Genomic DNA, 57,671 nt, shown 5'->3' on the forward strand with positions numbered 1-57,671 from the left:
GCAGAACAATATCCTGGCCGCCGTAGCCTCGCGCTTTGTCCGCCATCGCCTGATCCAGTACCTGCTCGATATCGTCGGTAGTGAGCGATTTAAGCAGATAGACGCGCGCACGCGACAGTAATGCCGAGTTCAGTTCAAACGAGGGGTTTTCAGTCGTGGCGCCTATAAACGTAATGGTGCCATCTTCAATATGCGGGAGAAAGGCGTCCTGCTGACTTTTATTAAAGCGGTGGACTTCATCCACAAACAATATAGTGCGCCGGCCGGCGTTACGATTCTGACGCGCACGTTCAATCGCTTCACGAATTTCTTTCACACCCGAGGTGACGGCCGAAATGCGTTCAACGTCTGCGTTCGCGTAGCGGGCGATCACTTCAGCAAGAGTCGTTTTACCCGTGCCTGGAGGGCCCCATAAGATCATGGAGTGCAGGTGCCCGGCCTCGATGGCGCGTGGCAAGGGCTTACCTGCAGCCAGCAAATGCTGCTGGCCGATATACTGCGCTAAATTTTCTGGCCGCATACGCGCGGCCAGCGGCTGAAAGGTATTATCAGAAAAATCGAGCGACAGATTACCCACTCACACGCCTCTACTTACGTTGATCGTCTACCGTGACACCCTGCGGAGGGGTAAAGGTGAATTTGGATGGTTCGATTGCGCCATTCTGCTGAGATTTCAGCTGATAGCTACTGCGCTGATCGTCCTGCTCGACGGCGCTAAACTGATGGATAGTGCCGTCGCGTCCCACATTGATGGTGAACTGCTTCAGATTGCCGCTGCTGGTTTTCGGAGTCAACACGAAGTCATCACCATTTTGCTTGATGTTGTACTGCTGCCAGTCGCTGGACTGGTTGCGCGCAATCAGCATAAACGGCGTATTACCCGTGGCATCTTTCAGCCAGGTTGCCGTGGCCTGTTCGACAAACGGATTAAAGAACCACAGCGTTTTACCGTCGGAGACCAGAATGCTTTCATCAGGCTGTGTCATATGCCAGTTAAACAGGTTCGGACGTTTAACCCACAGGTCACCCTGACCTTCCTGTACCGCTGCGCCGCTACCATCAGTCACCTTCTGAGTAAAGCTGGCATGGAAGCTACTGACTTTATCCAGACGGCTTTTCAGGTCACTGGCGGCGTCAGCCCAGACGCTGCTCACCACAAAGCTCGACAGTAATGCACAGGTGATTGCGATCTTTTTCATCGTTATTCCTCAAAATTCGTCACTCCCGACGGGGAGATCCCTCTGCTATCCATTCCAGGCCAAAAATCAGCATGAGGAAAGTAGAAAATACTGAATTACTTAACTTTGCAATCAATCGAAGGGCGGCGGCGCCAGCACTTCACGATTACCATTATGCCCTTGCTCACTGACAATCCCCTGCGCTTCCATCTGCTCGATGATACGTGCCGCGCGGTTGTAACCGATGCGGAACTGACGCTGGACGCCGGAGATGGAGGCTTTGCGTTTTTGGGTAACAAAATTCACCGCCTGATCAAACAGCGGATCCAGTTCTTCCCCATTGTCAAAACCACCGCCGCCGCCTTCGCTTTCGCTATCAGAAGTGATTCCCTCAACGTATTGCGGACGGCCGCGCGCTTTCCAGTCTTGAACAACGGCATGAACTTCTTCATCACGCACAAAGGCACCGTGAACACGCACCGGAATTGTCGAGTTTGGTGCGGAATAAAGCATATCCCCCATCCCTAACAGGGATTCAGCACCTGACTGATCAAGGATGGTACGCGAATCAATTTTACTCGACACGGTAAAGGCAATACGGGTCGGGATGTTGGCTTTGATAAGCCCGGTAATCACATCAACCGACGGACGCTGGGTCGCCAGCACCAGGTGGATCCCCGCCGCACGCGCTTTTTGCGCCAAACGAGCGATCAGTTCTTCCACTTTTTTACCGACGGTCATCATCAGGTCAGCAAATTCATCGACCAGGACAACGATATAAGGCTCTTTTTTCAGCACCGGATGGGTAACATCCATGCTATCGCCCGGTTTCCAGTACGGGTCCGGGATCGGACGCCCCATACGATCCGCTTCTGCGATCTTCTCGTTGTAACCCGCCAGATTACGCACGCCCAGCGCTGACATCAGTTTGTAGCGGCGTTCCATTTCATTGACGCTCCAGCGCAACGCGTTGGCAGCATCCTTCATATCTGTAACCACTTCCGTCAACAGATGCGGAATGCCCTCATAAACCGACAACTCGAGCATTTTTGGGTCGATCATAATGAATCGCACATCTTCCGGCTGTGCCTTATACAGCATGCTGAGGATCATAGCATTGACCCCAACAGACTTACCGGAACCCGTGGTACCCGCCACCAGCAGATGCGGCATCTTCGCCAAATCAGCCGTAACCGGTTCGCCGGCAATATCTTTACCGAGCACTACGGTCAGCGGAGAAGGATTATCACGGAATTTCGCGTTATCCAGCACTTCGCGCAGGTAGACGGTCTGACGTTTTTTGTTCGGTAATTCCAACCCAACATACGGTTTACCTGGAATAACCTCCACCACACGAACCGCAGCGGTCGACAGTGAACGCGCCAGGTCTCGGGAGAGGTTAGAAATCCGTGCAGCCTTAACACCCGGAGCCAAATTCAGTTCAAAACGGGTTATCACCGGGCCCGGTGAATAGTTCACCACATCAGCCTTAATACGGAAATCTGCTAAGCGCGCTTCCACCAGTCGCGCCATTTGCTCCAGCGCGAAGGTGTCCACCGGTTCAACTTCACTCGGTGGCGGGGTGAGCAGATCCAGCGATGGCAGCAGCGTGGTTGGACGCTGAACAGGACGACTGTCGCCATTGCGCATCAATAATGGATGGATCAGGCTATCCTGCGGCTGCGGTGTAACAGGCTGTGACGGTTGCTGATAATGCTGCTGCGGCGCAACAGGTTGTGGCGCCTGCTGATAATGCTGCTGCGGTGCAACAGGCTGTGGCGGCTGCTGATAATGCTGCTGCGGCACAGGCTGTGGCGCCTGCTGATAATGCTGCTGCGGCACAGGCTGTGGCGCCTGCTGATAATGCTGCTGCGGTGCAACAGGTTGTGGCGGCTGCTGATAATGCTGCTGCGGCACAGGCTCCGGTTCAGGCATAACGCTTGGGGTAAACAGCGGCTCATGCGGGCCATCATCCACCAGTGCTTTCATCGGCGAGAAAGCAAAGTCATCTAACGAGAACGGATTAGCGCCCGCAGGCTGTTCGCCGGAATAGCGCTGCTGCTGGGAAGAGGCAAACTGACGGGCCAACTCCGCTTCTGCTGCAGACTCTTCGTCCTCAATCTGATGCGTATTGTCCTGATACTCTTCACCATAACGATGCTGCTGCGACTGGGCGAACTGACGCGCCAGCTCATCCTGTTGCATCGCTTCAATTTCATCGTCGGTATAATCCGTATCAAGCTGCTCTTCTCGCGCTTTCTCTTCGGCCATACGTTGCGACGGTAGTTTGATACCATATGAAGCCAGCTCACGACGCGTTGGCACACGGACGCGATTTGGACGCGGCAACTGCGGACCAATGCCTTCTTTCACCTGTGGACGCGGCGCACCGCTACCCGCCAGACTAAACACAGGTGCAGCAACAGCAGCGGCCCCAGCGCCCATTGCGGCGTTTTTCACTCCGGCAGCCAGCGGCGCGACGGCCGCGACGGATTCAACCGGCGGTATAGATGCGGCAGTTGGCATTGATGGCATTGACGGTTTAATTCGCTCAGGTTCCTGCAGTGGTTCAGGAATGGGCTGATACCAGGCCGCGAGCTGTTCACGCTCACGCGCGCGCTTTTCTTCCACCTCTTCAAAGTAATAGAGTGGCGGACGCGCCGGTTTCGTCTCTTCCACAACCGGTTCAGGCTCGACAACCGGCGGTTGCTCAACAACAGGCTCCTGCACGAAAGCAGGCGGCTGCTGAGACGCAGGCTGATGGAATGTGGATTCCTGCTGGTAAGCCGGCTGCGGGTGATAAACAGGATCCGGTGAAGGAACCGGCTGCTGTACCGGCTGTTGCTGCCAGCTTTGTTCTGGAACAGGCGACTGCCACTGCGGCTGCATTTGCGGCTGCGGAGCTACCGGCTGTTGGTATTGAGGTTCGACAACGGGCGGCACAGCATATTGCGGCTGAGGCTCAACCGGTGCGGGCTGCTGCCACGGCTCATAAGGCTGTGCCGTCGGTTGAGTATATTGTGCAGGCTGCGGATAACCTTCGTAGGCAGGAGTCACAACCGGCTCAGCCACCTGTGGCGCTGGCGCAGGTTGCCATGCAGCAGTCGGTGCAGGCTGAACAGGAACACCACCGGAAACCAGCGGAGCTTGCATTAAAGGATCGGCTGGCGCACTCCAGGCCTGCGCGGTCGCCGTGGCTGCTGCTGCGGCTGTCACAGGCTCAGTCACCGAGTGACCACTTAGCAGCGGGTCGAACTCATCATATTCAGGCAGCGTCGCGCGATTACCCGAGAACAGAACATCATTCGGATCGGCGGCAACACCACGGGCGCTGTATTCAATTTCATCTTCGTCGTCCATCCGTTTACCGGAGAACAGCGCAGCATCGGTATGACGACCACGCGGATTGGTAAACTTCTCGGCCAGCCGCTTACGACGTGCTAATGCCCCACGAAGAATACGCGCCCGGCGTGATTCATGCGGTTTTCCTTCGGCGATGTCGACGGACTCTTCATCGTCTTCATATTCTTCGTCATCGACCCATGTATCGTCACGACGAGTGCGGTTACTGGCAAAGGTCAGGATATTGAGTAACCAGCCGCCCAGTTTTTCCGCAATGCTCACCCATGACCAACCGGTAAACAACGTCAGACCTGCCGCCCAGATGCACAATAGTGTGAGTGTTCCCCCGCTGCTATGCAGCAGAGGTTGTAGCGTGGTACTGAGCAGACTGCCAATCACGCCGCCAGACGCGAAATACCAGATATCATCGGCATTGATTGCCGCCAGTCCACAAGAGGTGAGAATGAGCGCCAGAACGCCAATGATGCGCAGCGATACGGCGAAATAGTCAACGTACTCGTCACTGGCCTGATGTCGCCAGGTAAACCAACAGCCCCCAACAATGATCACAGGTAGGGTGTAGGCCATGATGCCAAAAATAAAGAACAGCGTGTCCGCCAACCATGCTCCGGGTATTCCCCCAAGATTGTGGATAGGCTCGTGCCACGCGGTTTGCGACCAGCTGGGATCCGAAGGGTTAAAGCTGAGTAAGGCAGCCATCAACCAGACGGCAAAAAGGGCAATAAGGATCAGTAGCGCTTCCAGAAGTCGGCGCCCGCTGCTTAACTTCGTCAATGTGACGTCTTTGTCTTCAGTGTATTCCTGGCTCAAAAACGGCTCTCCAGGTTTCAGGCTTTTCCTGCCCGATGCTAAAACGGACAACAGCACCGGGTTGCCCCGGCACTGTTGCTGTATGGATTAACAGGAGTGTAATCAAACTACGTCGATTTTGCACCTGTTCCGTGTTAGCGCGTCTTAATTACCAGACGATTGCTCTGTTTAACTTCTTCCATTACCACGTAAGTACGTGTGTCATTCACGCCAGGCAGACGCAGCAGGGTTTCCCCCAATAGCTTGCGGTATGCTGACATATCCGGTACGCGTGTTTTCAGCAGGTAGTCGAAATCACCGGAAACCAAATGACACTCTTGAATTTCTTCAAGTTTTTGCACTGCAGTGTTGAACTGCTCAAAGACATCCGGTGCGCCACGATTCAGAGTAATCTCAACAAAAACCAGAAGTGATGCATCCAGATAATGCGGGTTTAACAGCGCCGTATAGCCCTGAATAAATCCCTGTCTTTCTAACCGACGCACACGCTCAAGGCAGGGCGTTGGTGAAAGTCCCACTCGTTTAGAAAGCTCGACGTTAGAAATACGCCCATCCTTTTGCAGCTCATTAAGAATGTTACGATCGATACGGTCGAGATCTTTGCCAGGGCGCTTCTTACTATCTACCATTATTATTGTCTCTCTGTATTCCTTCCCTACTCCTGCCTGACCCTTCTAACATCACTGTTCAGAGTCGCTACCCATCACAATACCCGAAACCCAGAGGGATTTACGGTGTGAAATGTCTGGGTTTATGGTGAGAAGACCGTTGCCTGTCGGCGGCTATCGACATCACGAATGGCATCTGTCCACACCATGCGTAGATTTCGCTAACTCGGTAAACATGGTATCTGGATGCATGATTATGCAGCACACACACGACACAGTTTTTTTCTTCCTTGAATGTTTTCGCAAAACAGCAGGGGATTGTCAAAGCAAAACATCGATTTTTAGTACAACATGCCAGTTATTCATTGGGAGTGATGGAAAATCGTCATTTTATCGCCTTATAACTGGCCGATTTTAAGTAGAAATCGTTATGTCCCGTCATACTTCATGTTACCTGTGCGTTGGTTGACGTCCGTGCCGCCTGTCTGGCCGATCATCGGCTCCCGCTATTGCACAAATTGTTAACAAAATTTCCATACTCTTTTTTTACGCCTGCAAATTCCCTACAATCCAGTTCATTGCCTGCCAACAACTATGGGGATCTCATGGGCACGACCAAACACAGTAAACTTCTTATTCTGGGTTCAGGCCCTGCCGGGTATACCGCTGCGGTCTATGCTGCACGCGCAAACCTGCAACCGGTACTGATTACCGGTATGGAAAAAGGGGGTCAGTTGACCACGACGACGGAAGTCGAAAACTGGCCTGGCGACCCGCACGATCTTACGGGCCCACTGCTGATGGAACGTATGCATGAGCATGCGACAAAATTTGAGACGGAAATCATTTTTGATCACATCAGCAAGGTTGATCTGCAGAACCGTCCGTTCCGTCTGACCGGCGACAGCGGCGAGTACACCTGCGATGCGTTGATTATCGCCACCGGCGCTTCCGCTCGCTACCTTGGCTTACCGTCTGAAGAAGCGTTTAAAGGTCGCGGTGTTTCTGCCTGTGCGACCTGTGACGGATTCTTCTATCGCAACCAGAAGGTGGCGGTTATCGGCGGTGGCAACACGGCTGTAGAAGAAGCGTTGTATCTGGCGAATATTGCCTCTGAAGTGCATTTGATTCACCGTCGCGACAGCTTCCGTGCAGAAAAAATCCTTATCAAGCGCCTGATGGATAAAGTCGAAAACGGCAACATCGTTCTGCACACGCACCGCACGCTGGAAGAAGTGACCGGCGATCAAATGGGCGTCACCGGACTGCGTCTGCGTGATACCCAAAACACCGATAACGTCGAGTCTCTGGACGTTGCAGGACTGTTTGTCGCCATTGGTCACAGCCCGAACACCGCGATTTTTGAAGGCCAGCTTGAGCTGGAAAACGGCTACATCAAAGTTCAGTCCGGCATTCACGGTAATGCGACGCAAACCAGCATTCCAGGCGTGTTCGCGGCCGGTGACGTGATGGACCATATTTATCGCCAGGCGATTACCTCTGCAGGTACGGGTTGTATGGCAGCCCTTGATGCAGAGCGTTATCTCGACGGTCTGGCTGACGCCTGCAAATAAGTTTTACAAATCAGTAACAAAAGTAAAAAAGGCGACTATCAGTCGCCTTTATTTTTGCCCCGTTGTAACATTGTCCTGCCTAAAAATTCCTATAACTCACCTGCTAAGCGAGCAATGAATAAAACCCGTCAAAAAGAGCTAACACGCTGGTTAAAACAGCAAAGTGTCATTTCCCAGCGTTGGCTGAATATTTCACGCCTGTTAGGCTTCGTCAGCGGCCTGTTAATTGTCGCTCAGGCCTGGCTCCTGGCACGCATTCTTGATCACATGATCATGGATAATATTCCCCGCGAAGCCCTTCTGCTCCCTTTCATCGTATTAGTGCTGATTTTCATCCTGCGTGCATGGGTGGTCTGGCTACGTGAGCGGGTCGGTTTTCACGCGGGACAGCACATTCGTTTTGAAATTCGCCGTCAGGTTCTGGACCGTCTGCAACAGGCAGGCCCCGCGTGGATCCAGGGTAAACCAGCCGGAAGTTGGGCCACGTTGGTGCTCGAGCAGATTGACGATATGCATGATTACTACGCGCGTTATCTGCCGCAAATGGCGCTTGCCGTCTGCGTCCCCATTTTGATTGTCGCGGCCATTTTCCCGTCTAACTGGATAGCTGCCCTTATCCTGCTTGGCACTGCACCGCTAATCCCCATGTTTATGGCAATGGTCGGTATGGGCGCTGCTGATGCTAACCGACGTAACTTTCAGGCGCTAGCCCGACTCAGCGGTCATTTCCTCGACCGCTTGCGTGGTATGGAAACGTTAAGAATATTTGGTCGCGGCGAAGCGGAAACAGAAAGCATTCGTGCGGCATCACAAGATTTTCGCCAGCGCACCATGGAAGTTCTGCGCCTCGCGTTCCTCTCCTCCGGCGTACTGGAATTTTTCACCTCGCTGTCCATCGCGCTGGTGGCGGTTTACTTTGGCTTCTCGTACCTCGGCGAACTCAACTTCGGCCACTATGGCGTTGGTGTTACCTTAGCCTCTGGATTCCTGGCACTGATTCTTGCGCCTGAGTTTTTCCAGCCCTTACGCGATCTGGGCACGTTTTATCATGCCAAAGCCCAGGCCGTCGGTGCCGCAGACAGCCTGAAAACGTTCATGGAAACGCCGCTGGCGCATCCTGAACGTGGCGACATTGAGCTGGCCGTAAAAGAGCCGGTTTCGATTACCGCAGAAGATCTGGTTATCACCTCCCCGGAAGGTAAAGTGCTTGCTGGTCCACTTAACTTCTCGCTGCCAGCCGGTCAGCGCGCGGTACTGGTGGGACGTAGCGGCTCCGGTAAGAGCTCGCTGCTGAATGCCCTTTCTGGTTTTCTCTCGTATCAGGGTTCGCTGAGAATTAATGGTTTTGAGCTTCGCTCCCTGGCCCCTGACTCCTGGCGAAAACAGCTGTCGTGGGTAGGACAGAACCCACAGCTTCCTGCCCCAACGTTGCGCGATAATGTGCTGCTGGCACGTCCAGATGCCAGCGAGCAACAGCTTCAGGCCGCGCTCGACAACGCCTGGGTAAGTGAGTTTTTACCCCTGCTGCCTCAGGGCGTGGATACCCCGGTCGGCGATCAGGCCGCCCGGCTTTCCGTCGGGCAAGCGCAGCGCGTTGCCGTCGCACGCGCCTTGCTCAATCCGTGTCAGCTAATGCTACTGGACGAACCCGCCGCTAGCCTCGATGCGCACAGCGAGCAGCGCGTCATGCAGGCGCTGAATGCAGCATCACGCCGCCAGACCACGCTGATGGTCACGCACCAGCTTGAAGACCTTACCGAGTGGGATGCCATTTGGGTCATGCAGGACGGACAGATCGTCGAGCAAGGCACTTATGCTCAACTGAGCGCAGCCAACGGGGCTTTTGCAACACTGCTGGCTCACCGTCAGGAGGACATCTAAATGCGCGCTTTGCTACCTTATCTGACGCTGTATAAACGTCATAAATGGATGTTAACGCTGGGAATTATTCTGGCGATCATCACGCTATTAGCCAGTATCGGCTTGCTGACACTTTCCGGTTGGTTCCTCTCCGCTTCCGCGGTGGTTGGCGTCACCGGGATTTACAGTTTTAACTATATGCTCCCCGCTGCCGGCGTGCGCGGTGCGGCGATCACCCGTACCGCAGGTCGTTATTTCGAGCGACTGGTCAGTCACGACGCGACATTCCGCGTGTTGCAGCACCTGCGTATTTATACATTTAGTAAGCTGCTGCCACTCTCTCCGGCGGGTCTGGCCCGTTATGGCCAGGGTGAACTGCTTAACCGCATCGTTGCGGATGTCGATACGCTTGATCATCTTTATCTGCGCGTCATCTCTCCGCTGGTTGGGGCATTTGTCGTGATTATGGTGGTGACGCTGGGTCTGAGCGTGCTCGATCTCACGCTGGCCATCACCCTCGGTGGCATCATGCTGCTGACCTTGTTTATTTTGCCTCCGCTGTTTTATCAGGCCGGAAAACGCACCGGGCAAAACCTGACGCACCTGCGCGGGCAATATCGCCAACAGCTGACCTCCTGGCTGCAGGGCCAGGCCGAGCTGACCATTTTTGGCGCAAGTGTTCGCTATCGAGCACAAATGGAAGCCACAGAGTTACAGTGGCACGAAGCTCAGCGTCGCCAGTCCGAATTAACGGCGCTGTCTCAGGCCCTAATGCTGCTGATTGGCGCACTGGCCGTCATCGTGATGCTCTGGATGGCCTCGGGCGGCGTGGGAGGCAATACCCAGCCAGGTGCGCTGATTGCGCTGTTTGTGTTCTGCGCACTGGCCGCATTTGAAGCCCTGGCCCCGGTAACGGGTGCATTTCAGCACCTCGGTCAGGTGATCGCCTCTGCCCTGCGCATTACAGAACTGACGGAACAAAAACCGGAAGTCACTTTCCCCGACGCAGGATCGACAGTTTCTGAGCCGATTACCCTCACGCTGCGCGACGTTTGTTTCAGCTACCCGGGCCAGGCGCAAAATGCGCTGGATACCCTCTCCCTGCAAGCAAAACCCGGCGAGCATGTTGCGATTCTCGGCCGCACCGGCTGTGGAAAGTCCACCCTGCTACAACTGCTGACCCGCGCCTGGAACCCGCAACACGGTGAAATTTTGTTTAACGACCGCCCGATTTCAACTCTGAGTGAGTCAACGCTGCGTCAAAGCATCAGCATCGTGCCGCAACGTGTGCACCTTTTTAGCGCCACATTACGCGACAACCTGCTGCTGGCCGCGCCGCAGGCCAGTGATGACGCATTATCCGAAATACTGTGCCGCGTTGGTCTGGAAAAACTGCTGGAAGATGATGGCCTCAACGCCTGGTTAGGTGAAGGGGGTCGTCAGCTTTCCGGCGGCGAACTCCGCCGTCTGGCAATCGCTCGCGCGGTACTCCACGATGCCCCGCTGATGCTGCTGGATGAACCTACCGAAGGACTGGACGCTACCACCGAAAGCCAAATGCTTGAATTGATTAGTGATGTCATGCGAGATAAAACGGTATTGATGGTGACGCATCGCCTGCGCGGGCTGTCGCGTTTTAATCAAATAATAGTGATGGACAACGGACACATTATTGAGCAAGGTAATCACGCAGATCTGTTAGCCAGGCAGGGGCGTTATTACCAGTTTAAGCAACGTCTGTAAGCTATTATTGAACGATCGACTCGCGTAGTGGAGTTTCGCTGTCATGCGCCTGGTGCAACTGTCCCGCAATTCTATCGCCTTCCCGTCACCGGAAGGCGCGTTACGCGAACCTAACGGTTTGTTAGCGCTGGGTGGCGATCTCAGCCCTGCCCGTCTGCTTATGGCGTACCAGCGCGGTATTTTTCCGTGGTTTTCTCCTGGCGACCCAATCCTTTGGTGGTCGCCCGATCCGCGCGCCATTTTGTGGCCTGAGACATTTCATCTTAGCCGTAGCATGAAGCGTTTTCATAAACACTCACCTTATCGTGTCACGTTAAATTACGCCTTTGGTCAGGTGATTGAAGGTTGTGCCAATGACCGCGAAGAAGGGACCTGGATAACGCGTGATATTGTTGACGCTTACCACCGCCTGCATGAATTGGGGCACGCGCATTCCATTGAAGTGTGGCGGCACAATGAATTAGTCGGTGGTATGTACGGCGTTTCGCAAGGCACGCTCTTCTGCGGTGAATCAATGTTCAGTCGTCAGGAAAATGCCTCAAAAACCGCGTTGCTTGTTTTTTGCGCTGAATTTAGCCAGCAGGGTGGGAAGTTAATTGACTGTCAGGTGTTAAATGGACATACAGCGTCGCTGGGCGCCGTCGAAACGCCGCGTCGGGAGTACCTTGAACACTTGAGCAGACTGCGCCAGCAGCGGTTACCCAGCCATTTTTGGGTACCCCGGACGTTATTTTTACCTCAGGAGTGAATGTTTTCGGCACATTTTTTGTCGGGGTGTTATAATTGCGTCGCAGAGTTGGTTTAGCCCATTACCCCGCCGCCGTTAAGGAACAGTTCGCGTCAGGCAACGCCTATCGTTTATCTCATCGTTCCCTTACACGTTGCGCTTTAAGTGCGGCTTTGCCGTGTGTGGATAGAGTAATGCGCCAAACTTGATTTGCTGTATTTTAATCGCGCAAATCTTTACTTATTAAAAGAACTTCGGCATTATCTTGCCGGTTCAAATTACGGTAGTGATACCCCAGAGGATTAGATGGCCAAAGAAGACAATATTGAAATGCAGGGTACCGTTCTCGATACGTTACCTAATACCATGTTCCGCGTAGAGTTAGAAAACGGTCACGTGGTTACTGCACACATCTCCGGTAAAATGCGTAAAAACTATATCCGCATCCTGACGGGAGACAAAGTGACTGTTGAACTGACCCCGTACGACCTGAGCAAAGGCCGCATTGTCTTCCGTAGTCGCTGATTTTTTTCACGCCAGACTGGCGTCCAGATAATAAAAGGTCGGTATATCCGGCCTTTTTTGTGGGCCAAATTTGAGGCTTTAGTCCTCAATCATGCGTGCATATTCTTCCGTCAGGAAATCCACTAATGCGCGCACCGAGGGCAATAACCCCCTACGCGATGGAAAGACCGCGTGAATAATCTCCCGCCTCGGTTCCCAGCCATCCAGCAATGCCACCAGCTCCCCTGCGGCTAATTGATCCTTGACCATTAACTGCGGGAGTTGCACCACGCCTACCCCGGCAACCGCGGCCTCGCGCAGCGCCAGCATATCTGTGGTGATCATACGCGGCATAAAATGTACTTCCGCGCGGGCACCCTGTGGGCCAAACAACTCCCAACGATGAACATGTTTCCCCGCCGCCAGACTCAGCCCGGGCCAACGGGTCAGCTCTGCTGGGGCGTGTAATGTCCCCATCTGCTCAACCAATCGCGGACTGGCATACAGCCGGTGCCCCCTGTCAGCAAGCACCCGCATGACCAAATCACTGTCTTCAAGAGGACGAGGTCGGACGCGAATCGCCACATCCAGACCTTCTCCGACGACGTCGACGCGGCGATTCGTGGCTTCAAGCTGTACTGCAACATCCGGATAACGCGCCATGAACCGGGCCAGCATGGGGCCGATATGGACATGCAACAGCGTCACCGGGCACGTCAGTTTAACAATGCCACGTGGCTCAACCTGCAACGCCGCAATGGCATCCTGTGCCGCCTGCGCCTCCACCAACATCGCCTTACAGTGTTCGTAAAAGGTCTGCCCGACCTCCGTGACATTAAACTGCCGGGTTGTTCGCTGAATCAAACGCACCCCCAGTCTCTCCTCCAGTTGCGCAATACGCCGACTGAGTTTGGATTTGGGCTCATCAAGCGCACGGCCTGCCGCTGCGAATCCTCCCTCTTCGACAACATGCACAAACCATGCGAAATCATTGAGATCCAGCTTCGTCATCTTATTGTCCTATGAATGAGACGGTGAGGACTATTTTAGCCACTACTCAGCTCGCTGTCATGGATATAAGCTTATTCACATCAAGATAACGTCACTGAGGAGATACATATGAAACACGTAACAGGCGTCTATACCGCACCTCGCCCACACTGGGTTGGCGATGGATTTCCAGTTCGCTCGATGTTCTCTTACCAGTCTCATGCTGAGCAGCTCAGTCCGTTCCTGCTGCTGGATTACGCGGGTCCGCATACCTTTACACCGGGTAATGAAAAGCGCGGCGTCGGTGAGCACCCGCACCGTGGTTTTGAAACAGTGACCATTGTTTACAGCGGTGAAGTTGAACATCGCGACTCAACCGGGCGCGGCGGCATTATCGGTCCAGGCGATGTGCAGTGGATGACAGCAGGGGCCGGGATTTTACACGAAGAATTTCATTCGCCGGAATTTACCCGTAAGGGCGGCGAGCTGGAAATGGTCCAGCTGTGGGTCAACCTGCCAGCCAAAGACAAAATGACCGTGCCGGGTTATCAGGGCATCAGCAGCGACGTTATTCCCACCGTCGACCTGCCAGATGACGCAGGTACCGTGCGCGTGATTGCGGGCAGCTATCAGGATACGAAAGGCCCCGCGCATACCTTCTCACCGTTAAATGTGTGGGACATGCGCCTGCAAAGTAATCGCCCGGTCACGCTGTCCCAGCCGGAAGGATGGAGCACTGCGCTGGTGGTGCTGAAAGGCACGATCACCATCAACGGTGCCACCTCCGCAAGTGAGGCGCAGCTGGTGGTATTAAGCCAGCAGGGTAAAACCCTACATATCGAGGCCAGTAGCGACGCAAGCGTGCTGCTGCTGTCAGGCGAACCGTTAAATGAACCCATTGTCGGTTACGGTCCGTTTGTGATGAACACAAAACAAGAGATCGCCGAAGCCGTACGCGATTTCAACTCCGGCCGTTTTGGCCAAATCTAAAGCGAAGGAGAATACGATGTCCAGTCCTGCAAATTTTAATGGTTCACGCCCGGTTATCGACGTAGATGATGCCGTGATGCTGCTTATCGATCACCAGAGCGGTCTTTTTCAGACCGTCGGTGATATGCCAATGCCCGAACTGCGTGCCCGTGCCGCTGCGCTGGCAAAAATAGCCACCCTGGCGAAGATGCCGGTGATCACCACCGCCTCCGTTCCACAGGGACCCAACGGCCCGTTGATTCCGGAAATCCACGCCAATGCGCCCCATGCTCAGTACGTGGCGCGCAAAGGCGAGATCAACGCCTGGGATAACGAAGACTTTGTTAAAGCCGTCAAAGCAACGGGTCGTAAAACGCTGATTATCGCCGGTACCATTACCAGCGTTTGCATGGCTTTCCCGGCCATCAGCGCGGTAGCGGAAGGGTATAAAGTGTTTGCCGTCATTGACGCTTCCGGCACTTACAGCAAGATGGCGCAGGAAATCACGTTGGCGCGAGTGGTACAGGCAGGCGTGGTGCCAATGGATACCGCAGCCGTTGCGTCTGAAATACAGCGGACCTGGAACCGGGAAGATGCCGCTGAATGGGCGGAAGTGTATACCAAAATCTTCCCAGCCTATCAGCTGCTGATCGAAAGCTACAGCAAGGCTCAGGAAGTCGTCACCAACGGTGAAAAACTGGACTCTCAGCGCTAATCATGTTCTCTGCGCCTGTCCGGGCGCAGAATATGTCTATTGCGTAACCAAACGAGAGTGAAGACGTAAATTCTGCTTGACCGTTTTAGCGCAACTCCCTATAGTAGCGCCCCGTTGCCCCCCAAGCGGTCAGGCAGCAATACAATACGGTGAGGTGTCCGAGTGGCTGAAGGAGCACGCCTGGAAAGTGTGTATACGGCAACGTATCGAGGGTTCGAACCCCTCTCTCACCGCCACATTTGAGAAAGAGCTCGTACGCAAGTACGGGCTTTTTTTTCGTCTATTGCATTTACCGAATGCGGCCAACAACCCGCATCCATCCATAGACCTGACAAGCGAAGCGTCATCAGGCATTCCCTGCGAAGAAAAGAAACTATTGTCGGCTGAGCAGCGTCAATACTTCATAGTGCGCGGTGTGTGGGAACATATCGAAAAGTTGAACCCGTTCTATGCGATAGCCTGGCAGCCCGCCAATATCCTTCGCCATGCTTTGCGCATTACAGCTGGAGTAGATGATAAACGGCGGTGCCATGTGGGAAAGATAATCACACAGGGGTTTACCAATGCCCCGACGCGGCGGGTTCACCAGCACCAGATCCGGAACGTCTTCCTGTGCCGTCGCGAATTGGGTCGAATCGAGCGCTTGAAAGTGCAGATTCTGTAACCCCAACGTCTGCGCAGATTGTTTCGCACAGGCGATCGCCTCTGGTGCGATCTCGATACCCGTCAGTTTCATCTGCGGCGTAGCGCAATGCAGGCCAAAACCGCCAACACCACAAAACAGATCCCACATATGGTTGACCGAAAGCTGACGCACCCAATCGCGAGCCGTGGCATACAAACGCTCAGCCACTACCGGGTTGGTTTGAAAGAAACTCTGCGGGCGGATCCACAGCGGTACATCATTAAAACGTTCAGCCAGCGCCTGCTGCTCCGTCAGGAAGATTTCTGTCTCCCCTTCCATAATCGCCATATGCACCGGCTGGATATTGACCGTTATCACCTTTAACTGCGGTAACTGCGCCTGCAGCCACGGCAACGCCGCGCGCAGTTGGCTCAGCTTGGCCTCTGAGCGTAAGACAAAACGCAGCATCATACCGCCGTCAAACTGGCTTTCCGTTAACAGCACATATTTCAGTTCGCCCCGCTTACGCGCTACGTTGTAAGGCGTCAACCCGGCACGGGCGATAAAGGGTTTTAGTGCGGCAAATACCGGCGCAAATGAGGCAGGATAAAGCGGACAGTCGCACAAATCTTCAGGTGTACCGTCACGATGCAGCATGCCCAACAGCGGTTTTTCCACGCTACCGCTCACCACCATTTTGGCTTTATTACGAAAAGCGCTCTCCGGGCCAACGACGGGCGCGCACCACTCCCCGACCGAATAGTCGGCAAGAAGAGTCTGGAGATCGGCCATTTTTGCACGGAGTTGATCGCCAACGGGCTGTGTTATCCACTGACAGGAACGACAGCGATCGGCGTCATAAAGAGCGCACTGCATAAGAAAACCTTCAAATTAACCGGGGCGAAGATTATACACATTATTGCAGACGGAAGAACCGTCGACTGGATGCCGGAACAAACAGCAACAACAGCACCAGCATATCCGGTAATTTCTGCATCACCAGCGTGCGAAAAATTTCACGCTTCGATTCACCCGCAATACTGAACAGCTCGGGGTAACCATAACCTAACGATGCCGCCCACAAATAACCGGAGGCCACCACCTGGGTAAACAGATAAATCCAGCGCGCCCAGTTACGTCCTTTGACCAATGAAAAGGCACAGTAAATTTCGATAAACACCAGTATCAGACTGCTTAAAAACACCAGCGTTAAATTCCAGGTCTGCACGCTACGCTGGATAAATGCCATTGTCCCGCTCACACCCAACGTATTGAAAATCATCAACAGATCGAGGCCGCGGATCATAATAATAGCGAGCGCCGCCACCTGCACTAAAGCAGGAACGTTTAAGCGAGCATGTGATGTGGATGATTTCTTAAAAAATCCCAACGCGTCGTCTTCCGTGAAAACGGTGCAGCGCCACATGCTGCACCGAGTAGAGGTTGGCAGATTTTAGTTTTTTCAGCCGCGTCTTGCACGCTGGATATCGCGCAACCGCTGCTTTTCTGTCCGGGCCATCAGGTACCACGCGATAAATCCGATAATTCCTACCACGCCAAGAATCAGCGTCGCCAGCGCGTTAATTTCTGGATTAACCCCCATACGTACGCTGGAGAACACCAGCATCGGCAACGTCGTCGCCCCAGGACCGGAAACAAAGCTGGCGATCACCAGATCGTCAAGCGACAGGGTGAAAGCCAACAGCCAGCCGGAAATCACCGCCGGCATAATCATCGGCAGCGTGATGACAAAGAAGACCTTCAGCGGCGTGGCGCCAAGATCCATCGCCGCTTCTTCGATGGAGTGATCCAGTTCGCGCAAACGCGAGGAGATAACAACCGCCACATACGCCGTACAGAAAGTGACGTGCGCCAGCCAGATGGTTAACATCCCGCGATCTGCCGGCCAGCCAATAGCATGCGCCATGGCGACAAACAGCAACAACAGCGACAGGCCGGTGATGACATCCGGCATAACCAGCGGCGCTGTTATCATAAAGGCAAAGCCATTCGAACCCCGGAAACGACCAAAGCGCACCAGCACCACCGCAGCAATCGTGCCGAGGATCGACGCCATCGTCGCCGCACAGGCAGCAATGGTCAAACTCATCCCAACAGCGCTTATCATGGCAGTATCGTGGAGCAATTCACCGTACCAGCGCGTCGACCACCCTGCCCAGACCGTCACCAGTTTGGAGCTGTTAAACGAATAGATAACCAGCATCAGCATCGGCGCGTACAGGAAAGTGAACCCTATGACCAGGATAAAAATACGCCACGGTGAGCGAACGACGGGTAAATTATTCATCCGTGTTCCCCCACACTTTTTTGCTGATATTTATGGAACCACATGATCGGCACAATCAATAACAGCAGCATAATAATGGCCACAGCCGACGCCACCGGCCAGTCACGGTTATTGAAAAACTCCTGCCACAACACACGGCCAATCATAATGCTGTCCGGCCCGCCCAGCAGTTCAGGGATCACAAACTCCCCGACCGCCGGGATAAACACCAGCATTGAGCCTGCGATGATCCCGCCTTTGGTCAACGGCACGATCACGCTAAAGAACGTTTTCAGCGGTCGGGCCCCAAGATCCAGCGCCGCTTCCACCAGCGAATAGTCGATACGTGTCAACGCGGTGTAGATCGGCAGTACCATAAACGGCAAATATGCATAAACAATCCCGATATAGACCGCCAGATTGGTGTGCAGGATCGTCAGCGGCTGATCGATAACTCCCAGCCACATCAGAAAATTATTCAGGATCCCGTTATTTTTCAGGATCCCCATCCAGGCATACACGCGAATCAAAAACGAGGTCCAGGAAGGCAGGATCACCAGCAACAGCAGAATATTCCGCGTTGACGGTTTGCTGTGTGCCACAGCCCATGCCAGTGGATATCCCAGTAGCAAACAGCAGATCGTCGAAATCCCCGCCACCTGCAACGACTGCAGGTAAGCATCAACATACAGCGGGTCAGCCGTCAGTTGCAGGAAGTTGCCAACATTAAGCGTGATGGAGAGCTGGTCGTCTGCCCATGAGATGAGGTCAGAATACGGGGGTATCGCCCGCGCCATCTCAGAAAAAGAGATCTTAAAAACGATTAAAAATGGCAGCAAAAACAGCAGAATCAGCCAGATATACGGCAGCGCAATCACCACCTTGCGCCCATGCTTCATCTGCATCCGCGACATAAACAGCGTGAAACGGCTCGCGTTGTCCACGCGCGCCGGAGGTTCAAGTGTACGCATTTTCACTCCTTAAACCGTCAACACTACGCAACTGTCCGCATCCCAACACAAACGCACCTCATCGCCCCAGGTCGGTAGCCCCTTACGGTAGCGATGTTCGTTTTGTAGCTGAGCACTCAACATCTGGCCGCTTTTTAAACGTACGTGGTACACCGACAAATCACCGAGATAGGCAATGTGAACCACTTCCCCCACCGCAAAGTTATAGCCATCCGCCGGTGGAGTCTCACAGAGCATAATTTTTTCCGGACGCAGCGCGACGTACACCGGGACGTTATCAACGATGGAGGCATCAGCATCGACTTTCAGCGGATGGACCAGCCCCGGAGAGTCAATGATCAGGCCGTCTTCCTGACGCGCTTTCAGTAGCCCCTCGAACACGTTTACCGAGCCAATAAATTCCGCGCTATAGCGGGTGGTCGGGTGCTCGTAAATCTCTTCAGGTTCGCCGATTTGCACGAACTTGCCGCGATTCATGATCGCAATACGCCCCGCCATCGTCATGGCTTCTTCCTGATCGTGCGTTACCATCACACAGGTCGCACCCACACGTTCGAGGATATCGACCACTTCCAGTTGCATGCGGTCACGTAGCTTTTTATCCAGCGCCCCCATCGGTTCGTCCAGCAGCAGCAGTTTAGGACGTTTTGCCAGGCTGCGCGCCAGTGCCACACGCTGTCGCTGACCGCCGGAAAGCTGATGCGGTTTGCGTTTGGCAAATTCCTGCATATGCACCAGGCCCAGCATCTCGTTGACCCGGCTGGTAATTTCAGCTTTCGGCAACTTGTCCTGCTTCAGGCCAAAGGCAATGTTCTGCTCCACCGTCATATGTGGGAACAGCGCGTAGGACTGAAACATCATATTAATCGGGCGCAGATACGGCGGGACGTGTGCTAAATCGACACCATCGAGCATAATTTGCCCGGTGGTCGGCAGTTCAAAGCCCGCCAGCATGCGCAGCAGAGTTGATTTGCCGCAGCCGGAGGCCCCTAGCAGGGCAAATATTTCGCCTTTGTAGATAGTCAGGCTGACGTCATCGACGGCGTGCTGGCCATCGAAAGACTTGGTCAGATTACGAATTTCAAGCAGCGGGGTTAGCGCTTTGCGGGTCTTCGCCTGTGGGCGGGGGGTCGCATCATTCACGTGAGTGCTCTCCGGCATAAAACAAAGAAACAGTGCAAATAACGCACCAGCATGGTGCGTATTGCCGGGTTATGAGTGTTCAGGGTTCGGGTGTCCCGGCGGACTTACGCGCCGCCGGGTCATCTCCCTGACGCGGGTTATTTCCCGCTTTTCACCTTGGTCCAGGCACGAGTACGGACACGATCGATCTTCGGATCCTGTACTTTCAGAGTGAACAACTTAGCTCGCACATCGGCCGGCGGGTAAATCCCCGGATTGTCACGAACTTCAGGGCTGACCAACGCCGTCGCCTCTTTGTTCGCGTTGGCGTAGAACACGTGGTCGGAAATATGGGCAATCACATCCGGACGCAGCAGATAGTTGAGGAACTGATACGCTTCGTCTTTATTTTTAGCATCCGCAGGCATGGCGAAAACATCGAAGAACGCCATCGCCCCTTCTTTTGGAATTGAGAAGGAAATATTGACGCCATTTTTCGCTTCTTTCGCGCGATTAGCGGCCTGCCATACGTCCCCTGCCCAACCAATTGCCACGCAGCTATCACCGTTTGCCAGATCGTTAATGTATTGAGAAGAGTGGAAATAACGAATATTCGGACGCAGCTTCAACAGCAGATCGGTTGCCGGTCCGGTGTAATCGTCCGCTTTGGTACTGTTGGGGTCTTTACCCAAGTAATTCAGCACGGTGGCAAACACTTCTTCGGGGGCATCAAGGAACGAGACGCCGCAGCTTTTGAGTTTTTCCAAATTTTCCGGCTTCAGGATCAGATCCCAACTGTCGACCGGCGCATCCGCGCCCAGCACCGCCTTCACTTTATCCACGTTGTAGCCAATACCGGTGGTTGCCCACATATACGGCATCGCAAACTTGTTGTCTGGATCGTGTTTCGCCACCAGCTTCAGCAATTCGGGATCGAGGTTTTTCCAGTCTGGCAGTTTACTTTTGTCCAGCGGTTGGAAAACACCCGCAGTAAGCTGACGCTCAAGGAAGCTGGCGGAAGGAACGACAAGGTCAAAGCCAGTGCTACCCGCCATGAGCTTACCTTCCAGTACTTCATTGGAGTCGAACACATCATAAACCACTTTAATGCCGGTCTCTTTTTCAAAATTAGCCACCGTGTCGGGGGCGATATAATCAGACCAGTTATAAATATGCAGCGTTTTTTGTTCAGCAGCGAGCGTGCCGGCAGAGAGGGATATCAGAGCACCCGCAACCAGGCCTGATAACCATTTTTTATTTAAGGCGGTCATAATCTCTTTCCTTCTGAAAGTTCGTTAACAAACGAACAAAAAATTCACACTCTATGATATGCAAGAAACGTGCATATTCTTTCATTCAGCACAAATAAGAAAAGAGGCTTCCCCTGTGCCGCTATGGCTCGCTAATAATCGCGGAATCATTCAACATGCATTGCGGTCGCATGCAGCCCATAAAGGGTTCATTGAAGGATGACGTTTATAAGCCTCGCCAGAATAACTTTAGCCAGGATTCGAGGATATAGCCCAGTTAAAAAAACGTCTTTTATCAATTTTTTATGCAGGATTTATCTATGACATAAGGCAGAAGGCGTGGAAGTTAGGTGAATAATTCTTTAATAAAAGGTTAAATGCAGAATAAAAATAGGGTAATACGCAACCGCTCTGGCAGCGGCTGCGCTTTTGGCATCATTGCTCAGGAAATATTAATGGAGGAAATGGGTCTCAGTACCGCTGTTTTGCACATCTTCTTCAGCGTTAAATAACAGTTGATGCGCCCCGGCTTCAAGGATCACCATGGATATCTGCTCTTCGCTCTGGCGAACAAAACATTCGAACTGCTCAAACGTGACGCCCGGCACAACGTATAAAGACTGGCAAACCACCAGCTTTGGCAGATTATCATCCTGCATGTCCAGAAAGGCTTTCACCGTCAGCGAACTGGCATTAATGGATGACAGATCGGCGGCCAACGGCAGCAACGCCGATGGCCTGACTTCCGCCATCGCAGAGAACAGAATGACGTTATCCACCAAATCAATTTTCGCATCAAAGATGCCGTCAAAGTTTTGCATATGAGGTAAATGCAGCGCCTGACAGGTATCGCATTCAAAAAAACTCATGCCCAGGTCGTCGAGCCATTGACGCAACGTATCCAGAGTGGGAACGACCAGTGATGTCATAATAATGTGCGACCTCTTTCGATGAAAAAATTACCGGCACAGCTTACGCAAAAAGACCGCGTCATACCACGATCGCCATCGATATTGCGTTCAGCCGCCGATTTTAAGACAAAATTCCGGAGTTGCATGACGTTCGATCCACTTGATCATCCGTCCGGCAATATCAACCCCCGTGGTTTTCTCCACGCCTTCAAGCCCCGGAGAAGCGTTAACTTCCATGACCAGCGGCCCGCGGTCTGCGCGCAAAATATCAACGCCAGCCACATCCAGGCCCATGGTTCGGGCAGCTTTTATCGCGATGTCCCTTTCACGCGTCGTAATATTGGCAATACTGGCCACGCCACCGCGATGGAGATTAGAACGAAAATCGCCCTCTTTAGCCCGACGCTCAATAGCGGCCACCACCTCGTCCCCTACGACAAAACAGCGAATATCCCGCCCTTTGGCCTCTTTAATATATTCCTGCACCAGAATATGTGCGTTCAGTCCTCGAAATGCATCCACGACGCTCTCCGCGGCCTGACGCGTTTCGGCCAGCACCACACCGATACCCTGCGTGCCTTCTACCAGCTTCACCACCAACGGTGCGCCGCCGACCATATCAATCATGTCGCTGGTATCGTCCGGTGAGTGCGCGATTCCGGTAATCGGGAGATCGATTCCCTGACGTGCCAGCAGTTGCAATGAGCGCAGCTTATCGCGCGCACGGGTGATCGCCACCGACTCATTCAACGGATAACTCCCTAACATCTCGAACTGGCGCAACGCCGCCGTACCGTAAAAGGTAATCGCCGAGCCGATTCGTGGGATGACCGCATCAAAATGAGGGAGCTGGCGGCCCTTGTAATGAATCGAAGACGCCGCCGGACTAATGTTCATATAACAGGAAAGGGGATCGATAATTTCAACCAGGTGACCGCGCTGCATCGCCGCTTCACGCAGGCGCTTACAAGAATAGAGCGTTCCGTCCCGGGACAAAATGGCAATTTTCACCCTGCACCTCTCTGAAAGACCTGCTAAAAGCCGGCGTATCATACACCGGGTTAAAATCTTTAGCGCGTAGCCCATCCCTGTTTGTGCAAATATTCCAGAATAAAGGGGCGATTTTCTTTGATGATGGTGCGGCGAATATGATCGCTCCAGGTATCACGACGCGTGTTGCTGCCACGGGTCAGATAATACTGCGCAAGCTGTTCATCATAGTGAGCCAGGGCGTCCTTATCGAGCGGCTGGTATTGATTTTCATGCACCACAATGGCCGCAGGCAGCCGTGGCTTGATATCGGGATTATCTGCAGGCCAACCGAGACACAGACCAAACAGCGGCAGAACATGCTGCGGCAGTTTCAGTAACTCAGTTACCGATGCGATATTGTTGCGCAATCCGCCAATATATACACCGCCAAGCCCCAGCGATTCTGCAGCCGTCAGCGCATTTTGCGCCATCATCGCCGTATCAACCACGCCAAGCAGCAGTTGTTCTGCCAGTCCCAGCTGTGCGTCAGGGCAAATCTGTAAATGACGGTTAAAATCGGCGCAGAACACCCAGAATTCGGCAGCCTTCGCCACGTGCGGCTGCCCACCCGACAACGTCACCAGCGACTCTCGCAGGGCCTTATCCGTCACCCGAATAATCGTGCTGCACTGTAAAAAACTGGAGCTCGAGGTGCCTTGCGCGGCAGCTATAATCGCCTCGCGCTGCGCATCCGAAATCGACGCCTCGGTAAAATGACGAATAGAACGGTGGCTGCGAAGTAAATCAATGGTTGGAGTCATCTCTTTTTTCTCTGGCTGAACGGGAAGATACGCTGGATGTTCGCGACATCAGCTGCGGCGCCAACAGTTGCGCAATGCGCCACATTAAAAACACAGCGGCGGGAAGCATCAACAAAACCCCCAGAAAAATCATCACCACACAGGCCAATGGACTGTTAAGCGGCGCGGGTAAGGTGAGATAATCGTTAAGCGACAATAGCGCCAGCGCTAACGACACCATACCGATCGTTTCCAGAATCAATATGCTTTTAGGTAACACACCCACAGTGCGCATACGTGGCCTCCCGGCGAAGTGGCTCGTAGTATAAAACGTTCCGAGTTCTCATGTTTAACAGATATAGCGTAGATGTATCAAAGCAACAGGCCGAACCTACTTTCCATCCGACATAAATCGCGGCATCATACAGTCATTCGCCATCTGGCCTGATAAGTTCGAGGAGAGTGAGATGTTTGCTGTTATTTTTGGTCGCCCAGGGTGCCCGTATTGCGTGCGCGCAAAAGAATTGGCAGAAAAATTAAGCAATGAGCATGAAGATTTTAACTTCCGCTACATTGATATTCATGCTGAAGGGATCTCAAAAGCCGATCTGGAAAAGACGGTTGGTAAGCCGGTAGAGACCGTACCGCAGATTTTTGTCGATCAGAAACACATCGGCGGCTGCACGGATTTCGAAGCATGGGCAAAAGAGAATGTGAATCTGTTCGCCTGATTGCCGTCTCTACGCCCTCCACTGGAGGGCGTAATCAGTGTTTTTTCCGCTGCTGATGCTGATTAAATAGGCTACTGATAAACAGAAAACACAATGCGCCAAGCGCGCACCAAAACACCGCACTAAACAACCATGCAAGCTCTTGCCACAGCGAACGCGTAGGCATAAACACAAATCGCATCAATAACAAACAACACGGTGCCGCCAGCATTGCACCGAGAAGAGGTCTAAGCACCTCACGACGATGGGAAAAAAAGCTGGCCGCTGCTCCTGGCAATATAAAAAACAACAACCCAACCTCAGGATGCCCAGCCGCCTTAAATGCTCCTTTCACGTTCAGCGTCAATGAAAGACACACCACAATAAAAAGCACAAAGCAGCAGATCGCACCCGCCCAACCTTGCCTATGTTTCAATCGTTCCTCCTGACACTCTCTATCGAACACTCTTTTCGCCCAAAGGCGTCCAGTCAGATAAAGTCGTTCGGCATTCCATGCCAAAAACGCACTCACACGATTCTTATAGCCGTTGAAACGTAATGAGATTAAACTAGCCGCATATATCGTCATGCTGCTTTATTTGGGGCTGTGTACGATGCTGTCGCCCCTTAATTTCTGGCAAAAACATTAGCGTAAATTGCCATTTCTTTCAATAGCTTACTAGTAAACAAGAAGTTAGTCTCCGTGAATATAAACGTCGCAGATTTGTTAAATGGGAATTACATCCTGTTATTATTTGTGGTCCTGGCGCTGGGGCTGTGTCTGGGGAAATTACGCCTGGGTACAGTCCAACTCGGTAATTCCATTGGCGTTTTAGTAGTCTCCCTATTATTAGGCCAGCAGCACTTTAGTATTAACACTGATGCTTTAAATCTCGGCTTTATGCTGTTTATTTTTTGCGTCGGCGTCGAAGCTGGTCCCAACTTTTTTTCGATTTTTTTTCGCGATGGGAAAAATTACCTAATGCTTGCTCTGGTCATGGTCGGCAGCGCAATGCTGATCGCCCTGGGACTGGGTAGGCTATTTGGCTGGGACATCGGCCTGACAGCTGGCATGCTGGCAGGTTCAATGACCTCCACGCCGGTGCTGGTCGGCGCGGGTGACACATTGCGCCATTCAGGGATGACAGGAACACAGCTGTCAACGGCTCTTGATAACCTGAGCCTCGGTTACGCACTGACTTATCTGATCGGACTGGTCAGCCTGATTGTCGGCGCACGCTACCTGCCAAAACTGCAGCATCAGGATTTGCAAACCAGCGCCCAACAAATCGCCCGTGAACGTGGCCTCGACACCGACGCCAACCGTAAGGTCTATCTGCCTGTGATCCGCGCCTATCGTGTCGGTCCGGAATTGGTTGCCTGGGCTGATGGTAAAAATCTGCGTGAGCTGGGTATCTATCGCCAGACCGGTTGTTATATCGAGCGTATCCGTCGCAACGGCATTCTGGCTAACCCGGACGGCGACGCTGTATTGCAGATGGGCGATGAAATTGCCTTAGTGGGCTACCCGGATGCACATGCCCGCCTCGACCCCAGTTTCCGTAACGGCAAAGAAGTGTTCGATCGCGACCTGCTCGATATGCGCATCGTCACCGAAGAGATTGTGGTGAAAAACCACAATGCCGTCGGTCGTCGTCTGGCGCAGTTAAAACTGACCGATCACGGCTGCTTCCTTAACCGCGTGATCCGTAGCCAGATTGAAATGCCGATTGATGACAACGTCGTGCTCAATAAAGGTGATGTGTTGCAGGTCAGCGGCGATGCCCGCCGCGTAAAGACCATTGCAGACCGTATCGGCTTTATTTCAATACACAGCCAGGTCACCGACCTGCTGGCCTTCTGCGCTTTCTTTATCATCGGCCTGATGATTGGGATGATCACCTTCCAGTTCAGTAATTTCAGCTTTGGCATCGGAAACGCAGCTGGCCTGCTGTTTGCCGGTATTATGCTTGGCTTCCTGCGCGCCAACCACCCGACGTTTGGCTACATCCCACAGGGTGCGCTGAACATGGTGAAAGAGTTTGGCCTGATGGTCTTTATGGCGGGCGTCGGCTTAAGCGCAGGCAGCGGTATTGGCAACGGCCTCGGTGCAGTCGGCGGACAAATGCTGGTTGCGGGCCTGATTGTCAGCCTGGTGCCGGTGGTTATCTGTTTCCTGTTCGGCGCTTACGTATTGCGCATGAACCGCGCCCTGCTGTTTGGCGCCATGATGGGCGCACGAACCTGTGCACCGGCGATGGAAATCATCAGCGACACCGCGCGCAGCAACATCCCTGCTTTAGGTTATGCAGGCACCTATGCTATTGCCAACGTCTTGCTGACGCTGGCGGGGACACTGATCGTCATCGTCTGGCCTGGCCTCGGTTAAAATTTACCCTTTTATGAAATTTTTTTGCAGATAAGCAGAACTTTTCTTCAAGGTGTCAGTCATAACTATTGCCACTGCTTTTCTTTGATGTCCCCAATTTGTGGAGCCCATCAACCCCGCCGTTTTGGTTCAAGGTTGATGGGGTATTTGTTGCCTGAAATTTCCATCCCTTCCTATCCCTTCGACCAATTTGCATCATGCCGGTTATGGCACATACTTTTACACGGTGCTTTTGGTGATGGGGTGCGCAATGTTACTTGCAGGCAAAGTCGCGGTGATTTTCGGGGGCAGCGGTGCAATAGGGTGTGCGGTTGCGCAGGTGATGGCACGCGAAGGGGCACATGTGTTCCTGGGTGCACGTAGCCAGCAAAATCTCGATCAGGCAGCGAGCCACATTCGCGCGTCGGGTGGCTCGGCCGACACCTTTATCATCGATGTGCTCGACGAGCAGTCGACAGCTGAGCAGGTTATGCACCTTGTTCAGAACACCGGGGGGATTGACGTGGTGGTCAACGCCACCGGCTTTATGCACGATCAGGGTAAACAAATTGACGCATTATCCCTGGCGGAGTTTATGCGCGGCATCATCCCTTTTCTCACCGCACAATTCACGATCTCTAAAGCTGTCTCGCCACATATGGGCGGTGAGCGAGCAGGAACAATTATCACCGTTGTTGCCCCGGCGGCGTCCATGACGATACAGGGACATCTGGGGCACATCGTTGGCTGCGCGGGAATCGAGGCATTTATTAAAGCGCTCGCTAGTGAGCTTGGCCCACAGAATATTCGCGTCCTTGGCGTGCGATCGCATGCCATTGTTGATGCAGTGCAAGCAGGGTCTTATACCGGAGAAATATTCGCCGCAAAAGCGCAGTCAATGGGGTTAACCGTCGAGCAATGGCTTGGTGGAGCCGCACAAAGTACGATGCTTAAGCGTCTGCCAACGCTGGCACAAATCGCCGAGGTCACAACGTTTCTGGCATCAAACCACGCCAGGGCGATGACCGCGACGGTAGTAAATGTCACCGGGGGCGCAACCGTCAGTTGATAAGCTGTGTCAGTACTACGACAGCCCGGCGATGCGCTCAACCATCACCAGGATATCGTCTCGCTGCAGCGGTTTTTTATCGGTCACAAAATGCAGCGTCATGCCTTCAATAAAGGCATCCAGCGCACGGGCCGTGGCGGGGTCAAACCACTGCTCTAAGGTTTGTTGACTGCGTTGCATCCAGTTTTGCATCACCGTTTTCAACGCCGGTTTACGGCTGGCGAACGCGTACAACTGGTACATAATCTCCATGTTATCCGGTGTGGTGACCTGCGAACTGTAAATCATCTCGGTAATGGCATGACAGGCCTGTGGCGCATCCATCACGTCCATAAAAAATGCCTGATATTGCCGCGACATAGTTTCGGTAAAATGACCGAATGCCTCCATCAGAAGCTCATCGATTCCCGAAAAATAATAGGTCATTGAACCCAACGGCACCTGCGCAATCGTTGCAATCTTACGATGCGTAACTGCATGACTACCATAAGTTATTACTGCGTCCAGCGTAGCCTGAACTATTTTTTCCCGCCGTTGTGGATCGTTCGCGCGTCGCACCGCATTTCCTCTTCTTGCATTTGTGTACAAATGTACACAACCTTGCTAATGTTGTCTCCTTTCCTCATTTCTTTGGCTCGAATTCATGACTGGCATCTCATCACGCAAAGCCTTAAGACGCCGAACCTGGGCGCTGTTTATGTTTTTCTTTTTACCAGGATTATTAATGGCTTCCTGGGCAACGCGTACCCCAGCCATCAGAGATATCCTCTCCGTTTCTACCGCTGAAATGGGGGCAGTATTATTTGGACTCTCTATTGGTTCGATGAGTGGCATTCTTTGTTCGGCCTGGCTAGTGAAACGATTTGGCACGCGGAAGGTGATCCGCACCACCATGTCATGTGCGGTTGTTGGTATGGCGATCCTTAGCGTGGCGCTATGGCTACATTCCGCCTGGCTATTTGCGTTTGGGCTGGGGGTTTTTGGTGCCAGCTTTGGTGCCGCAGAGGTTGCCATTAACGTCGAAGGTGCGGCGGTTGAGCGTGAGATGAACAAAACCGTGCTGCCGATGATGCATGGTTTTTATAGCCTCGGCACCCTGGCAGGCGCAGGCGTCGGGATGGTGCTCACCGCCTTTAGCGTTCCCGCCAATGCGCATATTCTGCTGGCGGCACTGGTGGCTATTGCGCCAATATTTATCGCCATCAAAGCGATTCCTGACGGCACCGGTAAAAATGCCGCTGACGGTTCTCACTCAGCCGAAAAAGGGCTGCCCTTTTACCGCGATATCCAGCTGCTGCTCATCGGCGTCGTGGTACTGGCGATGGCATTTGCCGAGGGTTCCGCCAATGACTGGCTTCCGCTCCTGATGGTAGACGGACACGGATTTAGCCCGACCTCAGGCTCCTTGATTTATGCCGGGTTTACGCTGGGCATGACCGTCGGACGGTTTACCGGCGGCTGGTTTATCGATCGCTACAGCCGCGTCGCGGTCGTACGTGCCAGTGCGTTAATGGGCGCGCTGGGTATTAGCCTGATTATCTTTGTCGACAGTTCGTGGGTCGCAGGTGTGTCCGTTATCCTGTGGGGACTCGGCGCGTCGCTGGGCTTCCCGTTGACCATTTCAGCCGCCAGCGATACCGGCCCCGATGCACCAACCCGCGTGAGCGTTGTAGCAACCACCGGCTATCTGGCCTTCCTGGTCGGGCCGCCGCTGCTGGGTTATCTGGGTGAACACTATGGCCTGCGCAGCGCCATGCTGGTGGTGCTGGCGCTGGTGCTGGTTGCGGCCATCGTCGCGAAGGCTGTCGCCAAACCAGACGTTAAAAATACCCCTGTGACGGAGAACAGCTAATGGCTATTAAGTTAATTGCAGTCGACATGGACGGCACCTTTTTAAGTGACCAAAAGACCTACAACCGTGAACGGTTTATGGCGCAGTACCGTCAGATGCAAGCTCAGGGGATCCGCTTTGTGGTCGCCAGCGGTAACCAGTACTACCAACTGATCTCTTTTTTCCCCGAGCTGGCCGAGGAAATCTCCTTTGTGGCGGAAAACGGCGGTTGGGTCGTTAGCGAAGGGGAAGATGTGTTTAACGGCGAGCTGGCTAAAGACGATTTTCAGACCATCGTGGATCATCTGCTAACGCGCACCGACATTGACATTATTGCCTGCGGAAAAAACAGCGCCTACACCCTGAAGCACTACAGCGACGAGCTAAAATCCGTCGCCGCCATGTACTACCACCGCCTCGAATTTGTTGATAATTTCAACAACATCAACGATGTATTTTTCAAATTCGGGCTGAATATCTCTGAAAAACAGATCCCACAGGTTCAGTCTGCACTGCATGACGCGATTGGCGACATTATGGTTCCAGTGCATACCGGCTACGGCAGCATCGATTTAATTATCCCTGGCGTACATAAAGCAAACGGTCTGCGTCTGCTGCAACAGCGCTGGAATATTCGCGATGAGGAAGTCCTGGCGTTTGGTGATGGCGGTAATGATATTGAGATGCTGCGTCAGGCGGGATTCAGTTTTGCGATGGCTAATGCCAACGATACCGTGGCCCGTGCGGCAAAATATCGTGCGGGGTCGAATAACGAAGAAGGCGTACTGGATATTATCGACCGGGTGCTAAAAAACGACGCACCGTTTACGCAATAACATCTCAGCACAGACGGCAACAAAAGAATGGCATGATCTCTTCATAATCCGCGTCACATTAACCCGCTGGATAAATATCTCCAGTGAATATTTTCAGGTGATCTGATGATGAAGAAAAGTGTACTAATAGCGGCAATATTGCTGGGGTTTGCGGGAACTGCACTGGCGCAAAGCGTCACCGTTGATGTACCAAGCGGTTATAAAGTTGTCGTGGTTCCTTCTTCCGTGAGCGTTCCCCAGGCGGTCAGCATGACCACCGCGCCACAAACGGTTTATGTTGCTCCGGCTCCTGCGCCGGCACCCGTTTATCGTGTACATCCTTATGCACGGCATGTCGCCAGCGTAGGCGAAGGGATGGTTATTGAGCATCAGATTGACGATCACCACTAAGTTCGCGTAAAGCCCGGGCAGCCGTCAACGCCTCATCGATTTTCAGCCGGACCAGGGTGTCGCTTCAGCTCTCTGGCTTTCAGCTATATCCGTTTTGCTGTTCAGAGATATTCAAGTAAAAGCGCAGGTAGTCAGGTGTGGGCTGGTCCGGCTGAAAATTGCCGACGTGTTTCCGCAAGGCCGGGAGAACCCGCAGGGATGCGGGTTCAGGGCGCGTTTTGCAGGGACGCTACCTCGCGCCCGGCCCGATAGCCTCGAGGAATAAGCGGAGGGGATTGCGAAGCAACAATTTTCCTGCCGGGAGCCGGGATTGTAAAGGGCGTGGCGAAGAACGCCCTTTACACGTTCACAGGAATCAGTGCCTCAGAGAAACGATGAACATGAGGTGAACGGAACCCTTTCTCTGAGAGAGCATATTCATCCCCCCCGCCGCCAACACATGTTGATGCTTTCTGATACCGAGACGTTAACTGAACGGTATTACGGATAGCCGGGCTTTATCCTTCCCGTGAATCCCCTACCCGCTTATCTTTCAGGAAAATAAACATCAGCGCCAGCCACAGTATCCCGCTGGCCAGATTAAACAGGCTAAACAGGCCGTTACCGCCGAGTAAATAAGCATGTTTGCTCAGCTCAATACCAACGGTAAAAATCAGCATCTGCAGCATGCCCATCGCGGCGGAAACCGTCCCTTTGCTCATGTCGCTGGCAAACAGCGTCAGGCGTACCAGCCCGGCATTCGCCACGCCAATCCCAAACGCATAAACACTCAGCCCTGCCGTCATCCACAAATAGGCATGGGAAGAAACCACCGTGGCCGCCGCGGCAATAATCAGCCCCACGGCGATTGGCCAGCCGCCCATAATAATCAGCGACCGTACCGTGCGTCGTGCGGTCAGGCGCGCCAGCACGAGGTTACCGGCGATCAGCGCACCAAAAATCGGCACCTGTAGCAGACCATATTCATAGCTGCTCAGCTGTTCACCGCTAATAATGATAATCGGGGATTGAGCGATCCACGCCAGCAACGGCAGACTGACAAAGCCCAACGCCAGGGCACCGGCGACAAAACGCACGTTCTTCAGCACCAGCTTGTAGTCTTTGCCCAGCTCTTTAATCGACAGCGTTTCACCGAGTCGGGTCGCGGTTTCAGGCATCGCGCGCTGCAGGCCAACAAAGGCGATGGCGGCCAGTACCGCAAACAGCACAAACATCCCTTCCCACGGCAGCACGTGCACCCAGGCCGCGCCGACCAGCGGGCCCAGCAACGGGGCAATCAGCGCCACGTTCGCCATCAGGGCGGTAATTTTAATGCATACCGCCTCTTCAAAGGATTCCTGAATCGCGGCATAGCCCACCGCGCCAATAAAGCACAGGCTAATGCCCTGCAAAAAGCGCAGGAAAGTGAATTGTTCAATGTTCTGCGCAAACAGCGTCGCAAGGCAGGTAACAATGAACCACACCACACCGGTTAACATCACCGGCCGACGACCAATACGATCCGACAGCGGTCCTAATAACCACTGCAAAAACATGCCGCCTGCCAGGTAAGCGGTCATGGAGGTGGGAACCCAGTCTAATCCGGCCTGATATTGCTCCACCACCGCCAGCATACCGGGCTGGATCATATCGTTGCCGATATACGTAGAGAATTCGTAAAGCACCAGACAGAGTGGGAAAAGTAATGCCTGACGCCCCAGTCGGGCGCCTGAAGATAAACGGTTGTGCATGCAGTCTCTTAACCAATGAAAAAACGCGCAAAGTGTAATAAATGCGCCGGACTGGTGATAGTGAATTATGTGATTTGGCCGCAAAATGCGCACATTTTTACACTCAGTTTCACAATGCTCTTTTGCTTTAAGGTTAATTTAAGTTGAACCCGTTATCATGCTCTATAGACGTCATTAATTATCTTAAAAATAGTCATTTAGCTGACAAATAAGACAACACCGCTTTTTATCCCGCTAAAGCGAACTTATGCTCTGCCTGATGGGACTCTTTTAACTACTGTCGTGAATCTGGATGTTATGCTGGAAAATCTGAACAACTCGCTATTTTACCTGATCAACGCCACGCCGGACTCTGCGCAATGGGCGATCGCGTTTGCCATCTTTATTGCTAAAGATCTGATCAGCATCGTGCCGTTGTTAGCTGTAATCCTGTGGCTTTGGGGCCCGCGCGACCACGTGACGACTCAGCGCAAACTGGTGATCAAAATGGCGCTGGCAATAATTGTCAGCCTGGTCATTTCATGGCTGATAGGACATCTGTTCCCACACGATCGCCCGTTTGTTAACCACATCGGCTACAACTTCCTGCACCATGCACCTGATGACTCTTTCCCAAGCGATCACGGCACCGTTATTTTCACCTTTGCACTGGCCTTTATATTCTGGCATCGCCTGTGGTCTGGCGCCCTGTTTATGGCGATTGCCGTGGCGATCGCCTGGTCACGGGTGTACCTCGGCGTACACTGGCCGCTGGATATGCTGGGTGGGTTCCTGGCAGCGTTAATCGGCTGCCTGAGCGCCCAGATGATCTGGCAACGGTTCGGCACCTCGCTGTATTCCGCGTTGCAGGCCTGCTATCGCACCTGCTTCGCCCTGCCGATCCGTAAAGGCTGGGTGCGTGACTAATCCACGGTAAAAAGAGTAGTATTAAGCGCGCGATATGAAACGCTTATTCTACTCACCAGGGGAACTATGGAAACACGACGCGACGAGCGTATTGGTCAATTGCTGCAGGCGCTGAAACGCAGCGATAAATTACACCTTAAAGAAGCCGCGACGCTACTTGGCGTATCTGAGATGACCATCCGTCGCGACCTGAATAATAACGATGCCCCGGTCGTGTTGCTGGGGGGATATATTGTTCTGGAACCCCGTAGCGCCAGCCACTACTTAATCAGCGACCAAAAGTCCCGGCTGGTGGATGAGAAACGTCGCGCGGCCCAACAAGCTGCGAGCCTCGTTCAAGCTCATCAGACGATCTTTTTTGACTGCGGCACCACCACGCCGTGGATCATTGAAGCTATTGATAACGATCTGCCTTTCACCGCGATTTGCTACTCGCTGAATACCTTTCTGGTACTCCAGGAAAAACCGCTGTGTCGAGTCATCCTATGTGGCGGTGAATTCCACGCCAGCAACGCTATTTTCAAACCTCTCGATTTCCAGGAAACGCTGAATAACTTGTGCCCGGATATCGCGTTTTATTCTGCGGCTGGCGTACACATTGACAAAGGTGCAACCTGTTTTAACCTGGAAGAACTACCGGTGAAGCATTGGGCGATGTCGATGGCGCAGTATCATGTACTGGTGGTGGATCACAGCAAGTTTGGTAAGGTGCGTCCCGCGCGGATGGGTAATCTGAAACGCTTTGATAGCATCATTAGCGATACCCGTCCTGACGATGAGTTTGTTGATTACGCAAAAGCGCAGCACATTAAACTGGTGTACTGAAATGACATTGCCGGACGCACAAACGCTGTCCGGCAATAACAGTGATTAAGAGAACCAGCCACCAAACCACTGGTGGAATTTCATCATCACAAAGTCCCACATCCGGCTAAAGAAACCGCCCTCTTCAACGGCCTCCATCACCATCAGCGGACGCTGTTCAATGGATTTCCCGTTCAGCTGGAAGTCGATCGTCCCGACAACCTGGCCTTTCTTCAGTGGCGCGGTTAATTGCGGTTCGGTCAGTGTAAAGCTGGCTTTCAGATTTTTAAGCTGACCGCGCGGAATAGTCACCGAACCGGCTTCGCCTGCGCCCAGGTTAACTTCACTCTTATCGCCGAACCAGACGCGCTGGGTCACAAAGGTGGCATCCGGTTTAATCGGCGTGACCGTTTCAAAGAAGCGGAAGCCCCACGTCAGCAGCTTCTCTGACTCATTGAATCGAATACGGTCGGTTTTCGCTCCCAGCACTACCGAGATCAGGCGCATATCGCCCTGGGTGGCGGAAGCCACCAGGTTATAACCCGCGCCCGTAGTGGTGCCCGTTTTCATCCCGTCCACGTTCAGGTTGGTGCTCCACAGCAGGCGGTTGCGGTTCGGTTGGCGAATTTTATTAAAGGTAAACTCTTTTTCTTTATGAATGGCGTACTCTTCCGGCACATCGTGGATGAGTGCTTTACCGAGCAAGGCCATGTCGCGCGCGGTACTGAACTGCCCCGGCGCATCCAAACCATGCACCGTCTGGAAGGTGGTATTCGTCAGCCCCAGCTTTTGCGCATAGCCGTTCATCAAACCAATAAAGGATTCCTGGCTGCCAGCCACGTAATCTGCCAGTGCGATACATGCATCATTACCCGACTGAATAATAATGCCTTTGTTCAGATCGGAGACCGCTACCTGATCGCCGGGTTTCAGGAACATCACTGAAGACCCACGCAGAGCCGGGTTGCCCGTCGCCCAGGCATCTTTTCCTACGGTAACCATGTCGTTCAGGTTAATTTTCCCGGCCTTCAGCGCCTGGCCAACCACATAGCTGGTCATGATCTTGGTCAGACTGGCTGGATCCAATTTCTCATCAGCATTGCCCTCCGCCAGCACCTTGCCGCTGGCGTAATCCATTAAGATCCACGCGCGCGCATCCACGCTCGGCGGCGCGGTGGGTTGCTCTACCGCCTGTGCGGTCGGTGCCAAAAGGAATAACAGCGCTGAACCTGCGGCGAAACTGCGAAGGGAAGAGAAGTATTGCGTCATAAATGCCACCCGAGTATCCATTCCAAAAAACCACGTCATAACACACCATGTTTACACAAACTGCATCGGCCAAACCCGCGCAGAAGCGGCCTGATGGATGACGTGTAAAATAAGTGCGGTGAGTAATAACGCACTAACGAGCTTAAAGAAACCGTAAGTTGGTAAAGTTTTTAAAGTTTATGCAATAACACTGCGCTGCGCCGCTTTCATCACGATTTTTTTACGTGTTGTTGCGTAAATATTAGGTTTACCCCACCATGTAACGGGTTTAATACCGAATGCAGCCATCAAGCTGCTCAATGATTACGCGGGGTTACTATGATTACACTGTGGGGTCGCAATAACTCGACCAACGTGAAAAAAGTGTTGTGGACGCTCGAAGAACTGGAACTGCCGTATAACCAAATACTGGCGGGCGGGCAGCACGGTATCAACCGAGATGCTGACTACCTGGCGATGAATCCAAACGGTCTGGTCCCCCTGCTACGCGATGATGAAACCGACGTTTTACTGTGGGAATCCAATACCATCGTCCGCTATCTGGCCGCCCAATACGGGCAAAAACGGCTGTGGATCGATGCCCCGGCAAAACGTGCAGAAGGCGAAAAATGGATGGACTGGGCTAACCAGACGCTAAGCCCTGCTCATCGGGTCATCTTATTTGGTCTGGTCAGAACACCGGCAGAACAACGCGACCAGGCGGCCATTGACGCAGGCGCGAAGGTTTGCGACAACCTGTTTGCCATGCTCGACAACGCGCTGGCCGACCAACAGTGGTTCTCCGGGGACGAGTTTGGTACCGGCGATATCGCCATCGCCCCGTTTATCTACAACCTGTTTAACGTTGGCCTGAGCTGGACCGAACGTCCTCACCTTGAGCGTTGGTACCAGCAGCTTACCGAACGTCCAGCGTTCCAAAAAGCGGTGATGATCCCGGTCAGCTGATGCTGCAGCGCTGCGGCTACCGGGGGCTCACCTTCAGTAGTTGCCCGTCGGACTCGTCGGTTAACACATACAAATAACCGTCTGGTCCGACACGCACATCGCGGATCCGCTGTCCTCTTTCGCGTAAAATACGCTCGTCCTCAGTAACCTGATTCCCGTTAACGCTTAAAACGATCACATCCTGGTCTTTTAACGCGCCAATAAACACCTTCTGCCGCCACTGCGCAAAGGTATCGCTATTGTAAAAAGCCATCCCGCTGACCGCCGGCGACTTTTCCCAGTAGAAAACAGGCTGTTCCGTACCCTCAACAATTCCACCTTTAGCCTCAGGTATTTTTAAACCGCTGTAGTTCATCCCCCAGGTCGCTAACGGCCAGCCGTAGTTTTTGCCTTTCTCGGGGATATTAATTTCGTCGCCACCGCGCGGGCCATGTTCGTTGAGCCACAGCGTGTCACTCCAGGGATTCATCGCCATCCCCTGTGGATTACGGATGCCATAGGACCAAATCTCAGGTCGAGCACCGGCCTGGTTCACAAATGGATTATCCGGCGGAATGCTGCCCTCATCGGTCAGTCGCACCACCTTACCCTGCAGCTTGTCCAGATCCTGAGCGGTAGCGCGCTGGTTATTTTCACCCAGACCAATAAACAGGTGGCCTTTACCGTCAAACACCATGCGGCCACCAAAATGGTTACCGGTTGAAAGTTTTGGCATCTGGCGAAAAACCGTCTGGAACGCCTGCAGATGTTTGAGATCGTCGCTCAGTCGTCCATAACCGACTGCCGTACCGGCCTTACCCTCATGGTCGGCTTCAGCAAAGCTGAGCCAAACCCGCCGGGAACGTTCAAAATCCGGGGCGAGCACCACATCGAGTAACCCCCCCTGACCGTGCGCCCAAACCTTTGGTACCCCGGTTAGCGGATCGGAAAGTCCTTCCCCCGCCTGCCATAGTCGCAACTGCCCACCCCGCAGCGTGAGTAATATGCCGCGGTTGTCAGGTAAAAAGGCCAAGGACCAGGGGTGATCAAGTTTGGTTTGCAGCACCTCAACCTTCAGCGCAGACGGTTCAGCACTGGCGTGAGGGGCAAACAGTAACAGTGGGGCCGCACAGAGAAAGAGTCGCCGCATAACACCTCCTTAATGGCTCTGCATAAAGCGTAGCCAGCAAGGGGCAATTTCCCGCAACTTTTACACAATCTTAACGAAAAGGGGGAGCGCCCTCCCCCGGATTCAGACATGTTCCAGCGTTGAGTACATTTGCAAACACTGGATACTCAGCGTCAGCGTTGTCAGGCAGTTTTCCAGTTTCTCTGCGTTAACGGCGATAAAGGTCGGACAATCGTGATGTCCGCTCATCAGACAAACAGCCGCGGCGGCTAACGCGCCTTCAGCACGGCGCAGGGCATTCCACTCTTCCTGGTCAAGATGCATACCGTGGAGCTGTGATTGGTCATCATGCAGTTCGCGATTCAGTGCAAAAAAATTATCACGCAGACGATCGCTCTCACTCACTGACATATAGCCTTTCGCTTTCCTCAACAACAGATAAGCGGCGAGATCGATACGGGCGTTTATCAACTTGTTGAGAAGATCGGTTCTCAGTCTGTCAACGACCATACTTTGTTCCTCCTCTTTCCAACCATGGTGCAACTTAATAGTATGGTCGTTTTTTGAACAAATTGATGCTCCACGTCAATAAACCCTAATTGATTAACATTATTTACAATGTTACAACGCACAGAGAAACCGTCTGTTTCTGACGTAGCGATAATTTTTTGCTATACCTGATGGGGTTACTGTCGCGACACGGATGATGAGGGGTCTATGTCAAAAGCAAATGATGCCGAGAAGATACGCACGCTATCAAAGATAGACCTGAATCTGCTCACCATTTTCTGTTTAATTTATAGCGTAGGGAGCATTACCCGCGTCGCCGATATGCTGAATATTTCTCCCTCGGCTGTCAGTCAGTCGTTAAAAAAACTGCGCGAACTGATGGGAGATAATCTTTTTGTCCGCAGCGGCAATGCGTTATTACCAACCGTCTATTCCGACGAGCTTTACGACAATGCAATCCCGATTATTGATAAACTGTCGCTGCTAATGCCACATACTTCCCCGGCATCCAGAAAAAGGCTCACGCTGTATACGGAATCGTTTATTTCACCGATCGTTATTCCCGACGTCACGGAAAAAATAATCAGCAATAACGCGGATATCAGTCTCCTGCATCTTACCGCTGATTTAAATGAGCAGAGTATTATCGAACTGCTCACGATGCGGCAGGCTGATGTTGTTTTTTCTACCTTTTCCGTGGAATCAGGCAGTATTTCCTGTCAAAAAATATGTGATATGCGGCTGGTACTGGCAGCGTCACAAAATAATACGTTGTATGGTCATTCGATCAGTGAGGAAATGTTTAGAAGTGCCAATCTGGTGGGTTACAACACTAAAAACGAGAAAATAATTTATCACCGCAGCATCGTGGATAAAAAATTCAGAACCGGGGATCGCTGCCTGCTAACCTCTTCTTTTACCGCGATCCTCACGATTGTCGCGAATACCCAATGTTTAGGGGTGATCCCGGAAAAAGTCTTCGCCACGCATGCGCCACTTTATGGCCTGAAAAAAATCAATACGCCGTTCCCGTTACCGCAATTCAGTATTTTTGCCTCATCGCGCAAAGAAACCAATACCCATAAGCTCCTGGCGCCAATTCTCGCCGATTTACAAGCATCCTCCCTGTTCTGAAAACCAGGGAGAACACCCGTTGTGATTAAGGGTTAGACATGGATCCGGGTAATACGCCAAATATTATTGGCGTATTCCTGTACCGTTCTGTCCGACGAGAAGTACCCCATATTGGCAATATTATGCAGCGTTTTCGTCGTCCACTCACGGGGAGTACGATACAACTCATCCACAGAGTCCTGGCAATCAACATAGCGGCGATAATCCGCTAACACCTGATAATGGTCACCAAAGTTGATCAATGAATCGAGGATGTTGCGATACCGCCCAGGCTCCTGTGGACTAAACAGGCCGGTGCCAATTTGCGTCAGTGCCTGATGCAGTTCGGCATCATTCTCAAAAATCGTTCTTGGGTTATAGCCGTCACGTCGTAAGGCGTCGACTTCCTGCGCCGTATTACCAAAGATAAAGATGTTATCTTCGCCGACATATTCCTGCATTTCAATATTCGCCCCGTCCAGCGTGCCAATGGTCAACGCACCATTTAAGCCAAACTTCATATTGCTGGTACCGGAAGCCTCGGTCCCTGCCAGTGAAATTTGCTCGGAAAGGTCCGCCGCCGGAATAATTAGCTGCGCCAGGCTGACGCTGTAATCCGGGATAAACACCACCTTCAGCTTGCCGCCGATTTGTGGATCGTTATTCACCCGCTGTGCCACGTCATTTATTAAGCGAATAATCTGTTTCGCCATGTGGTACGACGAAGCAGCCTTACCGGCAAAGATATTCACACGAGGAACCCAGTTTTCATTCGGTGCAGCTTTAATACGGTTGTAGCGTGTAATCACGTGGAGTACGTTCAATAATTGACGCTTGTACTCGTGGATACGCTTCACCTGTACATCAAACAGGGCCGCAGGATCCACCACCACCCCGTACTGGGTGGCAATATGGTGCGCCAGCCGCTGTTTATTTTTGTGCTTCGCGCGATGCACCGCGTCGTTCACGCTTGGATAATCAATATACTGTTTCAGATCAGCAAGCTGCATCAGGTTAGTGCGCCAGTTCTGACCGATATTCTCATCCAGTACGTTTGCCAGCGGCGGGTTCGCCAATGCCAGCCAGCGACGGGCCGTCACGCCATTCGTGACATTAGTAAACCGCATCGGGAAGATACGCGCAAAATCAGCAAACAGTGATTCCGTCATCAATTTTGAATGTAATGCCGACACGCCGTTCACTTTATGACTGACCACGACGGCCAGCCAGGCCATCCGCACCACCCGGCCATGCGATTCATCAATTAACGAGACCCGTTTAAGCAGCTCACTGTCATCATGATATTTATCCGCCACGGATTTCAGGAAGCGATCGTTAATTTCAAAAATAATTTGCAAATGGCGCGGCAGGATCCGGCTCAGCATCTCTACCGGCCATGTTTCCAGCGCTTCACTCATCAAGGTGTGGTTGGTATAGGAGAAAATCTGACAAGTCACGTCAAACGCATCATCCCATGCAAATTGATGATTGTAGATTAACAGACGCATCAATTCCGGGATCGCCAGAACCGGGTGGGTATCATTAAGGTGAATCGCGATTTTATCAGCCAGATTATGATAAGTTTTGTGCAGTTGATAATGCCGGCTCAATATGTCCTGAATGGTCGCTGAGGCCAAAAAATAAGCCTGGCGTAGGCGCAGCTCGCGCCCGGCGTCGGTGGAGTCATCCGGGTACAGCACCCGCGAGATCTTTTCAAAATGGTATTTGTTTTCCACTTCAACGGTAAAATCATCATTCAGATTTACTTTGCCTGAATTGACTTCACTATTAACCTGCACATTCCACAAGCGCAATGTATTGGTGCTGTCGGTGTTATAACCTGGGACAATCTGGTCATGCGCTACGGCCAGAATATCCTCGGTCTCAATCCAGCGGACTTTGCTGCCTTCCTGCTGAACACGACCGCCAAAGCGCACTTTATAGTGGGTATTATGACGCTTAAATTCCCACGGATTTCCGTATTCTAGCCAATAGTCCAGCGACTCCTTCTGCACCCCATTAACGATATTTTGTTTGAACATACCGTAGTTGTAACGGATACCGTAACCGCATCCCGGTAAACCCAACGTGGCCAGCGAGTCAAGGAAACAGGCCGCCAGACGTCCGAGACCACCATTGCCAAGCCCTGGATCGTTTTCTTCGTCAATCAGCTCTTCCAGATCCAGCCCCATGGCCTCGAGCGCGCTGTTCACTTCGTCATAAATCCCCAGAGACAGCAGCGCATTCGACAATGTACGCCCAATCAGAAACTCCATCGACAGGTAATAAACCTGACGGGCATCCTGAGAGAATTGCGCCCGGTTTGAACGATGCCAGCGTTCAACCATGCGATCGCGCACGGCATATAGCGTAGCGTTTAACCATTCACGTTTAGTGGCAATGGCCGGATCTTTACCAATGGTAAATAAGAGTTTATTGGCAATATCATCCCTGAGTTTATCAACATCAATTTCGGCGGCTGTAGGAAGTGGGGAAATATACATATCAGCGTGACCTCGCAGAATCGGACAGGGGCAGAAAAATAAAATAAAAATAAAACACAAATAAATTTATGAGCGTTGATTCTTTTGCGGACTCACTTCATGACGAGTAATAGAATGAAGTTCATTCATTAATAAGCGCCAGCTTAAACCAGTGGCGAGCGAAATATAATACAAGCTCACGCCATTAGCATAAAGGGTTCTCGCCATTTTAAGTTTTGACTGCAAAGAAATATCTTTCAAATTTAACCTCATGAATAACGCTCGACATATTAAATTTAGAAGACTTCTTCTCTATAGCCAAGAAGTGACACTTAAAGCCGGAATTAGACTCTCTAAATACCTTGCTCCTGCCGATAAGCCAATTACCGGCACTCCCCATTTAGAGCGTCCGACTTATGAACATCAGAGATAGATGTCACGCGATGGCATCTGTATAATCTCCCGATTACGAGCAATGTACAGTATAAGAAAATGGCAAAAATTGGTTTTATTTCACTAGGTTGTCCGAAAAACCTCGTTGATTCTGAGCGCATCCTGACTGAACTTCGTACCGAAGGTTATGACGTGGTGCCGAATTACGACGACGCGGATATGGTTATCGTTAACACCTGCGGCTTTATCGACAGCGCGGTACAAGAATCACTGGAAGTGATTGGCGAAGCGCTGAACGAGAACGGCAAGGTGATTGTCACCGGCTGTCTGGGCGCGAAAGTCGATCAGATCCGTGAAGTTCACCCGAAGGTGCTGGAAATCACCGGACCGCACAGTTACGAGCAGGTTCTGGAACACGTTCACCATTACGTGCCAAAACCAAAACATAACCCGTTCCAGAGCCTGGTTCCTGAGCAGGGCGTCAAGCTGACGCCGCGTCATTACGCCTATCTGAAGATCTCTGAAGGGTGCAATCACCGCTGCACGTTCTGCATCATTCCGTCCATGCGCGGCGATTTGGTCAGCCGTCCCATCGGCGAGGTACTCAGCGAAGCCAAGCGCCTGGTTGATGCGGGCGTCAAAGAGATTCTGGTTATCTCCCAGGATACCTCCGCTTACGGCGTGGATGTGAAGCACCGCACCGGCTTCCATAACGGTGAGCCAGTGAAAACCAGCATGGTTGATCTGTGCGAGCAGCTGTCGAAACTGGGTATCTGGACTCGTCTGCATTACGTCTATCCGTACCCGCACGTCGATGATGTCATCCCGCTGATGGCGGAAGGCAAAATCCTGCCGTATCTGGACATCCCGCTGCAACATGCCAGCCCGCGTATTCTTAAGCTGATGAAGCGCCCAGGTTCGGTAGACCGCCAGTTAGCGCGTATTAAGCAGTGGCGTGAAATCTGCCCTGAACTGACCCTGCGTTCAACTTTTATCGTCGGCTTCCCGGGTGAAACCGAAGAAGACTTCCAGATGCTGCTCGATTTCCTGAAAGAAGCGCGTCTGGATCGCGTCGGCTGCTTTAAATACAGCCCGGTAGAAGGTGCGGGGGCCAATGCGCTGCCGGATCAAATCCCGGAAGAGGTGAAAGAAGAACGCTGGAACCGCTTTATGCAATTGCAGCAGCAGATCTCTGCTGAACGCTTGCAGGAGAAAGTCGGCCGAGAAATTCTGGTCATCGTCGATGAAGTTGATGAAGAAGGCGCGATTGGTCGCAGCATGGCAGACGCCCCGGAAATCGACGGCGCGGTGTATATGAATGGCGAAACCAACGTGAAGCCTGGCGATATCATCCGCGTGAAAGTCGAAAACGCAGACGAATACGATCTGTGGGGCAGCCGCGTTTAACTCATCGTCACCCAACAGTAGGCCGGATAAGGCATTTACGCCGTCCTCCGGCCTACTGTTTATCCTTTAATCTTCGGGTCCAGCGCGTCGCGCAGGCCATCACCCAGTAAGTTAAACGCCAGCACCGTCAGGAATATTGCCACCGCCGGGAATATCGCCACGTGTGGAGCAATCACCATATCCGCCCGCGCTTCGTTGAGCATCGCGCCCCACTCCGGCGTCGGTGGCTGAGCACCCAATCCCAGGAACGACAAACTCGCGGCGGAGATGATCGACGTCCCGATGCGCATGGTAAAAAAGACCACGATCGACGAGACCGTCCCCGGCAAAATATGGTTGAAGATAATGGTCGTATCGCTGGCGCCAATGCTGCGCGCCGACTCAATAAACGTCTGCTGTTTGAGCACCAACGTATTCCCACGCACCAGTCGCGCAAAGGCTGGAATGGAGAAGATAGCGACGGCAATTATCACGTTAGCAATGCCGCTGCCGAGCACCGCCACCACCGCTATCGCCAGCAGAATACCCGGAAAAGCGAATAGCACATCGCAGATACGCATAATCAACCGATCCCACCAGCCTTCGTAATAACCTGCCAGCAGACCCAACACCGTACCTATGGCCGCGCCAATAAATACGGCAAACACCCCTGCCGCCAGCGAAATTTGCGCGCCAACCAGCACGCGGCTAAAAATATCCCGCCCCAGCGAATCGACGCCAAACCAGTGCAACATCGACGGCCCATCATTGAGGCGGTCATAGTCGAAGTAATTCTCGGCATCAAACGGCGTCAACCAACGGGCAAATATCGCCACCAGGATCAAGGCCAGCACGAATAACCCGGCGATCATCGCCACACGCTGGCGACGAAAACGCCGCCAGAACTCGTGCCACGGCGTGCGGATCTGTTCAGGCTTAACGAGCGGCATTGCATTTAAAATCGCCTGTCGGCGCCAGTTAAAAAATCGCATCCTTACTTGTACCTGATAGCCGGATTAATGGCGGCATAGAGCACATCCACCACTAAGTTAATAAGAATAAACTCCAGAGAAAATAGCAGCACCTCGGCCTGAATCACCGGGTAGTCTCGCATTTCAACCGAGTCCACCAACAATCGTCCGAGCCCTGGCCAGTTAAAGACTTTCTCAACCACAATGGAGCCACCAAGCAAAAAGCCAAACTGCAGCCCCATCATCGTGACGACCGGGATCATCGCGTTACGCAAACCGTGTTTTAACACCACCCAGGTTTCACTCACCCCTTTTGCCCGCGCGGTGCGCATGTAATCTTCGCTGAGCACATCGACAAACGAGGCGCGGGTAAAACGCGCCAATACCGCTGCCACCGCCGCGCCCAGCGTGATAGAGGGCAGGATATAATGCTGCCAGGAATCCGCGCCCACGGTGGGTAACCAGCCGAGCTCCACGGAAAAAATCTGCATTAACAGCATGCCGAGGGCAAACGCCGGGAAGGAGATCCCGGTGACCGCCAGGGTCATACTCAACCTGTCCGGCCAGCGATTTCGCCATACGGCGGCGATGATCCCTGCCGTCATGCCAAACAAGACCGCCCACGTCATGCTGGCAATCGTCAACCAGAATGAGGGCATAAAGCGGCTGGCAATCTCTTCAGCAACCGGACGACGCGACACCATCGAGGTGCCAAAGTCACCTTGCAACACGTTCGTCATGTAATGCCAGAACTGAATATGCAGCGGCTGGTCCAGACCCAACTGCTGGCGCACCAGCTCAATCACCTCAGCGTCGGCCTCCGGTCCGGCAATCAACCGGGCCGGATCGCCTGGCAACAAATGAACAAATAAAAACACCAGCACCGCGACGATAAGTAGCGTTGGAATCAACCCCAGCAGGCGCTTGAAAACATAATTAAGCATCAGACTCCCTTCGGCGGCCCCCGCTGTTCAGGGGCCGAATGAATAGCTTATTGCAAATCCGCATCATCAAAACTAAATCCGGTGTCCGGCATAATCCAGAATCCGGTCAACTTGGTACTGTGCGCAGAGATCAGTTTCTCCACCACCAGCGGGATCCACGGCGACTCTTTCCAGATGATATCCTGTGCATCTTTGTACAATCGCGCTTTTTCGCTCGGATCGTTCGTTTGCAGCGCCGCGGCTAAATCGCTGTCCACCTGCTTGTTACTGTAAAACGCCGTATTAAACAACGTTGGTGGCCAGTTTTGCGAAGCAAATAGCGGTGATAATGCCCAGTCAGCTTCGCCCGTCGACGCCGACCAGCCGGTGTAGAACATCCGTACCCCGCTCTCTTTCTGCGCCTTACCTTCAACTTCTGCCGCCCGCTGTCCGGCATCCATCGCCGTCACCTGCGCCTTCACGCCGACCTGCGCTAACTGCTGCTGGGTAAATTGCAGCACTTTCTGCGCGGTGCTGTGATTATGCGATGACCACAGCGTGGTGGTAAAGCCGTTGGGATAACCCGCCTCTTTCAGCAACTCACGGGCTTTCGCCGGATCGTAAGGCCACGGCGTATAGCTTTGCGCGTAGGCTATCGCGGGCGGCAGCACGCCGGTCGCCGGTGTGGCGTAACCGGCAAATGCCACTTTTACCAACGCCTGGCGGTTAATGGCATAGTTCAGCGCCTCACGCACCTTCGGATTATCAAACGGTTTTTGCGTCACGTTCATGCTGATATAACGCTGCATGATCGACGGACTGGCAACCAGTTCCAGGTTTTTGTTCTTCGCCAGTAATGCGGCCTGCTCGTAAGGGATCGGGAAGGCAAATTGTGCCTCGCCGGTCTGCAACATCGCCGCACGGGTGTTATTGTCGGTCACCGGACGCCAGGTAATCGTATCAAGCTTCGGCAGGCCCTGCTGCCAGTAACCAGCGAACTTTTTCACCTTCACAAAATCGGTCTGATTCCAGGTTTCAAGCTGATAAGGCCCGGTACCCACCGGATGGAAGCCGATATCTTTACCGTATTTCTTCAGCGCCGCCGGCGATATCATTGCCGTTGCCGGGTGCGCCAGGATATTAATAAACGCCGAGAACGGCTGTTTCAGCGTGATCTTCACCGTCGTCGCATCAACGGCCTCGGTGTTAGCGATATTTTTATACAGGTTATAGCGTTTAAGATGATTTTCCGGATTGCTGGCTCGCTCAAGGTTAGCTTTCACCGCCTCTGCATTGAAATCGGTGCCATCCTGAAACTTCACCCCCTGCCGCAGTTTGACGGTATAGGTTAAGCCGTCATCGGAAACGGTAAAGCTTTCTGCCAGCACATTTTTCAGCTTCATCTCTTTATCAAGACCGAAAAGCCCCTGATAAAACGACTTCGCCACCGCCTGCGACAGCGTGTCATTCGCGTCATAGGGGTCGAGCGTAGTAAAATTAGACCCTACCGCCACCACCACGTCTTTAGCCGACCAGGCAGGGGACGCAGCCAGTGCAGAGGCAACCCCCAGCGCAACCAGCCATTTACGAGCAACAATTTGTCTCATGTTATTCTCCTGAACCCTGCCTGTTATAGACGCGAAAGCGCATTTTCCACCTGCGGACGCGCAACATAATGCCCCGGCCCCACTAACTGGAGTGAAACCGGGGAAATCTCTTCTCCGCGTTTGCGGATATTGCTGGGGATATCATCCGACAGCAGCACCCGCTGCGGCCGCTGATGAGAGGGATCGGCAACCGGAACCGCCGCCATTAATTTGCGGGTATACGGATGCTGCGGATTTTCAAACACCGCCCGACGGGGACCAATCTCGACAATCTGCCCCAGGTACATCACCGCCACACGGTGGCTGATACGTTCGACCACCGCCATATCGTGAGAAATAAACAGGTAGGCGATGCCCATTTCCCGCTGGAGATCGAGCAACAAATTAATAATCTGCCCACGAATCGAGACATCCAGCGCCGAAACTGATTCATCGGCAATGATCACTTTTGGATTGAGCGCCAGCGCCCGGGCAATACAGATACGCTGACGTTGGCCACCGGAAAACTCGTGCGGATAGCGCCAGGCGTGTTCAGGGAGTAGCCCCACCCGCTCCAGCAGCCAGGCGACCCGTTTTGCCGCGGCGTCCCCTTGCAGTAGCCCGTGCACCCGCAGCGGCTCGAGAATGGAATAACCTACCGTCTGACGCGGGTCGAGCGACGCATAGGGATCCTGGAAAATAAACTGAATATCCCGACGGAGCGGCTGAAGCTTGCTGCTGGCCAGCGTGTCTATCCGCTGACCGTTAAAGGTGATCTCCCCGTGCTGAGACTCCACGAGTCGCAACAACGCCCGTCCGGTAGTAGATTTACCACAGCCGGACTCCCCGACCAGCGAGAGCGTTTCGCCTGGCCACAGATCAAAACTGACGTTTTCCACCGCATGCACCTCGCGGGTCACGCGATTGAGAATGCCGCTGCGCAGCGGGAAACGCGTCACCAGATTACGCACCTGCAGGATCGGCTCGCCCGCCACCACCGTGTCCTGTTCAGTCTGCGGTTCACGGTGGTCGGGGTCCTGCAGCGAAATCAACGGAAAACGGCGCGGCAGTTCATGTCCGCTCATTGCCCCGAGCTGCGGCACGGCAGCCAGCAGCGCTTTAGTATAGGGATGTTGCGGGGCGTGAAAAATCTGTTCCACGCTGCCCATTTCTACAGCTTCACCCTGATACATCACCAGGACGCGGTCGGCAATATCGGCAACCACGCCCATATCGTGGGTGATAAAAATCACCCCCATAGCCATGTCCTGCTGTAATACTTTAATCAGCTGCAGGATCTGCGCCTGAATGGTGACATCCAGCGCGGTGGTCGGCTCATCGGCAATCAATACCGCCGGACGGCACGACAGCGCCATCGCAATCATGACCCGCTGGCGCATACCGCCAGAAAGCTGATGCGGAAAGCGCGATAAAATGGCCCTTGACTCCGGTATCCGCACCTGGTCGAGCATCCGTTTGGCCTCTTCCATCGCCGCCTCACGGCTAGCCCCCTGATGCAAACGAATCGACTCGGCTATTTGCTCGCCGACGGTGAACACCGGATTGAGCGACGTCATCGGCTCCTGGAAGATCATCGCGATATCCGCCCCGCGCACATGGCGCATCTGCGACGCGCTCTGTTCGCCCAGTTCAATCACCTGCCGGTTGCGTCGCCGAAGCAACATCTCATCGCAGTTCACCTCACCGCCCGCCTGTTCAATCAGGCGCATCAGTGACAGCGCGGTGACCGACTTTCCTGAACCGGACTCGCCAACAATCGCCAGCGTTTCCCCACGCTTGAGGCGAAATGACAAATTGCGTACCGCACTGACCCGCTTCTGCTCCTGCGCAAACGCAATGTTCAGATTGCTAACCGCCAGTACATCGTTGGCGTCAAGCTCATCACTGTGTGGCAACGGTATCTCCTTTTTCCCGGTAAATACCGGTGGTTGGCGTATCGCCAGCGTATCCCCAGGCACGGTACATGCCTTCACTGTTAAACGGTAAGGCCACGTTACCTTCATGATCGACGGCAATAAGCCCGCCGCTACCGCCGAGCGCCGGTAATTTTTCCATAACTACGCGTTCGCAGGCCTCTGACAAGCTCAGCCCGCCATAATCCATCAGCGCGGCAATGTCATATGCTGCCAGCGCGCGTATAAACACTTCCCCGGTTCCGGTACACGAGACCGCCACGCTGGCATTATTGGCATAACAACCGGCACCCACTAACGGGCTATCCCCGACGCGCCCCGGCAGTTTGTTGGTCATGCCACCGGTCGAGGTCGCCGCCGCCAAATTACCGTACTTATCCAGCGCCACCGCGCCAACGGTGCCCATTTTGCTGCCCTCATCCAGCGGCGTACCGCCGTGATCGAGCACCGTTTCCCCCGCTGTACGTGCGGCCAGTAGCTGAGCATACCGCTCTGGCGTCGAGAAAATATCCACACTCACGCGATCCATGCCCTGCGCATGGGCAAAATTCTCTGCCCCTTCGCCTATCATCATAACGTGCGGGCTTTTTTCCAGCACCAGACGGGCCGCGAGGATCGGGTTACGCAGGTGGCTGACGCCAGCGACGGCGCCCGCCTGCAGCGTATTTCCGTCCATCACGCAGGCATCCAGCTCATGGGTTTCATCACGGGTAAATACGGCGCCGATTCCGGCATTAAACAGAGGACACTCTTCCAGTAAGCGTACGGCTTCAGTCACCACATCCAGCGCGGTTTGGCCCGCCTCCAGCATTCGTTGCCCTACTTCAACGATATCTGACAATGCCTGTATATAACGCAATTCCTGTTCCTGACTCAGCTGCGCGCGGGTGATTGCGCCAGCGCCGCCGTGAATTGCAATGACTGCTTTGCCCATTTTTATCGTCCATTTAGGTGGCAGGAAACGTGGTTATAAATAGCAGAATTTCGGTGAGTTATTGATTCGATTTTCGAATATAGAAAGATGCAGACGTCATGTAAAGATAAAGGCCTGCACCTAAGACTGAGGTGGCATACTGTCTGCGTCTGTTTTCTGACATAATGATCGGATTCGATTTTGCCTCGCAGGAGTCTTCTCATGGAATTTACCGCCGGACTGATGCCGCTCGAAACGGCACTTTCACAAATGCTGTCGTCGATTACCCCACTCACCGCCGTTGAAACACTGCCGCTGGTGGAATGCTTTGGTCGCGTGCTGGCAACCGACGTCGTCTCACCGATTGATGTGCCGGGATTCGATAACTCGGCAATGGACGGTTACGCGGTGCGTTTAGCGGATTTGCAATCCGGTCTGCCGCTTGCTGTCGCAGGTAAAGCCTTTGCCGGTCAGCCTTTTCATGGGGAATGGCCTGCGGGAACCTGCATCCGCATTATGACCGGCGCACCGGTGCCCGCCGGCTGCGAAGCCGTGGTGATGCAGGAACAAACAGAACAAACTGATGACGGTATTCGTTTTACCGCAGAAGTTCGCGCCGGACAAAATATTCGTCTGTGCGGTGAAGATATTGCTCACGGCGCGGTGGTGTTTGCCGCAGGGACGCGTCTGACAACCGCTGAGCTCCCGGTGCTGGCCTCGCTCGGTATTGCCGATGTGCAGGTTGTGCGTAAAGTGCGCGTGGCGCTATTTTCTACCGGTGATGAGCTACAGCTGCCAGGCCAACCGCTGGGTGACGGCCAGATTTATGACACCAACCGCCTGGCCGTACACCTGATGCTGCAACAGCTGGGCTGTGAGGTCATCAACTTAGGTATTATCCGCGACGATCCTCACGCCCTGCGCGCGGCGTTTATCGAAGCCGACAGTCAGGCCGATGTGGTGATAAGCTCCGGCGGTGTATCGGTCGGGGAAGCGGACTACACCAAAACCATTCTCGAAGAACTCGGCGAAATTGCCTTCTGGAAACTGGCGATTAAGCCGGGTAAACCGTTCGCGTTCGGTAAACTGAGCAACAGCTGGTTTTGTGGCCTGCCAGGTAATCCAGTCTCTGCAGCCCTCACCTTCTATCAGCTGGTGCAACCGCTGCTGGCAAAACTGAGCGGAAATACCGCCAGCGGATTACCCCCACGCCAGCGCGTACGGACCGCATCACGCCTGAAGAAAACGCCTGGCCGTCTGGATTTCCAGCGCGGCGTATTGCAGCGTACGGCTGACGGCGAACTGGAGGTCACCACCACGGGTCATCAGGGCTCGCATATTTTTAGCTCCTTTAGCCTTGGCAACTGCTTTATCGTTCTGGAATGCGATCGCGGCAACGTTGAAGCCGGAGAGTGGGTAGACGTCGAGCCATTTAACGCGCTGTTTGGAGGCCTGTAATGGCAGAACTCAGCGACCAGGAGATGCTGCGTTATAACCGGCAAATCATCCTGCGCGGCTTCGACTTTGACGGTCAGGAAGCGTTAAAAGAAGCGCGGGTGCTGGTCGTAGGACTCGGAGGTCTTGGCTGCGCCGCAACCCAGTATCTGGCGGGCGCAGGCATCGGGCATTTAACCCTGCTCGACTTTGATACCGTGTCGGTTTCCAATCTTCAGCGCCAGACGTTGCATAGCGACGCGACTGTCGGGCAGCCAAAAGTGGAATCGGCACGCGATGCGCTGGCGCGGATTAATCCACATATCACCCTCACACCGGTGAATGCGCTGCTTGACGATGCTGCGATGCATGCGTTGGTTGTAGAGCATGACCTGGTGCTGGATTGCACCGATAACGTCGCCGTGCGCAATCAGCTGAATGCCGCCTGCTTTACGGCAAAAGTGCCACTGGTGTCCGGTGCGGCCATTCGTATGGAAGGACAAATCACCGTCTTTACGTATCAGGAGGGTGAAGCCTGCTACCGCTGTTTGAGCCGCCTGTTCGGTGAAAACGCCTTAACCTGCGTGGAGGCCGGCGTGATGTCACCGCTGATTGGCGTGATCGGGTCGCTGCAAGCGATGGAAGCCATCAAGTTACTGGCAAACTTCGGTAAACCGGCAAGCGGTAAAATCGTGATGTACGATGCGATGACCTGCCAGTTCCGGGAGATGAAGCTGATGCGAAACCCGGGGTGTGAGGTTTGTAGTCGGTAAAAAAGTCGGGTGGCAGCTTCGCCTTACCCGACCTACAACGGCTCGAACGTAGGCCGGGTAAGCGTTAGCGCCACCCGGCAACAGCATCAGATCGACGTACGTCCAAATGCGCTCTGCCAGTCGTGCGCAAATTTCGCCATGGCGGCATCCACGGCCGGGGAGCTAATTAGCTGCTGCGCCACATCCAGCGGTAGCGTAATGGCTTCACAGCCAGCTAACAGGCAGTCCAGCGCCTGACGCGGGGTTTTAAAACTGGCAGCCAGTACTTTGGCGTGCGGCGCGTGCATTTTCAGTAAGTTCTGTAAATCAACCACCGTCTGAATACCATCCCCGCCCTGCGCATCCACGCGGTTAACATACGGCGCTATGTATTCGGCCCCTGCCAGCGCAGCTAACAGCCCCTGTGCTGCACTGTAAACCGCGGTGCCCAGCGTTGGGATCCCCTCTTTCTTCAGCAGCTTAATCGCCGCCAGCCCTTCTGCGGTCACCGGTACCTTCACCACGATATCGGGAATCATTGCCCGCAGTTTATGCGCGTCGCTGACCATGCCCTCAGCGGTCGTTGCCATCACCTGAGCAAACAAACGCCCCTGCCCGCCAATCGCGTCATGCAGTTCCGGGAGTAACACCTCCAGCGCCTTTCTACCTGCCGCCACAATACTCGGGTTTGTGGTGACACCTGCCAGCGGAAAAATACGCGCCAGGGTTTTCACCGCATCCACATCAGACGTATCTAAATAGAGTTCCATAACCGTTCCTCAAACTGATCGTTAGCATGAATCAACGGTAGCACGACGAAACCGCGCGGTTAGTTGACTCACGTCAATATAACTTTCATTCGAAAGTAATTTAATCTTTATACGAAAGAAGAGAGGCCGCTTATGATTTTCAATATCCAGCGCTATTCCACCCACGATGGTCCCGGTATCCGCACGGTAGTCTTCCTTAAGGGATGCTCTCTGGGTTGTCGCTGGTGCCAGAACCCGGAGAGTCGTGCCCGTACGCAGGATCTGCTGTATGACGCGCGTCTGTGTCTGGAGGGCTGTGACCTGTGTGTTCAGGCTGCGCCTGACGTCATTCAGCGCGCCCTGAACAGCCTGCTTATTCATCGTGAAAAATTGACCGATAAGTCGCTCACCGCACTGACCCACTGCTGCCCGACCCAGGCGCTTACCGTCTGTGGTGAAGTAAAAAGCGTAGAGGAGATAATGTCCACCGTGCTGCGCGATAAACCCTTCTACGATCGCAGCGGTGGTGGGTTAACGCTATCCGGCGGTGAGCCATTTATGCAGCCGGAGCTGGCTGCGGCGTTGTTCAAAGCCAGCCATGAGGCGGGTATTCATACTGCAGTCGAAACCTGCCTGCACGTACCGTGGAAGTACATTGAACCTTCATTAGCGTACATCGATCTGTTTCTTGCCGATTTAAAACACATCGCCGATGCGCCGTTTAAGCAGTGGACTGACGGCAACGCCGCTCGCGTGCTGGATAATCTGAAAAAACTGGCCACTGCCGGAAAAAAAATGATTATTCGCGTGCCGCTGATTCAGGGCTTCAATGCCAACGAAGAAGCCATTAAAGCCATTACCGATTTTGCCGCCGATGAACTTCACGTCGGTGAGATTCATTTTTTGCCCTACCACACCTTGGGCATCAACAAATACCACTTACTCAGCCAACCCTACAACGCCCCGGACAAACCGCTGGATGCGCCTGCACTGCTCGAATTTGCCCAGCAGTATGCCAGCCATAAAGGTTTAACCGCGACCCTACGAGGATAACCGCCATGACCACACTGAAACTGGATACACTCAGCGACCGCATCAACGCACACAAAACAGCCCTGATCCACATTGTGAAGCCGCCGGTGTGTACCGAGCGCGCCCAGCACTATACCGAGATGTATCAGCAGCATCTGGACAAACCGATCCCGGTACGCCGTGCGCTGGCGCTGGCGCATCATCTGGCGGAACGGACTATCTGGATCAAACATGACGAGTTGATTATCGGTAATCAGGCAAGCGAAGTCCGCGCCGCACCAATCTTCCCGGAATACACCGTATCGTGGATTGAAAAAGAGATCGACGATTTGGCCGACCGGCCAGGAGCCGGCTTTGCGGTCAGCGAAGAGAACAAGCACGTACTGCATGAAATCTGCCCATGGTGGCGCGGTCAGACCGTACAGGATCGCTGCTACGGCATGTTTACCGACGAACAAAAAGGCCTGCTGGAAACCGGCATCATCAAAGCCGAAGGCAACATGACTTCCGGCGATGCGCACCTGGCAGTGAACTTTCCGCTGCTGCTGGAAAAAGGCCTTGATGGTCTGCGTCATAAAGTCGACGAGCGTCGTTCGCGCATTAACCTGACCTGCCTGGACGATCTCCATGGCGATCAGTTCCTGAAAGCCATTGATATCGTACTGGATGCCGTCAGCCTGCATATCGAACGTTTCGCCAGCCTGGCACGTAAAATGGCAGCAACTGAAACCCGTGAAAGCCGTCGCGATGAGCTGCTGGCAATGGCAGAAAACTGCGATGTCATCGCCCACGAACCGCCAAAAACCTTCTGGCAGGCACTGCAACTGTGCTATTTCATCCAGCTTATCCTGCAAATCGAATCGAACGGTCACTCGGTGTCGTTTGGCCGCATGGACCAGTATCTCTACCCGTTCTATCGTCGCGACGTGGAGCTGAACCAGACGCTGGACCGCGAGCACGCCATTGAGCTGCTGCACAGCTGCTGGTTGAAGCTGCTGGAAGTGAACAAAATCCGCTCCGGCTCCCACTCGAAAGCATCCGCGGGCAGCCCGCTGTATCAAAACGTCACTATCGGTGGTCAGAATCTGGTCAACGGCCAGCCAATGGACGCGGTCAATCCGCTCTCCTATGCCATTCTGGAGTCCTGCGGTCGTCTGCGTTCAACCCAGCCGAATCTCAGCGTGCGTTATCACGCCGGGATGAGTAACGATTTCCTTGATGCCTGCGTGCAGGTCATTCGCTGCGGCTTTGGCATGCCGGCGTTTAACAACGATGAAATTGTTATCCCGGAATTCATTAAGCTGGGTATTGAGCCGCAGGATGCCTACGACTACGCAGCCATTGGCTGCATCGAAACCGCCGTGGGCGGGAAATGGGGTTACCGCTGCACCGGCATGAGCTTTATTAACTTTGCCCGTGTGATGCTGGCCGCGCTGGAAGGTGGTCGCGATGCCACCAGCGGTAAGGTGTTCCTGCCGCAGGAAAAGGCGCTCTCTGCGGGTAACTTCCACAACTTCGACGAGGTGATGACCGCCTGGGATACTCAGATCCGCTACTACACGCGTAAATCCATCGAGATTGAGTATGTGGTTGATACCATGCTGGAAGAAAACGTCCACGACATCCTGTGCTCTGCGCTGGTGGATGATTGCATTGAGCGGGCGAAGAGCATTAAACAGGGCGGCGCAAAATATGACTGGGTATCCGGTTTGCAGGTCGGGATTGCTAACCTTGGCAACGGTCTGGCTGCCGTGAAAAAGCTGGTCTTCGATCAGGGTGTTATCGGTCAGCAGCAGCTGGCGGCAGCCCTGGCAGATGACTTTGCAGGCCTCACGCATGAACAATTACGCCAGCGTCTGATCAACGGCGCACCGAAGTACGGTAACGATGATGACAGCGTCGACACCCTGCTGGCCCGCGCTTACCAGACCTATATCGACGAACTGAAGCAATATCATAATCCGCGTTACGGTCGCGGTCCGATCGGTGGTAACTATTACGCCGGAACTTCCTCCATCTCGGCAAACGTACCGTTTGGCGCGGCAACAATGGCAACGCCGGATGGCCGTAAAGCGCATACCCCACTGGCAGAAGGCGCCAGCCCGGCCTCCGGTACCGACCATCTCGGTCCAACGGCGGTGATTGGCTCAGTGGGCAAGTTGCCGACCGGCGCGATCCTCGGCGGGGTGCTGTTAAACCAGAAGCTGAATCCGGCTACACTGGAAAATGAATCCGATAAGCAAAAGTTAATGATCCTGCTGCGTACCTTCTTTGAAGAGCACAAAGGCTGGCATATTCAGTACAACATCGTCTCTCGTGAAACGCTGCTGGAAGCGAAAAAACACCCAGATCAGTACCGTGACCTGGTGGTGCGTGTAGCTGGCTACTCCGCCTTCTTCACTGCCCTGTCTCCGGATGCGCAGGACGATATCATCGCCCGAACAGAGCATATGCTGTAATTTCCCGTAGGCCGGATAAGATGTTTTTGCGTCGCTATCCGGCAGCGATACCGCCTCAATGCCGGATGGCGCTGACGCTTATCCGGCCTACAACTGTGCTGTAATAGGCGACGGGGAAACTTTCATTCGAAATTAAATTTGTGCCACAGGTCACATTGTTATTAGAATGTTTCTGGTTGCAGTGAAAGCCAGGAGCATATATGACCATCAACGTTATCGTCACCGACATGGACGGTACTTTTCTCGACGATGCCAAGCAGTACGATCGCCAGCGATTTATGGCGCAGTATCAGCAATTGAAAAAACGAGATATTGAATTTGTCGTGGCCAGCGGCAACCAGTATTACCAGTTGATCTCCTTTTTCCCTGAACTCAAAGACGAAATCTCTTTTGTCGCAGAGAACGGCGCGCTGGTGTATGAACACGGCAAACAACTTTTTCATGGTGAACTTACCCGCCACGAATCCCGTATTGTCATCGGCGAGTTATTGAAGGATAAGCAGCTGAATTTTGTCGCCTGCGGACTGCAAAGCGCCTACATCAGCGAAAATGCCCCGGAGGCATTTGTGGCGCTGATGTCAAAACACTACCATCGCCTGAAACCGGTTAAGGACTTTCAGGACATCGATGATGTGCTGTTCAAGTTCTCACTGAATTTACCTGATGGGCAAATCCCGTTGGTTATTGACCATTTGCATACAGCCCTCGACGGTATCATGAAGCCGGTGACCAGCGGGTTTGGCTTTATCGATCTGATAATCCCAGGTTTACATAAAGCCAACGGTATCAGCCGCCTGCTTAAACGCTGGAACCTGTCACCGCAGAATGTAGTTGCCATTGGTGATAGCGGCAACGATGCGGAAATGCTGAAAATGGCACACTATTCCTTTGCCATGGCTAATGCCGCCGACAGCATTAAAGCAATTGCCCGCTACCAGACCGATGACAACAATCATCAGGGCGCACTGAACGTGATTCAGGCCGTACTCGACAACACCTCACCGTTTAACGGCTGACATAAACCCGGAGTCCGTACTCCGGGTTTTACATCCCCATCAGAAATCCTCCAGCTCAGCGCGAGCGTGGGC

52 protein-coding genes, 1 tRNA gene and 1 pseudogene (2 of these 54 only partly in view) are annotated in these 57,671 nt (G+C 53.4%); 25 read left to right on the forward strand and 29 right to left on the reverse strand.

Annotated features, from left to right (window positions below):
• The 4 genes from rarA to lrp all read right to left on the reverse strand — a co-directional run.
• On the reverse strand, nucleotides 1-577 hold the 5' end (the start) of the coding sequence (rarA, locus tag IB214_RS16440) for a replication-associated recombination protein RarA (RefSeq protein ID WP_096757693.1). Its footprint begins 767 nt before the window's first position; only the first 577 of its 1,344 coding nucleotides appear in the window; the start codon lies at nucleotides 575-577; its stop codon lies off the left edge, out of view.
• A 10-nt stretch (nucleotides 578-587) separates the two neighbouring features.
• Nucleotides 588-1,199, reverse strand: a complete 612-nt coding sequence (gene lolA, locus IB214_RS16445) for an outer membrane lipoprotein chaperone LolA (protein WP_096757694.1) — start codon at nucleotides 1,197-1,199, stop codon at nucleotides 588-590.
• Nucleotides 1,200-1,310: 111 nt separating this feature from the next.
• Nucleotides 1,311-5,351 carry a DNA translocase FtsK gene (gene ftsK / locus IB214_RS16450; protein ID WP_117341706.1) on the reverse strand — a complete coding sequence of 1,347 codons (4,041 nt, stop codon included), beginning with the start codon at nucleotides 5,349-5,351 and terminating at the stop codon, nucleotides 1,311-1,313.
• A 134-nt stretch (nucleotides 5,352-5,485) separates the two neighbouring features.
• Nucleotides 5,486-5,980, reverse strand: a complete 495-nt coding sequence (gene lrp, locus IB214_RS16455; RefSeq protein ID WP_000228473.1) for a leucine-responsive transcriptional regulator Lrp — start codon at nucleotides 5,978-5,980, stop codon at nucleotides 5,486-5,488.
• Between the two features lie 584 nt (nucleotides 5,981-6,564).
• Between lrp and trxB the strand changes: the two genes are divergently transcribed.
• The 6 genes and pseudogenes from trxB (at nucleotide 6,565) to infA (ending at nucleotide 12,388) form a co-directional block, all read left to right on the forward strand.
• Entirely contained in the window at nucleotides 6,565-7,533 is a 969-nt protein-coding gene (trxB, locus tag IB214_RS16460) for a thioredoxin-disulfide reductase (protein ID WP_096757696.1), read from the forward strand.
• A gap of 114 nt (nucleotides 7,534-7,647) precedes the next feature.
• A complete protein-coding gene (cydD, locus tag IB214_RS16465; RefSeq protein ID WP_117341705.1) occupies nucleotides 7,648-9,414 on the forward strand; it encodes a cysteine/glutathione ABC transporter permease/ATP-binding protein CydD in 1,767 nt (588 codons plus the stop codon).
• On the forward strand, nucleotides 9,415-11,136 hold the full coding sequence (gene cydC, locus IB214_RS16470; protein WP_117341704.1) for a cysteine/glutathione ABC transporter ATP-binding protein/permease CydC: 1,722 nt from the start codon (nucleotides 9,415-9,417) through the stop codon (nucleotides 11,134-11,136).
• A 43-nt stretch (nucleotides 11,137-11,179) separates the two neighbouring features.
• Nucleotides 11,180-11,884: a leucyl/phenylalanyl-tRNA--protein transferase gene (gene aat, locus IB214_RS16475; protein WP_096757699.1), complete on the forward strand. Its 705-nt coding sequence runs from the start codon at nucleotides 11,180-11,182 to the stop codon at nucleotides 11,882-11,884.
• A pseudogene (locus tag IB214_RS16480) lies at nucleotides 11,885-12,242 on the forward strand (hypothetical protein).
• Nucleotides 12,170-12,388 carry a translation initiation factor IF-1 gene (gene infA, locus IB214_RS16485; protein ID WP_002211347.1) on the forward strand — a complete coding sequence of 73 codons (219 nt, stop codon included), beginning with the start codon at nucleotides 12,170-12,172 and terminating at the stop codon, nucleotides 12,386-12,388. The pseudogene IB214_RS16480 and the gene infA overlap by 73 nt, the downstream one beginning before the upstream one ends.
• A gap of 78 nt (nucleotides 12,389-12,466) precedes the next feature.
• Here the strand turns inward: infA and IB214_RS16490 are convergent, their stop codons facing one another.
• Nucleotides 12,467-13,378 (reverse strand): LysR family transcriptional regulator, encoded by a 912-nt coding sequence (locus tag IB214_RS16490; RefSeq protein WP_117341703.1) that lies wholly within the window; start codon nucleotides 13,376-13,378, stop codon nucleotides 12,467-12,469.
• A 108-nt stretch (nucleotides 13,379-13,486) separates the two neighbouring features.
• On the opposite strand from IB214_RS16490, the gene IB214_RS16495 reads away from it, so the two are divergent.
• The 3 genes from IB214_RS16495 (at nucleotide 13,487) to IB214_RS16505 (ending at nucleotide 15,277) form a co-directional block, all read left to right on the forward strand.
• The gene (locus tag IB214_RS16495) at nucleotides 13,487-14,347 is read left to right on the forward strand and encodes a pirin family protein (RefSeq protein ID WP_117341702.1); all 861 of its coding nucleotides are present in this window, start codon (nucleotides 13,487-13,489) and stop codon (nucleotides 14,345-14,347) included.
• A gap of 16 nt (nucleotides 14,348-14,363) precedes the next feature.
• On the forward strand, nucleotides 14,364-15,041 hold the full coding sequence (locus IB214_RS16500) for an isochorismatase family protein (protein WP_096757702.1): 678 nt from the start codon (nucleotides 14,364-14,366) through the stop codon (nucleotides 15,039-15,041).
• 148 nt (nucleotides 15,042-15,189) lie between these two features.
• Nucleotides 15,190-15,277, forward strand: a tRNA-Ser gene (locus IB214_RS16505).
• 137 nt (nucleotides 15,278-15,414) lie between these two features.
• On the opposite strand, the gene rlmC is transcribed toward IB214_RS16505, so the two are convergent.
• The 10 genes from rlmC to IB214_RS16555 form a co-directional block, all read right to left on the reverse strand.
• Nucleotides 15,415-16,542, reverse strand: a complete 1,128-nt coding sequence (gene rlmC, locus IB214_RS16510) for a 23S rRNA (uracil(747)-C(5))-methyltransferase RlmC (protein ID WP_117341701.1) — start codon at nucleotides 16,540-16,542, stop codon at nucleotides 15,415-15,417.
• Between the two features lie 40 nt (nucleotides 16,543-16,582).
• Nucleotides 16,583-17,092: a YbjO family protein gene (locus IB214_RS16515; RefSeq protein WP_096757704.1), complete on the reverse strand. Its 510-nt coding sequence runs from the start codon at nucleotides 17,090-17,092 to the stop codon at nucleotides 16,583-16,585.
• Nucleotides 17,093-17,128: 36 nt separating this feature from the next.
• Complete coding sequence (potI, locus tag IB214_RS16520) at nucleotides 17,129-17,974, reverse strand: putrescine ABC transporter permease PotI (protein ID WP_096757705.1); 846 nt, start codon at nucleotides 17,972-17,974, stop codon at nucleotides 17,129-17,131.
• Entirely contained in the window at nucleotides 17,971-18,924 is a 954-nt protein-coding gene (gene potH, locus IB214_RS16525) for a putrescine ABC transporter permease PotH (RefSeq protein ID WP_115258957.1), read from the reverse strand. The genes potI and potH overlap by 4 nt, the downstream gene beginning before the upstream one ends.
• A 9-nt stretch (nucleotides 18,925-18,933) precedes the next feature.
• Complete coding sequence (gene potG, locus IB214_RS16530; RefSeq protein ID WP_096757707.1) at nucleotides 18,934-20,067, reverse strand: putrescine ABC transporter ATP-binding subunit PotG; 1,134 nt, start codon at nucleotides 20,065-20,067, stop codon at nucleotides 18,934-18,936.
• A 137-nt stretch (nucleotides 20,068-20,204) separates the two neighbouring features.
• A complete protein-coding gene (gene potF, locus IB214_RS16535) occupies nucleotides 20,205-21,317 on the reverse strand; it encodes a spermidine/putrescine ABC transporter substrate-binding protein PotF (protein WP_096757708.1) in 1,113 nt (370 codons plus the stop codon).
• A gap of 431 nt (nucleotides 21,318-21,748) precedes the next feature.
• Nucleotides 21,749-22,225 (reverse strand): YbjN domain-containing protein, encoded by a 477-nt coding sequence (locus IB214_RS16540; protein WP_096757709.1) that lies wholly within the window; start codon nucleotides 22,223-22,225, stop codon nucleotides 21,749-21,751.
• Between the two features lie 90 nt (nucleotides 22,226-22,315).
• On the reverse strand, nucleotides 22,316-23,218 hold the full coding sequence (rimK, locus tag IB214_RS16545) for a 30S ribosomal protein S6--L-glutamate ligase (protein ID WP_117341700.1): 903 nt from the start codon (nucleotides 23,216-23,218) through the stop codon (nucleotides 22,316-22,318).
• 59 nt (nucleotides 23,219-23,277) lie between these two features.
• Nucleotides 23,278-24,000 carry a nitroreductase NfsA gene (gene nfsA, locus IB214_RS16550; protein WP_115258961.1) on the reverse strand — a complete coding sequence of 241 codons (723 nt, stop codon included), beginning with the start codon at nucleotides 23,998-24,000 and terminating at the stop codon, nucleotides 23,278-23,280.
• Nucleotides 23,984-24,274 carry a DUF1418 family protein gene (locus IB214_RS16555; protein WP_096757712.1) on the reverse strand — a complete coding sequence of 97 codons (291 nt, stop codon included), beginning with the start codon at nucleotides 24,272-24,274 and terminating at the stop codon, nucleotides 23,984-23,986. The genes nfsA and IB214_RS16555 overlap by 17 nt, the downstream gene beginning before the upstream one ends.
• Nucleotides 24,275-24,446: 172 nt before the next feature.
• Between IB214_RS16555 and IB214_RS16560 the strand changes: the two genes are divergently transcribed.
• Nucleotides 24,447-24,710 carry a GrxA family glutaredoxin gene (locus tag IB214_RS16560; RefSeq protein WP_096757713.1) on the forward strand — a complete coding sequence of 88 codons (264 nt, stop codon included), beginning with the start codon at nucleotides 24,447-24,449 and terminating at the stop codon, nucleotides 24,708-24,710.
• A 34-nt stretch (nucleotides 24,711-24,744) separates the two neighbouring features.
• Here IB214_RS16560 and IB214_RS16565 read toward each other — a convergent pair whose 3' ends face one another.
• The gene (locus IB214_RS16565; protein WP_096759440.1) at nucleotides 24,745-25,125 is read right to left on the reverse strand and encodes an inner membrane protein YbjM; all 381 of its coding nucleotides are present in this window, start codon (nucleotides 25,123-25,125) and stop codon (nucleotides 24,745-24,747) included.
• A 267-nt stretch (nucleotides 25,126-25,392) separates the two neighbouring features.
• Here IB214_RS16565 and IB214_RS16570 point away from each other — a divergent pair, with 267 nt between their 5' ends.
• Together IB214_RS16570 and IB214_RS16575 are read left to right on the forward strand one after the other, a co-directional pair.
• On the forward strand, nucleotides 25,393-27,078 hold the full coding sequence (locus IB214_RS16570; protein WP_115258963.1) for an aspartate:alanine antiporter: 1,686 nt from the start codon (nucleotides 25,393-25,395) through the stop codon (nucleotides 27,076-27,078).
• A gap of 250 nt (nucleotides 27,079-27,328) precedes the next feature.
• The gene (locus IB214_RS16575; protein ID WP_117341697.1) at nucleotides 27,329-28,126 is read left to right on the forward strand and encodes an SDR family oxidoreductase; all 798 of its coding nucleotides are present in this window, start codon (nucleotides 27,329-27,331) and stop codon (nucleotides 28,124-28,126) included.
• 15 nt (nucleotides 28,127-28,141) lie between these two features.
• Here the strand turns inward: IB214_RS16575 and IB214_RS16580 are convergent, their stop codons facing one another.
• The gene (locus IB214_RS16580) at nucleotides 28,142-28,684 is read right to left on the reverse strand and encodes a TetR/AcrR family transcriptional regulator (protein WP_117341696.1); all 543 of its coding nucleotides are present in this window, start codon (nucleotides 28,682-28,684) and stop codon (nucleotides 28,142-28,144) included.
• 85 nt (nucleotides 28,685-28,769) lie between these two features.
• Here IB214_RS16580 and IB214_RS16585 point away from each other — a divergent pair, with 85 nt between their 5' ends.
• The 3 genes from IB214_RS16585 (at nucleotide 28,770) to IB214_RS16595 (ending at nucleotide 31,183) form a co-directional block, all read left to right on the forward strand.
• Nucleotides 28,770-29,978: an MFS transporter gene (locus tag IB214_RS16585; protein ID WP_096757718.1), complete on the forward strand. Its 1,209-nt coding sequence runs from the start codon at nucleotides 28,770-28,772 to the stop codon at nucleotides 29,976-29,978.
• Entirely contained in the window at nucleotides 29,978-30,793 is an 816-nt protein-coding gene (locus IB214_RS16590) for a Cof-type HAD-IIB family hydrolase (RefSeq protein ID WP_117341695.1), read from the forward strand. Before IB214_RS16585 ends, IB214_RS16590 begins: the two co-directional genes overlap by 1 nt.
• 102 nt (nucleotides 30,794-30,895) lie before the next feature.
• Nucleotides 30,896-31,183, forward strand: coding sequence for a hypothetical protein (locus tag IB214_RS16595; RefSeq protein ID WP_117341694.1), 288 nt, complete (start codon nucleotides 30,896-30,898; stop codon nucleotides 31,181-31,183).
• Between the two features lie 497 nt (nucleotides 31,184-31,680).
• On the opposite strand, the gene IB214_RS16600 is transcribed toward IB214_RS16595, so the two are convergent.
• On the reverse strand, nucleotides 31,681-32,913 hold the full coding sequence (locus IB214_RS16600; RefSeq protein WP_096757721.1) for an MFS transporter: 1,233 nt from the start codon (nucleotides 32,911-32,913) through the stop codon (nucleotides 31,681-31,683).
• A gap of 297 nt (nucleotides 32,914-33,210) precedes the next feature.
• On the opposite strand from IB214_RS16600, the gene ybjG reads away from it, so the two are divergent.
• Nucleotides 33,211-33,819, forward strand: coding sequence for an undecaprenyl-diphosphate phosphatase (gene ybjG, locus IB214_RS16605; RefSeq protein WP_115258968.1), 609 nt, complete (start codon nucleotides 33,211-33,213; stop codon nucleotides 33,817-33,819).
• 66 nt (nucleotides 33,820-33,885) lie between these two features.
• A complete protein-coding gene (deoR, locus tag IB214_RS16610) occupies nucleotides 33,886-34,644 on the forward strand; it encodes a DNA-binding transcriptional repressor DeoR (protein WP_115258969.1) in 759 nt (252 codons plus the stop codon).
• Between the two features lie 45 nt (nucleotides 34,645-34,689).
• Here deoR and dacC read toward each other — a convergent pair whose 3' ends face one another.
• On the reverse strand, nucleotides 34,690-35,892 hold the full coding sequence (dacC, locus tag IB214_RS16615) for a serine-type D-Ala-D-Ala carboxypeptidase (RefSeq protein ID WP_115259972.1): 1,203 nt from the start codon (nucleotides 35,890-35,892) through the stop codon (nucleotides 34,690-34,692).
• 318 nt (nucleotides 35,893-36,210) lie between these two features.
• Between dacC and IB214_RS16620 the strand changes: the two genes are divergently transcribed.
• A complete protein-coding gene (locus IB214_RS16620) occupies nucleotides 36,211-36,837 on the forward strand; it encodes a glutathione S-transferase family protein (protein WP_117341693.1) in 627 nt (208 codons plus the stop codon).
• A gap of 16 nt (nucleotides 36,838-36,853) precedes the next feature.
• Here the strand turns inward: IB214_RS16620 and IB214_RS16625 are convergent, their stop codons facing one another.
• Both IB214_RS16625 and bssR read right to left on the reverse strand, forming a co-directional pair.
• Nucleotides 36,854-37,966 (reverse strand): PQQ-dependent sugar dehydrogenase, encoded by a 1,113-nt coding sequence (locus IB214_RS16625; RefSeq protein ID WP_117341692.1) that lies wholly within the window; start codon nucleotides 37,964-37,966, stop codon nucleotides 36,854-36,856.
• A 102-nt stretch (nucleotides 37,967-38,068) separates the two neighbouring features.
• Entirely contained in the window at nucleotides 38,069-38,455 is a 387-nt protein-coding gene (bssR, locus tag IB214_RS16630) for a biofilm formation regulator BssR (RefSeq protein WP_096757726.1), read from the reverse strand.
• Between the two features lie 207 nt (nucleotides 38,456-38,662).
• Between bssR and IB214_RS16635 the strand changes: the two genes are divergently transcribed.
• A complete protein-coding gene (locus IB214_RS16635) occupies nucleotides 38,663-39,589 on the forward strand; it encodes a LysR family transcriptional regulator (RefSeq protein WP_096757727.1) in 927 nt (308 codons plus the stop codon).
• A gap of 32 nt (nucleotides 39,590-39,621) precedes the next feature.
• Here IB214_RS16635 and glgP read toward each other — a convergent pair whose 3' ends face one another.
• Nucleotides 39,622-42,072: a glycogen phosphorylase gene (gene glgP, locus IB214_RS16640; protein WP_117341691.1), complete on the reverse strand. Its 2,451-nt coding sequence runs from the start codon at nucleotides 42,070-42,072 to the stop codon at nucleotides 39,622-39,624.
• A 471-nt stretch (nucleotides 42,073-42,543) separates the two neighbouring features.
• Between glgP and rimO the strand changes: the two genes are divergently transcribed.
• On the forward strand, nucleotides 42,544-43,851 hold the full coding sequence (gene rimO / locus IB214_RS16645) for a 30S ribosomal protein S12 methylthiotransferase RimO (RefSeq protein WP_115258973.1): 1,308 nt from the start codon (nucleotides 42,544-42,546) through the stop codon (nucleotides 43,849-43,851).
• A 59-nt stretch (nucleotides 43,852-43,910) separates the two neighbouring features.
• Here the strand turns inward: rimO and gsiD are convergent, their stop codons facing one another.
• Genes gsiD through iaaA form a run of 5 tightly spaced genes read right to left on the reverse strand, consistent with a single transcriptional unit; the run spans nucleotide 43,911 to nucleotide 50,178 of the window.
• Complete coding sequence (gsiD, locus tag IB214_RS16650; protein WP_096757731.1) at nucleotides 43,911-44,822, reverse strand: glutathione ABC transporter permease GsiD; 912 nt, start codon at nucleotides 44,820-44,822, stop codon at nucleotides 43,911-43,913.
• A 2-nt stretch (nucleotides 44,823-44,824) separates the two neighbouring features.
• Nucleotides 44,825-45,745, reverse strand: coding sequence for a glutathione ABC transporter permease GsiC (gsiC, locus tag IB214_RS16655; RefSeq protein WP_096757732.1), 921 nt, complete (start codon nucleotides 45,743-45,745; stop codon nucleotides 44,825-44,827).
• A gap of 47 nt (nucleotides 45,746-45,792) precedes the next feature.
• The gene (gsiB, locus tag IB214_RS16660) at nucleotides 45,793-47,331 is read right to left on the reverse strand and encodes a glutathione ABC transporter substrate-binding protein GsiB (protein ID WP_117341689.1); all 1,539 of its coding nucleotides are present in this window, start codon (nucleotides 47,329-47,331) and stop codon (nucleotides 45,793-45,795) included.
• Between the two features lie 23 nt (nucleotides 47,332-47,354).
• Nucleotides 47,355-49,226, reverse strand: coding sequence for a glutathione ABC transporter ATP-binding protein GsiA (gene gsiA, locus IB214_RS16665; protein WP_117341688.1), 1,872 nt, complete (start codon nucleotides 49,224-49,226; stop codon nucleotides 47,355-47,357).
• The gene (gene iaaA / locus IB214_RS16670; RefSeq protein WP_117341687.1) at nucleotides 49,213-50,178 is read right to left on the reverse strand and encodes a beta-aspartyl-peptidase; all 966 of its coding nucleotides are present in this window, start codon (nucleotides 50,176-50,178) and stop codon (nucleotides 49,213-49,215) included. Before iaaA ends, gsiA begins: the two co-directional genes overlap by 14 nt.
• 201 nt (nucleotides 50,179-50,379) lie before the next feature.
• Here iaaA and moeA point away from each other — a divergent pair, with 201 nt between their 5' ends.
• The gene (moeA, locus tag IB214_RS16675) at nucleotides 50,380-51,615 is read left to right on the forward strand and encodes a molybdopterin molybdotransferase MoeA (RefSeq protein ID WP_117341686.1); all 1,236 of its coding nucleotides are present in this window, start codon (nucleotides 50,380-50,382) and stop codon (nucleotides 51,613-51,615) included.
• Entirely contained in the window at nucleotides 51,615-52,364 is a 750-nt protein-coding gene (gene moeB / locus IB214_RS16680; protein WP_096757738.1) for a molybdopterin-synthase adenylyltransferase MoeB, read from the forward strand. Before moeA ends, moeB begins: the two co-directional genes overlap by 1 nt.
• An 86-nt stretch (nucleotides 52,365-52,450) precedes the next feature.
• On the opposite strand, the gene fsa is transcribed toward moeB, so the two are convergent.
• Complete coding sequence (gene fsa / locus IB214_RS16685) at nucleotides 52,451-53,113, reverse strand: fructose-6-phosphate aldolase (protein WP_117341685.1); 663 nt, start codon at nucleotides 53,111-53,113, stop codon at nucleotides 52,451-52,453.
• A 132-nt stretch (nucleotides 53,114-53,245) separates the two neighbouring features.
• On the opposite strand from fsa, the gene IB214_RS16690 reads away from it, so the two are divergent.
• The 3 genes from IB214_RS16690 (at nucleotide 53,246) to IB214_RS16700 (ending at nucleotide 57,599) form a co-directional block, all read left to right on the forward strand.
• Complete coding sequence (locus tag IB214_RS16690; protein WP_117341684.1) at nucleotides 53,246-54,145, forward strand: glycyl-radical enzyme activating protein; 900 nt, start codon at nucleotides 53,246-53,248, stop codon at nucleotides 54,143-54,145.
• Between the two features lie 5 nt (nucleotides 54,146-54,150).
• Nucleotides 54,151-56,583: a formate C-acetyltransferase/glycerol dehydratase family glycyl radical enzyme gene (locus IB214_RS16695; protein ID WP_117341683.1), complete on the forward strand. Its 2,433-nt coding sequence runs from the start codon at nucleotides 54,151-54,153 to the stop codon at nucleotides 56,581-56,583.
• 200 nt (nucleotides 56,584-56,783) lie between these two features.
• Entirely contained in the window at nucleotides 56,784-57,599 is an 816-nt protein-coding gene (locus IB214_RS16700) for a Cof-type HAD-IIB family hydrolase (RefSeq protein WP_117341682.1), read from the forward strand.
• 39 nt (nucleotides 57,600-57,638) lie between these two features.
• Here IB214_RS16700 and IB214_RS16705 read toward each other — a convergent pair whose 3' ends face one another.
• On the reverse strand, nucleotides 57,639-57,671 hold the final stretch of the coding sequence (locus tag IB214_RS16705) for a M48 family metallopeptidase (RefSeq protein WP_117341681.1). It continues 1,899 nt past the right edge of the window; only the last 33 of its 1,932 coding nucleotides appear in the window; its start codon lies beyond the right edge, outside the window; the stop codon is at nucleotides 57,639-57,641.

The organism is Citrobacter sp. C1 (assembly GCF_014596895.2).
Lineage (GTDB): Bacteria > Pseudomonadota > Gammaproteobacteria > Enterobacterales > Enterobacteriaceae > Citrobacter > Citrobacter gillenii.

Coding starts and splice junctions, on each gene's coding strand:
- IB214_RS16540 (WP_096757709.1), bottom strand. CDS start 22,225: ATGACATCACTGGTCGTTCCCACTCTGGATACGTTGCGTCAATGGCTC.
- IB214_RS16555 (WP_096757712.1), bottom strand. CDS start 24,274: ATGCGCACTGTGGGTGTGTTACCTAAAAGCATATTGATTCTGGAAACG.
- IB214_RS16500 (WP_096757702.1), top strand. CDS start 14,364: ATGTCCAGTCCTGCAAATTTTAATGGTTCACGCCCGGTTATCGACGTA.
- moeB (WP_096757738.1), top strand. CDS start 51,615: ATGGCAGAACTCAGCGACCAGGAGATGCTGCGTTATAACCGGCAAATC.
- deoR (WP_115258969.1), top strand. CDS start 33,886: ATGGAAACACGACGCGACGAGCGTATTGGTCAATTGCTGCAGGCGCTG.
- IB214_RS16585 (WP_096757718.1), top strand. CDS start 28,770: ATGACTGGCATCTCATCACGCAAAGCCTTAAGACGCCGAACCTGGGCG.
- gsiD (WP_096757731.1), bottom strand. CDS start 44,822: ATGCGATTTTTTAACTGGCGCCGACAGGCGATTTTAAATGCAATGCCG.
- cydD (WP_117341705.1), top strand. CDS start 7,648: ATGAATAAAACCCGTCAAAAAGAGCTAACACGCTGGTTAAAACAGCAA.
- iaaA (WP_117341687.1), bottom strand. CDS start 50,178: ATGGGCAAAGCAGTCATTGCAATTCACGGCGGCGCTGGCGCAATCACC.
- nfsA (WP_115258961.1), bottom strand. CDS start 24,000: ATGACTCCAACCATTGATTTACTTCGCAGCCACCGTTCTATTCGTCAT.
- lrp (WP_000228473.1), bottom strand. CDS start 5,980: ATGGTAGATAGTAAGAAGCGCCCTGGCAAAGATCTCGACCGTATCGAT.
- trxB (WP_096757696.1), top strand. CDS start 6,565: ATGGGCACGACCAAACACAGTAAACTTCTTATTCTGGGTTCAGGCCCT.
- moeA (WP_117341686.1), top strand. CDS start 50,380: ATGGAATTTACCGCCGGACTGATGCCGCTCGAAACGGCACTTTCACAA.
- rimO (WP_115258973.1), top strand. CDS start 42,544: ATGGCAAAAATTGGTTTTATTTCACTAGGTTGTCCGAAAAACCTCGTT.
- gsiB (WP_117341689.1), bottom strand. CDS start 47,331: ATGAGACAAATTGTTGCTCGTAAATGGCTGGTTGCGCTGGGGGTTGCC.
- IB214_RS16695 (WP_117341683.1), top strand. CDS start 54,151: ATGACCACACTGAAACTGGATACACTCAGCGACCGCATCAACGCACAC.
- IB214_RS16700 (WP_117341682.1), top strand. CDS start 56,784: ATGACCATCAACGTTATCGTCACCGACATGGACGGTACTTTTCTCGAC.
- dacC (WP_115259972.1), bottom strand. CDS start 35,892: ATGACGCAATACTTCTCTTCCCTTCGCAGTTTCGCCGCAGGTTCAGCG.
- ybjG (WP_115258968.1), top strand. CDS start 33,211: ATGCTGGAAAATCTGAACAACTCGCTATTTTACCTGATCAACGCCACG.
- IB214_RS16620 (WP_117341693.1), top strand. CDS start 36,211: ATGATTACACTGTGGGGTCGCAATAACTCGACCAACGTGAAAAAAGTG.
- gsiC (WP_096757732.1), bottom strand. CDS start 45,745: ATGCTTAATTATGTTTTCAAGCGCCTGCTGGGGTTGATTCCAACGCTA.
- bssR (WP_096757726.1), bottom strand. CDS start 38,455: ATGGTCGTTGACAGACTGAGAACCGATCTTCTCAACAAGTTGATAAAC.
- rlmC (WP_117341701.1), bottom strand. CDS start 16,542: ATGCAGTGCGCTCTTTATGACGCCGATCGCTGTCGTTCCTGTCAGTGG.
- cydC (WP_117341704.1), top strand. CDS start 9,415: ATGCGCGCTTTGCTACCTTATCTGACGCTGTATAAACGTCATAAATGG.
- potI (WP_096757705.1), bottom strand. CDS start 17,974: ATGAATAATTTACCCGTCGTTCGCTCACCGTGGCGTATTTTTATCCTG.
- IB214_RS16515 (WP_096757704.1), bottom strand. CDS start 17,092: ATGTGGCGCTGCACCGTTTTCACGGAAGACGACGCGTTGGGATTTTTT.
- glgP (WP_117341691.1), bottom strand. CDS start 42,072: ATGTATATTTCCCCACTTCCTACAGCCGCCGAAATTGATGTTGATAAA.
- aat (WP_096757699.1), top strand. CDS start 11,180: ATGCGCCTGGTGCAACTGTCCCGCAATTCTATCGCCTTCCCGTCACCG.
- potH (WP_115258957.1), bottom strand. CDS start 18,924: ATGCGTACACTTGAACCTCCGGCGCGCGTGGACAACGCGAGCCGTTTC.
- IB214_RS16490 (WP_117341703.1), bottom strand. CDS start 13,378: ATGACGAAGCTGGATCTCAATGATTTCGCATGGTTTGTGCATGTTGTC.
- IB214_RS16635 (WP_096757727.1), top strand. CDS start 38,663: ATGTCAAAAGCAAATGATGCCGAGAAGATACGCACGCTATCAAAGATA.
- infA (WP_002211347.1), top strand. CDS start 12,170: ATGGCCAAAGAAGACAATATTGAAATGCAGGGTACCGTTCTCGATACG.
- IB214_RS16690 (WP_117341684.1), top strand. CDS start 53,246: ATGATTTTCAATATCCAGCGCTATTCCACCCACGATGGTCCCGGTATC.
- IB214_RS16495 (WP_117341702.1), top strand. CDS start 13,487: ATGAAACACGTAACAGGCGTCTATACCGCACCTCGCCCACACTGGGTT.
- lolA (WP_096757694.1), bottom strand. CDS start 1,199: ATGAAAAAGATCGCAATCACCTGTGCATTACTGTCGAGCTTTGTGGTG.
- IB214_RS16600 (WP_096757721.1), bottom strand. CDS start 32,913: ATGCACAACCGTTTATCTTCAGGCGCCCGACTGGGGCGTCAGGCATTA.
- IB214_RS16560 (WP_096757713.1), top strand. CDS start 24,447: ATGTTTGCTGTTATTTTTGGTCGCCCAGGGTGCCCGTATTGCGTGCGC.
- IB214_RS16575 (WP_117341697.1), top strand. CDS start 27,329: ATGTTACTTGCAGGCAAAGTCGCGGTGATTTTCGGGGGCAGCGGTGCA.
- potF (WP_096757708.1), bottom strand. CDS start 21,317: ATGACCGCCTTAAATAAAAAATGGTTATCAGGCCTGGTTGCGGGTGCT.
- IB214_RS16625 (WP_117341692.1), bottom strand. CDS start 37,966: ATGCGGCGACTCTTTCTCTGTGCGGCCCCACTGTTACTGTTTGCCCCT.
- fsa (WP_117341685.1), bottom strand. CDS start 53,113: ATGGAACTCTATTTAGATACGTCTGATGTGGATGCGGTGAAAACCCTG.
- IB214_RS16590 (WP_117341695.1), top strand. CDS start 29,978: ATGGCTATTAAGTTAATTGCAGTCGACATGGACGGCACCTTTTTAAGT.